The organism is Myxococcus sp. CA051A (genome assembly GCF_013336705.1).
GTDB classification, from domain to species: domain Bacteria; phylum Myxococcota; class Myxococcia; order Myxococcales; family Myxococcaceae; genus Myxococcus; species Myxococcus llanfairpwllgwyngyllgogerychwyrndrobwllllantysiliogogogochensis.
Window position 1 is genome coordinate 298,503 of sequence record NZ_JABUMS010000006.1, and the last position, 57,671, is coordinate 356,173.

Sequence of the window (57,671 nt, forward strand, 5' to 3'; positions counted from 1 at the left end):
CGGGCACGGCGGGCGCGGGCGTGACGACGACGGCCAGGTCCACCGGCTCCGGCAACGCACGCAGCGACGGCCACGCGCGAATGCCCAGCACGTTGGGGCGCTTCGGATTGATGGGATAGACGGTGCCGCCGAAGGGATTGCTGATGAGATTCCAGAGGACGGTGCGCCCCACGCTGCCCGGACGCTCACTGGCACCCACCACCGCCACGCTGCGCGGCTTGAAGATGACATCCAACGGCTGCCGCGTGCCCTGCTGGTGCAGCACGTTGTAGGAAGGGTCCGACTTCCGGGGGCCAGTCGCGCGCTCGTCCATGAGGGCATCGTGTTTGAAGCGGTGCGGGCGCGCACGCAAGCGCTTCACTCGTCAACCGTGCGGCAGCCGTCATCCGCCCGGCTCTATCGCTCAGTCGAGACCGCTCTTCCCCTCGGCCCAGTACGCCTTCACCTTCTGCCCCGCGTGCGCGACACCGCTCGAACGGAGCCGGGCCCTCACGGCCTGGATGGCGTGCGCCCGCCCCGTCAGGACCAGGTGCGCGCCACGCCGTCGCTCCAGCGCCGCCCGCAGCCGGGCTTCCACGTCCGCGAGATGCGCTTCGTCCGACCGCTTCTCCACCACCGAGGCGCCCGCGAGGCCCAGCTCCCCCAGCACCCCCTCCGACTCTCCTCGCGAGGAGACCTCGAACACGTGCTCGACGTCCGCCGAGCCCGCCTTCAGGTACTTCAGCGTGTGCGCGACGGCGAACGACGTCTCGTCCCCGAAGAGGACCACGGGCCCGGGGAGCGACTTGAGCGCGAGGGAGCCTCTCGGCCCGAAGAACTGGCAGCGGTCTCCCACCTTGAGGTCGCGGCCCCATCGCGCGCCGGGGCTGTCGCCGTGCATGTAGACGAGGAAGCGCGTGGACCCCAGCGTCGAGTCCCAGCCCAGCGGCGTGTACGTCCGCATGCCCACGTCGGGAAGGAAGACCTGCACCTTGTCCCCCGGGCTCCATTCGACGTCACGCAGCCCCTCGCCCACCCACTCCATCCAGCGGAAGTGCGGCGACACGTCCCGCACCTGTCCCACTCGCGCTTCCTTGAACAGGAACCGCCCCAGCAGCCCGCCGATGATTGCCTGCCCCGACGCCATGCTTCTCGCTCCACGTTCGGTGACACCCGTCACGCTTGATTGACGGGCGCCATTCTCGCGCCATCCCAGCCCACCGGGATGAACAGAGATGACGCGCTCATGAAGAAGTGTGAAGCCACACAGGGACAGGCCCACCGCGCGCTACGCCGCGGACGCGCGAGCCTGCGCCACCGCGGGCTTGAGGACCTCTCGTGCCCACTGAGCCAGCGTCGTGGACGTGGTGGTCTCCGCGGACCGGGGCTCGGCCGCGTCCATCCGTCCTTCGGGGATGGCCTCGTACATCTGCACGAAGAGGTCGACCATGAACCCGGGCAGACCCATGCCCAGCATCGCCTTGCGCGCGTCGTCGAAGGAGACCTGCACGTAGCGCACGGGCTGCCCGAGCTCTCGCGAGAGGATGCCCACCACCTCCGTGTACGTGAGGTCCTGGGGCCCGTGAACGCCGATGTACCGGTGCCCCTTCCAGCCCGCGTCGAGCAGCACGTCCGCCGCCTTGTGCGCGATGTCCACCGTCGCGACGAAGGGGGCGCGGCGCTCGGGAGAGGTCGTCAGGAAGAGCGTGCTCGCGTTCACGAGCGACGGCAGGTCGCGCAGCAGGTTCTCCATGAAGTAGCCCGGACGGAGGATGGTGACGTCGGCGACGGCGGCCTTGAAGGCCTCCTCCACCGCGAGGAGCACGCCCACCGGCCCCGTCCCTGGACCCGACTGCGCGCCGACGCTGGACAGCACCACCACGCGCTTCACTCCATGCTGCTTCGCCTTCTGCGCCGCCAGTCGCCCCATGGCCTGGGTCCATTCGACGAAGTCCGGGCGCATGGCGGGCGGCGTCAGCCAGAAGACCGCCGAGGCTCCGGCGAAGGCCTTGTCCAACACGGCCGCGTCGTCCGAGGACCCCTCCACCACCTTCGCGCCACGCGTCACCAGGTCCGCCACCTTCTCCGCGCTCCGGCTGATGAGGGTGAGGGACTGCCCCGCATCCAGCAGCCGCAGGGCGAGGTTCCGGCCAATGTTTCCATTCGGGGTGTTGATGACGATGCTCATGGACGCCTCCGGTGACTTCGAGATGGCTCCAGAGTGTTCCCACCCCCATCATGAGGCCATCGCATGTTATTCATTGGCACATGAGCAAGTCACATGTTGCCAGAGGAAAGAGCCGCGTCCCCACCCGACGCAAACCGCGCGTCGCCCCCGCGCCGAGCCAGCCGTCGAACACGGGACTGGACCTGTCCGGCGTCAACCTCAACCTCGTCGTGGCCCTGGATGCGCTGCTCACGGAAGGCAACGTCACCCGGGCGGCCGCGCGCGTGGGCATCACCCAGTCCGCCATGAGCCACGCCCTGCGGCAGCTCCGGGAGCAGTTCGGAGACGCCCTGCTCATCCGGGGCCGGGGAGGGATGATTCGGACCCCGCGCGCCGAACAGCTCGCCGCCCCACTCCACCGGGGACTGCTGGAGGTCCAACGAGCGCTGCGCAACGAGTCCGTCTTCGAGGCCCGCACCTCGGCGCGGCGCTTCACCATCGCCTCGGGTGACTACTTCGCCGCCGCCCTGCTGCCCCCGCTGCTGGAGATGTTCGACGACGAGGCCCCCCGCGTGGACCTCACCATCCGCCCCCTCGTCGTCTCCCAGGTGGAGGCCCAGTTGGAGAGCGGCGAGGTGGACCTGGTCATCGGCGCCTACCCGGACCCCGCCCCCGCGCTGCGCCAGCAGAAGCTCTTCACGGAGGACTTCGTGTGCGTCGTCCGTCGCGACAACGCCCTGGTGAAGGAGGAGCTGGACCTGGAGACGTACCTGCGCCTGCCCCATGTCCTCGTCAGCCCCCGGGGCGAGGGAGCGGGCGCCGTGGACATCGCGCTGGAGCGCCTGGGCCGCAGTCGACGCATCGGCCTGCGGATTCCCTACTTCCTCACCGCCGCCATCTCCATGGTCCGCTCCAACCACGTCCTCACCGCCCCCCGCCGACTGGCCGAGCTCTTCCTCGACCTCTGCCCCCTGCGCATCCTTCCTCCGCCCGTCTCCCTGAGACCGTTCGACGTCCTCCAGGTCTGGCATGAGCGTTTCGACGATGAACCGGCCCACCGGTGGCTGCGCGGCATGGTCTCCCGCGCCGCCGCCGCACCGCGTGATGAGCGCTAACCCCATGGGAATCCAGCGCTTTTCAGGACGGAGCAGGCCGGCTGTCGCTCGCCGACAGGGACACTGAACGTCAATTCACCTGTGGGCGAGCATCCGACGGGCCGACCGGTGTAGGGTGCGACCCTATGACTTCTTCCGAGAAGCTGATTTTCACGCAAACCGTGGAAGCGCTCTTCGTGCGCGCCCTCGAGAACCGCCTCACGCCAGCGTGTCGGGAGCACCTGCGCCGTGCGGGCCTGGACCTCGACCAGAAGCTTGGGCGGACGTATTCGCTGGAGCAGTGGAAGGAGTTCCTCCGCATCGCCGCTGGGCACGTCTACGGCGGAGTTCCCGCTGAAGCCGCGTACTACTCGCTGGGCGAGCGGTTCATGGACGCCTACTTCGGGACCTTCTTTGGCCGCGCGCTCCTGGGCGTCGTCCGGCTGGCAGGCCCCCGGCGGATGCTGCTGCGCGCGGGGATGGGCTTTCGCGCCGGCAACAACTTCAGTGTGGTCGAAATCGTTGAGCGCAGCCCCACCTTCGTGGAGCTGCGGATGAACGATGTGCTGGCGGACGTCCCCACGTTCTCCGCGGGGCTGCTGGCTCGGGCGGTGGAGCTGTGTGGGGGCTTCCGGGTGGTGGTGCTACCCGAGGAGTTCGACGGGACGTCGGCGACGTTCCACATCCGTTGGGCGGAAGTCACGGCCGAGTCGGCCATGCCGCCCCCGGCGGCCGGTTCCGCGGGCGCGCCTCGGCCCCGGGCCTGAGTGAGTCCCGCGCGCCCCCGGTGCAATCCGCCAGGGTGGCGCGCGGAACGCCATGCTCGCGTGGCTTGCGAGCGGGCGCGCTGACGGCTCCGGGAGCACGCGCTCCCGAGTGAAGCCTCGCCGCCCACCCTGTCCCCTTCCCGCTGGCATCACCGCTGCAATCCCTGGGTCCGGTCGCGGAGGACACATGGACAACGACGGCGGTGCGATGGTGAAGCTCGAACGGGGCGCGCTCTGGGGTTGGGGGCTGGTGATTCTGGTCGCGGCGGTGCTCGCGGGAGCCGGGGTCTGGCACGGCCTGCTCCATGGAGCGCCCGACACGCCGACCGTCGTCGTCGCCCAGGCGCCCGGGGTGCCCTCGGTGGTGGACCGGGCTCCGGATGCGCCCCTGCCGCCCACGGCGGAGGTCGACGCGCTCCTGCGCTCGCGGCTCTCGGGGGCCTCGTCGATGTCGCAGTTCGGCGCCTGGCTGCGGGAGGCGGACCTCCTGCGCCGCTTCGTCGCCGTGGTGTCCAACATGGCCAGCGGAGAGAGTCCTCGGGCCGTGGTCGCCTTCCTGGCGCCGTCCGGGGACTTCCAGGTGAGCAGCACCCGCGAGGGCCGGACGCTCGTCGGAAAGAAGGGCTACACCCGGTACGACACGCTGGGCCGGGTGGTGGGCAGCCTCGACTCCACGGTGCTGGTGGACACCTGGCGCGAGGTGCACCGGCTGGCCGAGCGGCTCCACCAGGAGAGCGCGCCGCCGGGCAGCTCCCTCGAGGCGACGCTCCGACGGGCCTTCGAGCAGGTGCTGGCGGTGCCGGTGCTCGACGGGGACGTGGAGGTGGTGGCGAAGGGCGCACTGCACGTCTACGCGGACCCCGCGCTGGAGGCGCTCACTCCCGCGCAGAAGCACCTGTTGCGGATGGGTCCGACGAACCTGCGCCACATCCAGGGCAAGGTCCGCGAGGTGTCGCAGAAGCTCAACCAGCAGGCCTCGAGGCCCTGAGGCCCCGCCAGCCCCCCGAGTGGGCCTCCGACGCGACGAGCCGGTTCCCGGGGAGGGAGCCCCCTGACGGGCTTCCCCCACCCCCTCGCGCCGGGATGTTGGTATCTGCCCTCATGCGCTCCTCCCTCCTGCCAGTCTTGCTGCTGTGCACGGCGCTCACCGGCGTCATCGGCGGCGCCGTGTATTTCATCCAGCGGGACAGGCAGGCGCTGGTGGACCAGTTCGCCCGCGAGCGACAGGCCCAGCTCCAGGAGGCCGCGCGAGGGGTGTCCGAGGCGCTGGAGGACGTGGGCGAGGACCTGCGCTTCACGGGTGAGTTGCTGTCCCAGCCGGGCACGGCCGAGGAGCACCGTCGCGAGCTGCGCGCGCTGTTGGAGGCCGTGGGGCAATACAAGGCCATCGTCGTCTTCGGGCCGGATGGGAAGGAGCGGCTGCGGCTTTTGGACAAGCGCACGGGCGCGTCGCTCGCGAAGCAATACCCGGCGGAGGAGCTGGCCCGCACCGCGAGGAGCGTGCTGGAGGGAGCTTCGGGTCACATCGCGTCCTCGCCTCCGCTGTCCGGGGATTCGACGGGGTGGCTGCGGGCCTTCGCCACCTCGCTGCCCGAGGATGCTCCCGGGGGCGGAGGCGCGGTGGTGGTGCTGGTGGACGCCGAGCCGCTGTTCGCGCCGCTGAAGCTGCTCACCGCGGAGAGCGACACCCATCTCTTGTTGCTCGGCGCGCATGGAGCGCCCACCGCGCTGAGCGCGCCGACGCTGGCGGCTCGCTATCAGGGGCTCGCCACGGATGTCCGTGGCACTCCGGGGCTCGCGGCGCTGTCACGGCGCATGCTCGCGGGTGAAGCGGGTTCGCTGGTGATTGAGCGGACGGAGGCGGTGGGGTTGGGATTGGGAGACGCGGAGGTGGTGGCGAGCTTCGTACCGGTGCGCATCAAGAACGGCGCGCTGTGGCCGCTGGCGACACTGTCCTCCACGCGAGGGCTGCGCTCCCATGAGCGGAGCCTGGTGCTGCGGTTGTCCTTCGCGGCGTTCCTGTTCTCGTCCTTCCTCATCGCGTTCGGTGTGTATGTGGTGCTGGCGCGCAGCCGCGCCGTGGCCCTCCAGGAGAGCCTGCGCCACGCGAGTCGGCTGGCGCACCTGCACGACAAGACACAGAAGATTCTCGACCACATCCCCACGGGCGTGCTGGCCCTGTCGACGACGGGACGCATCACCTCCGCGAATCGCGCGCTGAGCACGAAGATGCCGCCGGATGTGGTGGGCTCGACGCTGGCGGCGGCGTTCCCGCAGGCCCACGCGCCCGTCATCCAGCGACTGGAGGAGCTGGTGAACGCGGCGGGCGGCGACAACCGCGTGCGCAGTCTGCACGGCGAGCCGCTGCGGCTCTTCGCGGAGGAAGGACAGTACAACGTCCACGCGGTGCCCTTGGAGCCGCACCAGCCCGACGTCCGCACGCTGTTGGTGCTGGAGGACCTGAGCAACCTGCGCGCGCTGGAGGGACAGTTGCTGCGCGCGGAGAAGCTGGCGACGGTGGGCGTGCTGGCGGCGGGAATCGCGCATGAGATTGGCACCCCGCTGGGTGTCATTCGGGGCCGCGCCGAATACGTGCAGGACAAGCTGGGCCCCGAGCACCCGCAGTCCGCGGGGCTGGGGACCATCGTCGAGCAGATAGACAGGGTGAGCCGCACCATCCGGCAGTTGCTGGACTTCTCGCGGCTGCAGCCCGCCGAGTCGCGTGCGGTGACGCTGCCGTCCGTGGTGAAGAGCGTGCAGGAGCTGCTGCGCGTCGAGACGGAGCGGCGGCGCGTGGTGCTGAGCATGGACGTGTCGCAGCCGTTGCCCGCGTTGGCGGCGGACTCGGACCAGCTCCAGCAGGTGCTCGTCAACCTGCTGCTCAACGCGTGTGATGCGTGCGAGCCGGGGGGACGGGTGAGGCTGACGGCGACGCCGGGCGAGGCGGATGCGTCGGGGGCCTGGGGTCGGGTGCGCATCACCGTCGAGGATGACGGCTGCGGCATCGCCGCGAGACATCTGCATCAAGTGTTTGATCCATTCTTCACCACCAAGAAGCGCGGACTGGGCACGGGCCTGGGGCTGACCATGGTGGCGCACATTGTCCGGAACCATGGCGGGCGCATCGAGCTGGACAGCGCACCCGGTCAGGGGACGCGTGTGATGCTGCAATGGCCCGCCGCGGCCCCCGCGCGAGAGGAGCAACATGTCGGTTAGAGCCCGGGTTCTCGTCGTCGATGACCACGTCGAGATGGGACAGATGCTGCGCGAGCCCTTGTCCGATGCGGGTTACGCGGTGGATGTGGCCTCGGGAGGCGCGGATGCCATCGCGCAGCTTCGCGCCGGGGTGTACGACGCCGTCATCTGTGATTTGCGCATGCAGGACGTGGATGGCTTCGACGTGCTGGAGACGGCGCGCAAGCTGGACCCGGACCTGCCGGTGCTGATGATGACGGCGTTCGGCGGCGTGGAGAACGCCGTGGAGGCGATGAAGCGCGGGGCGTGGCACTACTTCGCCAAGCCCTTCCGGCTGGACGAGGTGCGGCTTTACGTGGGCCGCGCGCTGGAGGAGCGGCGGGTGCGCTCCGAGCACCGCACGCTGAAGCAGCAGGCGGAGGACCGGGGCCGGCTGGGGGCGATGGTGGGGCGCAGCGCGGCGATGCGGGCGCTGTATGCGCTGGTGGAGCGCGTGGCCTGGTCCAGCGCGCCGGTGCTGGTGCGGGGTGAGAGTGGCAGTGGCAAGGAGCTGATTGCGCGGGCCCTTCACTTCGAGGGCACGCGTCGCGCGGGTCCCTTCGTCGCCGTCAATTGCACCGCCCTGCCCCACTCGCTGCTGGAGAGTGAGCTGTTCGGCCATGTGAAGGGGGCGTTCTCCGGAGCGACGAGCGCGAGGCGCGGTCTCTTCGTGGAGGCGGATGGGGGCACGCTGTTCCTGGATGAAATCGGGGACATGGCGCCGGAGCTGCAAGCACGGCTGTTGCGAGTGCTGGCGGAGGGCGAGGTGCGGGCGGTGGGGGCGGACGGTTCGCGGATGGTGGACGTGCGGGTGGTGGCCGCGACGCACCAGGACTTGGAGGCCCGGGTGAAGGAGGGCCGATTCCGGGCGGACCTGTTCTATCGGCTGAATGTCGTGACGTTGCAGGCGCCGCCGCTACGGGAGCGGCCCGAGGACATTCCCGCGCTGGCCGAGCACTTCCTCGAGCAGGCGCGGGCGAGGAATCCAAGGTCTCCGGTGCAGCGCTTCGCACAGGAGGCGGTGTCGGCGCTGTGTGCGCAGCGCTGGCCCGGGAATGTGCGAGAGCTTGAGAATCTGGTGGAGCGGCTGGTGGTGCTCGGGACCCGGGACACGGTGGACCTGGAGCAGCTCCGTCCCCACGTCAGCGAGGGCGGCGCGGAGGAACACCCGTTGTTGGAGGCGCAACGGGAAGTCATTCCCCTGCGCCGGCTGGAAAGCGAGTACATCGCATGGGCCGTCGCGCGGTGCGGCGGGAACAAGACGCGAGCGGCGGAGCTGCTCGGGATTGATGTCTCCACCATCCACCGTCGGGAGCGGTCGGAAGGCAAATAGCCAGAGGTACCATGACCGAGCCCTCAGACACGGACCTGCTCCCCCTGGCCCTGGAGCCTGTCTATTTCGAGCTCGACTCGACGACGCTGCGCCCCGAGTTCCGCGACACGTTGACGCAGCTCGCGGACGCGCTGCGCAAGAGGCCCCAGGCACGGGTGAACATCACCGGGCACACGTGTGAGCTGGGGACGACGGAGTACAACCTGGGCCAGCGCCGTGCTTCCGTGGTGAGGGATTACCTGCGGCGACTGGGTGTGGAGCCGGCGCGGTTGTCGACGCTGTCGTTTGGAGAGGAACGGCCGCTGTCGACGACGGAGCTGGAGAAGAACCGGCGCGCGGAGCTGAGGGTTTCGACGGAGTGGATGAACTGAGCTGGGGGCTTGGGCGGGTTTGTCGCCCATATCCAGGCAGGGTCGCCTTGCCCCGCGATTTTCCTGGGGACTTTGGACCTCCGCCATCCCGCCCCGTACCGCTCCGTCCCGCCAGATTCCCCCCAGGGAGGGGCTCTATGGGGGAAATGAGCATGTCCCCTTCTTGCGCTCGAACCGGCCCGCGTTGTGGAGCCGAGTAGCGGGCGACTCGGGTCCCCCACTCTTCTACGCTTGGGGCTGAACCGGCTTCAACAACCCCGCTCGGTCTAGCAGCTCACGCACGCGCCTCGACAGCGCAACATGTTCCGGGTTCGTCACGGTGAATCGCTCGGGAGTCAGGATGATGAGCGTGCCTCGGTCCCCCACCGGCTCGATGCGCACTGGAGCAGGAAGCGGAGGCACCGTGCCCCGGTGACGTGCAAGGTACGTCGCCCAGCCAAGCCACACGTCAGTCTTGCCGTCCTTGTCGTCAAGATCCCGATGCGTGCGGGACATGGCGGCGACCCAGTCAGGTTCCCAGGCAAGAGCCATGCTGCGCACTACGCAAGACAAGGCAGGGGCCGTGAATAATCGCTCCGCGTTCGCGCCCTGGCTGGGGAGTGACAAGAAACAGGAGTTAGAGAACGCTTCCGCGTATCCGCCGCAGTGGATGCGCAGGGCTGCACAATCACGGCCGGTTCCGCCATTGTCGAACCAGAAGCTAAAGCCCAAGTCCTCAAAGATGGGCCCCCCTTTCTCCCGGTTGACGCCTCGCCTGAACATCTCAGCGAGCGTAGTCATGTCAGGCGGCATGAGGGGATGCTTGCGCGCGTCCTTGCGCGACTTGGTGGGCATGTACCAGTCGGCCAGGAACGGGTCGCACTTGGCCAAGAGGTTGAGGAAGTCCGCTGTGCGGTGGGCGCACTCCTTGGGAGGCTCTTTGCGCGGCCCCCAGTAGGCACCGACAAAGTAGGTGTCGGGATAGGTCTCGGATTCGAGCTTCACGGTCATGAGGTTATCCACTCAGAGAGCTGAGGTGTGGACGATTTCGACCCCTACAACCCGAGCGTTCTTGAAGAATTCGCGCAAGGCATCGGCAGCCGCTTTCTCCGCGACATGCCACCGGACGGGGATACCCATGCCCCGAACCTTTCTGCTCTGGCGCTCTGCTTGCTCAACGAGCCCCTTTGCTCCGGAGTTCCGAAACCACTCCTTGGGCTCCAGCCCCTCGAAGAACTTCGCATAGCCAGGTCCCTTGGCCTCCAACAGCACGCCGTCCTTGAATCCGTCGAACTTCACGCCGCCGGTCTGCGTGCTCATGCCGCCGACCCAGTAGGCATCATCGGCAGAGTGGCCCGTAACCTGTTCCTGGTAACGACGGGCAGGCGGCTTCATGGACTCATTGACCGGTCCCCACTGGCCAGGCCCTTTCGACGGCGAGGCCCCCTTCGCCCGCTGGAGGATGATCGCCGCTCCAGGCCCACCGCTCAGTACCGCCGCCGCTCGCCCCACCGGCACCGCGACACGACCCATGACGAGCGCGCCTTGGGCAGATAGCGAAAGCACTGGCACCTCGGCCGTAGCAACAGCCGCACCTTGCAGCGTGCGGGTTGCGGCAGACGCTGTGCCCCAGGTGGCGATCAGGTTCGTCACCAGCTTGGAGACGGCCTGCACCTGCTCGCCTCGCGGCATGTACTGGAATCGCTCCAGATACTCAGGCGACGAGGCCAGCAGGGCCGCCACGGCGGCAGGCATCTGGTTCAGCGCCGCGAGGTTGTCAGCGGGCGACGTCGAGAAGATCTGCCCCACCGCCACGGAACCTGTCCACGCGGATGAGACAGAGCATTCGTGAGATGACTGCGCGGCCTGCTGTGAGGTGGAGAGCCGCGCGGGGTCGTTTATACAGACAGCGTTCGGCAGCGCCTGAGGTTTGGGAGGGCCGCGTGGAAAGCGCTCGGGGGGTCCACGGACGCGGGTGACGCTCACACGCCACCGTGGTTCGGGGTGACGCGCGGGACTCGAGGTGGACCCGGGGCCGCCAGGGCATCCGCGGCCCCATGTTCCCGGTGATCTCCCATGTCCATTGGAGTTGCGCGGATCGCCCGGCTTTTCGGGCTTGAATCCGAGTACTCGAACGCGGGCAAGGAACCCGTTAGGGTGCGCCGCCATGCGATGCGACCACTGTTCCCGGTCCGAGACGACGGTCTTTGTTGAGCTGCACCACAACGTGGGCATGTTGTTCGCGCGTCGCTCCCATACGACGGCCGCCGACCTGTGCCGGGCGTGTCTGGGCAAGGCGTTCTGGCACCACACGCTGCGCAACGTCACCCTGGGCTGGTGGGGCACGATTTCCTTCTTCGTGACCTGGTACTACCTGCTGTCCAACATCGTCACCTACGTGCAGGCCCGCGCGGAGATGGGCCGCTCGCGCCGGCGCGCGGCGCCCGTCGTCAAGGAAGCCCGAGGCGCGGACGCGCTGCGAATCCTCCAGCCCTTCGAGCACAACATCCGCATGCAACTGCGCATGGGAGATGACCCCTCCGCCATCGCGCGCGACATGGCGCGACTGCATGGCGTGGAGGCCTCCGCCGCCCAGGCCTACGTGGAGCAGCTCCGCGCCGCCGCTTGAGGCACTGAGCCGCCAAGGGCGGCTCCGCACGCTCTTGAATCAAGACCAGCCCCCCTGTTGGCACAATCACTGCCTCGGAGGGGCACGGCTGTCGGGTTCCAGACAGACGCCATGGGAATGCCCAGGGCCCGGACGTGCCACTCATTAAGATGCAAACCGATTGCATGACGGCGGTCGGAACGGCATGCAAGGGCAGGCTGCTTTGCATGAAGTCGATTCAGGCTCGAGGCGGCCCGCGTTTCCGACAAGGCCTCTTCGAGCCCGAGAGGACTCGTATGCATCAATCAAACAGGCCTTCGATGAACAGGCGGAGCTTTCTTCGCGCGGGCGCGGTGTTGGGCATGGGCGCCAGCGGGATTCTCCCCGTGCGGCCGTCCAATGCATGGGCCGCCGAGGGGAGTGACCTCCCGGCCCCAACCGGGCCCTACGGCGTCCCCCCTTCGCCCGGACGCGGCTATCAGACGCGCCCACGGATTGATCTCAATCCGTTCAACACCGTGTACGAACCTCCAGGCATCATCCAGGGCGGTCCTCCGGCGATCCCAGACTTGATGACCCAGCCGCGGGTTGTCTCGTTGGATGGCGAAACCAAGGCAAGCAACCGGCAGGTGCGTTTTCGCAACACCTACGGTTCATTCATCTGGATTTGCATCGCGTTCCCCGCCGCCGCCAGCTGTGGGGGCTCGCTGGGGGGGCACCTGACACGCGGGTGGTGGGGAATCGGCCTGAATCAGGAGGTCCATGTCCTCACGACGCAGGAGTCGTGGGTCTACTTCATGGCCGAGGCCGATGATGGAGCAGGCTGGGGCGGGGACGCGCTCACCGCTTGTATCCCTGGGGACGGGAGGGCTTTCGACCACTGCAAGGAAATCTGCCTGTTTGGCGACCGAAGGGTCGGGATGAGGGCGAGGACCTTCTCGGCCGACGTTGTCATCACCCTGGGCCGGTGATGGCGCACCACCGGGCATCCCGCGACAGTCCACCCCTGGGCGTCAGGCGCCCTGGGGTGGGCGCAGCGGCGTCTTGAGGAAGCAGACCCTCGGGCGCCCGGACCGCATCCAGGAGCGCGGTCCGTGCCCGCGCGAAATCTCCCAGTTGGAAGAACATGTCACCGATGGCCGTGCGGACCCACGTGGTGGCCTCTTGGTCCAGCCACGGCTCGGGGCTCAGCTGGAACGCGGTCTTGAAGGACCGCAACGCCGCCGCGGGGTCCCCCTCCTCCGCGAGTGCGTCTTCCTCCACGCAGAGCGCCTGGATGCGCTCGTGAATCGAGCAGGGAGATGCGGGCGACGGACTCGCGGTTACATCGCAGTGACATCAACCTCTTCGAATCACGATAGGGAGACGAGGCCAGCCCGAGCGCTGGCCGGGCGCGGCCGGCATCCCGCGCCCTGTATCGACTCATACGAGGGGAACATCATGGGGCGCATCTATACCGGGCTGATCCTGTCCGCACTCTGGGGAGCGGGCTGCGGCGATACGACGGAGCCCGTGACGACGGAGCCCATCGAGCGCCACGTGGACGGCTCACGGCTCAAGGCCCAGGTCATCTCCACGAGCGATGGCCTGCGCTGGTTCCAGCGGGTCTACGACAGCCAGCGACAGGCAACGTGTTTCTGGCAGAAGGCCGCGCCCGATGGTGCCTACTACTGTGTGGACGACGGCGTGGGCCTGGTGTCCCGAGGTGGCTCGCATTTCAGCCACGACGATGAATACACCGACGCCGAGTGCACCGACCCGCTCGCTGACCTCTTCCAGGCGCCGGGTCCGAACACCTTCATCAGGAGGTCAGATGACCCCTGCGAAGGGCTGCAACGCTTCCACTCCGTGGGGGAGCCCTGGACGGGGGCCTACTACCGCCGGAACCAGGCCGGGGATTGCATCCGGGAACCGCTGGGCCACTCCACCCACTACCGGATAGGCCCCGAGCTCGTGACTGGCGACCACTTCGTTCGAGGGACCCTGCGGGAGAAACAGAGTGGCGGGGGCATCAAGGCCTACGTCATCGCGGGCGAGGATGGGTCGGAGACCTTCGAGACGCTCCAGGACACCACCCACGACACAAACTGCGTCGTCAACCGGGCGCGTGACGGGAAGCTTCGATGCCTTCCGAGCAGCGAACCCAGGGGCTGGCTCGCCTCGGTCTCGGTGGACCCGACATGCACCGAGCCCGCGCTCACCACGTTCACCCCCCGCGCCTGCACCCGGCCTCGATTCTCGCTGATGAGCGACGGGGACGATGCGTGCTCTCCGAACTTGAAGGTCATCGCGGTTGGAGAGGAAGTCACCCAGGTCTACGCGCCCGCCAGTGCAGTCGACCCCACGTGCCGGCCACTCACACCTGGGTCACGGGAGGGCCGCTACTACCGGGCGGGCGCGGAGCTTCCCGCCACGAACTGGCCCGAGGCGAAGGAGATCGACCTCAAGGCGCATGGCCGTCTCATCGTGCGCGGCGCGGAGGTGGCAGGGGCGGTGAAGGTTCCCGCCAGGCTCTTCGACACACAGTTGGGGACGGAGTGCTTCTTCAATCCAGACCCCTCGGGCACGGAACGCTGCTTCCCCGCGGGCCACGGCATCGACCTCAAGCTCGGATACTTCGCGGATGCCGCATGCACGACGCGGGTGTCCCCTGTCTTCCCCGCGCCCTGCACTGTCGGCGGGTACGCCGTCTTCGTGGACTTCGCCCAGGGCCCTCGGCTGCGGTACCGCGCCTTCCATCTGGGCCCCCAGCACGAAGGCCCCGTCTATGTCGTCCAGGCGGACGGTGCCCAAGCGGGAAGATGCGCGGAGCTGGAGGGGGCGCCGCCAGCGTCCGTGTATGAGGTTGGGGCGGAAATCGAGGCGACCTCGCTCGTCGAGGGGACTGAATCGATGAATTGAGGGTGCCGGCTTCAGGCTCGCGGGGCCGTTGCCTCCCGCACGGAAGTCAAGAAGAGGCCCCTGTTGGTTGGCCATCACACCCGGCGGGTTGCCATCACCTCTCCTCGGCACGATAAAGGACGGATGCCGGCTCGAGCGCTGGCTGGGCGCGGCCGTCATGCCACGCCCTGTATCGACTCATTCGAGGAGAACATCATGGGGCGCATCTATACCGGGCTGGTCCTGGCCGCACTCTGGGGAGCGGGCTGCGGTGATACGACGGAGCCCGTGGCGACGGAGCCCATCGAGCGCCACGTGGACGGCTCACGGCTCAAGGCCAGGGTCCTCTCCACGAGCGATGGCTTGCGCTGGTTCAAGCAGCTCTATGACAGCCAGTTCCAGACGCCCTGTACCTGGCAGAAAGCGGCGCCCGATGGGGCCTACTACTGCGTAGCCTCCGACACGGGCAACATCACGGACGCCGAGGACAGCCGCCTCCAGGGCTACACCGACGCCAACTGCTCCATCCCCCTCGCCTACTTCTCCCCCCCTCCGGGCCCCAACACCCTCATCTCGAAGACGGATGGCACCTGTGATGGGCTTCAACGCTTCCACACCGTGGGGGAGGCCTGGAGTGAGAGCTACTTCCAGCGGGACTACAACGGAGATTGCGTTCGGGAAGTGAGAGACGCCGCCTACCTCTACCGGGTGGGGCCCGAGGTGGCCGCCAGCGACTACCTCGTTCGTGGCGTCCTTCAGGAGAAGCAGAGCGGCAGGGGCATCAAGGCCTACACCATCAAGGGCGAGGATGGCTCGGAGAGCTTCCAGTCGCTCCAAGACACCACCCGCGATACGGAATGCACCGTTCGGTTGGCGCGTGACGGGACACTTCGCTGCTTGCCGTCGGGTGAGTCGACAGGCGCGAGCGCCTCCGCCTCGGTAGACCCGGCGTGCACCGAACCTGCATTCGCGACGACCTCCTACCTCTTCTGCACCGCGCCGCGCTTCGCGGTGTATGCCAATCCGGAAGAGACGTGCCCTTCGGGTCTGCATGTCGTGGCTGTCGGCGAGGAAGTCAGCCAGGTCTATGGTTCCCTCGGTGAAAACAACCCCGGGTGCCAGCCTCGGCCGCCTCAGCCACGGTACGTCCGCTACTACCGGGCTGGCGCGGAGCTTCCCGCCAGGAATTGGGTCGAGGCGAAGGAGGTCGACCTCAAGACCCATGGCCGACTCACCGTGCGCGGCGTGGAGCTGGGAGGGGCCGTGAAGGTGCCCACCCAGATTGTCGATACGCAATTGGAGACGCGGTGTACGTTCAGGTCGGACCCCGCGGGCACGCTTCGCTGCTATCCAAGCCAACACTTGATCAACCTCGAGCCCGGATATTTCGCGGATGCCGCATGCACGACACCGGTGTCCCATGTCTACCCTGCGTCCTGCACCGTCGGCGCCTACGCCGTCTACATTGACGAATCGCAGGGCTTTCCCGGAAAGAATCGTGCCTTCCATCTAGGTCCCAGACACGAAGGCCCCGCCTACGGCAGAAACCTGGCCGGCCAGTGCTTGACGTGGAGTTTGACTCCTCCGGAGCCCTTGTATGTGGTTGGGGCGGAGCTCGATGTGATGTCACTGGTCCAGGGCACTGATTCGATGGAGTAACAGGCACCTGTGGGAAGCGCGGGCCCGCGGTGCGCTGGAGCGGCTGTCACGAGCGGAGGACGGCCGCATCGCCTATCGGATGAAGCGCCCACTGCCGGACGGCACCACGCATGGGGCTGCCCTCGGTCGCGCGTCACCGCGCAGGACTTGTCCGGGGGGCCCCGCTGCTGAAAAACACCCCGTAAAGTTCCAGGAAAGTCTGGCGGGCCTCATGCGTAGAGCCCCCACACTCTCGACGAAGGTGTTGCGCGAATGCGGTTCGACAGGAAGGTCATCGACGCCTGCCAGGTGATTCCCTCCGTGCCGACCTCCAGAGGAGCGTGGGCCGCACTCACCGCACGATGAGCACCACGGCCTGGACGACCCCTCGTCCAGACGTGATGCCCCTCCGCGATTTCGCGGGGGTTCCTTCCCGGTTCGCACACAACAGGGTGCCTCATTCCAGCCGCGAAGCCGGTTCGCTGGCTGGGTTACTCGGAGTTGTTTCATGAGCTCATGGACATGCAGTTCCAATGACGTTGGCGTTTCTGAATCGGGCCGCCCTGCCCGCCTTCTACGGATGGCCCTGCTCGGCGCCATCTGCTCGGTGATGACAGCCTGTTCGGCGCAGGTCGAAACTTCAGACGACGCCGTTGCTCTCGACACCACGGGCCAGAAGAGCATCGGGCCTACCTTCACCTTCCCGCTGAAGGTCAGCGCCAACCAGCGCTACCTGGTCGACCAGAACAACGTCCCGTTCCTCGTGAACGGATTCAATCCCCAATCCATCGTCACCGGAGTCGACCCCGCAGACTTCAATACCATCTTCGCCACCAAGGCCAGCCAGGGCGTCAACGCCGCGGATGTCTGGTTGATTCAGGACTACTCCAAACCTGACTCCTCCACCTGGGACGGCATCAAGCCCTTCACCGGGACGCTCGCCCAGACTTGCGACTATGGCCCGTGCTGGGACTTGAGCACGCCGAACGAGGCCTACTTCGCCCGGGTCGATGCCCTGGTGGCGGCCGCCAACCAGAACAACATCGTGCTCTTCACGACGCCCATCGACGGTCCCGTCGGCTTCCACGAGACCCTCGTCGCGAATGGAGCGACACGGGCGAACCAGTACGGTCAGTATCTCGGCAACCGCTACAAGAACCACCACAACATCGTCTGGTGGATGGGCGGCGACTACTTCGATGTCGACGTCAATGACAAGGCGCGCATGGCCGCGGTGGCGAGCGGAATCAAGAGCACGGACAACGTCAAGCCGAAGCTCTTCGTGCTCCAGCTCGCCCCCATCACCGGGACCAGCTCCCTGGATGGCGACTGGTCGGTGTGGGGAGGCCTTGTCACCCTCAGCGGCGTCTACAACTACAACGCGGCCTACTACAAACAGCACGTCGACTACGGGCGAACCCTGCCGGCGATCATGCCCAGCTTCCTGATGGAGCCCAAGTATGAAGACGAAGGAGTGACTGGGCGAGACACCCGGAAGGTCGCCTGGTGGTCCATCACCTCCGGCTCCGTCGGCACTCTCTACGGGGCGTCTCATGAGTGGCAACTGGGGGCGCCGTTCCCCAACAAGTCCCTGCTCAACAACCCGACGCACCCAGGCGCCCTCTTCATGCAGCACTTGCGGACCTTCTTCGATGGTCCCAGTGGGTTCAACTGGTGGGACCTGGTCCCCGACCGAGGGCCTGGTGACCCGGTCAACGGGAGCACCATCGTGACCCAGGGCATGTGCACCAGCGGGAGCAACAGCACCAGCTGCTATGGCAACAACGCCGTCCGGACCAACTACTACGCGACGACCGCGCGGACCTCCAACGGGTCGGCGGTGGTCATCTACATCCCGTCGTCCCGCACCGTCCGCGTGGACATGACGAAGCTGTGCGGCACCTCCACGGTCAAATGGTTCAACCCCACCAACGGTGCGTACACGACCGTCGGCACCAGTTTCGCCAACACCGGGACCCAGGACTTCACCACCCCTCCGTGGACCACGAGCCACCAGTCGAACTGCGACGACGCGGCGCCGCAGTCCACCACCTGCAACGACTGGGTGCTCACCCTCAACACCAATGCCCCATGCAGCGGCGCCGTGGCTCCGACCGCAAGCACCTCGGCGGCCAGCAATGTCGGCGCATCAGGCGCCTCGCTCAACGGCTCGGCCAACCCCCATGGCGCGCAGAGCACGGGCTGGTTCCGATACAGCTCCACCCACCCCGGCAACTGCGACGACACCTTTGGAACTCGCGCCCCCGCCACCGGTGGCGTGAGCCTGGGCAGCGGCGGCTCGACGCTCACGTACACCCAGCCGGTGACGGGGCTCGCGGCAAGCACCACGTACTACTTCTGCGCCATCGCCAGCAATCCGGTGGGAGTGACGCCCGCGAGCGCGGTGCTGTCGTTCACCACTTCGGCCACGGGAGCCGCTCCGACCGTCGTCACCTCGGATGCGACCAGCGTCACTTCGAGCAGCACCACGTTGAACGGGGCGGGCACCCCCAATGGTGCCGCGACCACCGGCTGGTTCCGCTACAGCGCGACCCATCCCGGAAGCTGCAACGACACCTTCGGGACCCGCGCCCCGACCAGCGGCGGCGTCAGCCTTGGCGGCGGAAGCACCCCGGTCAGCTTCAATCAGCCCCTCACCGGCCTGACGGCTGGCACCACGTACTACTTCTGCGCGCTCGCCAGCAGCACCGACGGCACCGGCGTGGGTCAGGTGAACTCGTTCGTGACCAGCTCGAGTTCGTCAATCACCATCGGTGAGACGAACATCCTGTCGGGCACGGACTCGGGCCTCGCGGATCTGCTGGTCGGCAACCAGGTTGCGCTGACACAAACGGCCACGCTCCAGACCTTGAGAATCAACGTCAAGGCCTTGGGGACCTCGACTGGCAACCTGACCCTGGCCGTCTATGACAGCCTCGCTGGTGGCGCGCCCGGCAGCCTCAAGGCGACGACAACGTCGTTCGTCCCCGTGGTCGGGTGGAACACCGTCAACGTCGTCACGCCGGTCTCCCTCCCGGCGGGTACCTATTGGCTCGTGGTGGGGTTGAACAGCGGCAGCACCGTCCTTGCCTATGGCAGCGGGTCAGGGACCGAGCGTTGGGTCAGCAGGACGTACGGCGCGATGCCTGTCACCTTCCCCACCACCGGCGTGACGCAGGGCGCAGGCCACTACTCGTTCAACGCGACGCTCACACCGTAGCGCCGCCGCGTTCTGGACGAGGAGTCATAGCGGCGCCTCCCGTCGAGGAGCGCCCGCTGGATGACCGACCGCGAGCACCCCGCCGTTGATACTTCAGACAGCCCGCGGCCGCGTCCTGGTGAGCGCCAGGACGCGGCGCGGGCCCCTGTACCGCACCGGATTGTTGAGACGCCATGTTGGTCGTAATCAGGCCGCGTGCTTCGCGTCTTGCGCCCCTGGATGGCACTCCACGGGGTCAGTGGTTGGCGCGGACGCGCAACATGGCTGGCCCAGGCTCTGAGGCGTTGGCCGGAGCGACCCAGGCGACAACCACGCGACCCGCGCTCATGAGCGCAAGCAAGGGCTCGCTGCTCCGGTCCGCCGGGACGCCGCTCAGCAGCGTATTCCAGCCAGAACCGTCCCATGCCACGACGCGGAGTTCCGACACCTCCTGCCCCATGGAGTACTGGACCACGGCAACGGCCGGAGCATCATCTTCGGGTGCGAGTGCCAGGGAGACCGACTGTTTACTAAAGCCGAAGCCAAGCACCGATTGAGCGTTCCCCACCTTCGTCCAGGCTGTTCCGTTCCATCGCTGGACATAGAGGCTTGACACATCCCTCCATGCGACCACCGGCGTGCCATCCGCCGCGAACTTCAGATCCGCCGCATACGCTGAACCCGAGGAGGAGCCTGCCTCGACCTGGAGAGAATCGCCGACTGCTGAAATCTGTGTTCCCTCCAGACGCAACACCCGCAGCTCATTCGAACCAGCGTCCTGGTACACCACCCATGGCCGCTGGAGGGAATCGATGGCCAGCGAGAAGATCTCCGCACGGCGCGGTGGAAGTACCTCCGTCCAGGGCCCGCTTCCTCCGACATGGACCGAGGACATGCTCGACGAAGAGGCCGAGTCGAACCAGGTCACGGAAATGCCAGCGCGGCCTCTGGGGCCGATTCCAAAAAGAAAGCGGTTGATCGACGAATAGCCGTTGCCAGTGGATTCATGGATGGGAGTCCACGCAGCCCCGTCTCTTCGGAGCAGATGAAAGTCGGTTCTATCGACTGTCCATGCGAAGTGCGGGACATTGTCTAGCCCCAGCGCGAGCCTCCCGGAGCCGTAGGTATTGGGGGGACCGATGCTGCGCCAGTCACCACCATCCCATTGCGCGACGATGCTCTTGAGGGTCATAGAGGGGCCGACGGAGTTCCACTCTTCGAAGGCCACAACAGGCTTTCCGTTTGGAAGAACCACCAGCGATGGCTGCTCGGTGCTGACAGCGTATCGACCAGGCTCGGAATGCACGGATGCCCCCAACAGCCGCCAGGCAGGAGCGTGCCACGACCAGACGCCAGTGGGGCGAATGAGGTGGTTACCCGCCAGATCCGAGACCTGCTCCGTGACGTCCAGCGTCATGTCCACGGGAAGAGAGAGGGGTTCGTCGCAGGCAACCCTCACGGTCTTCCCGTCCGTGGAGAGTTCTCGCTGAGCGCGTACGGGCGTCGTGCCCGCTCTGAGCTGCACGCTGCTATCCGTGAGACTGGCGACGAGGAGCGGCTCTGAAGCCGTGAAGGAAATAGCCCCAGTCCACTCCTCGGGACTTCCAGGCGTGGGGCTTCGGGAGATGAGTTCCGGCGGCGTGCGGTCCACCACCACCTCGAGGTGCGGACTCACGGCGGTGGTGGAACCACGGTGGACCCGTGCGGTCAACTGGTACTGGCCTTCTGGCACATGAGTGGTGGCCCATGTGTATTGGTAGGGAGCGACGAGCTTCGCGAGGACGTTGCCATCCAGGAGCAACTCCACGCTATCGGGAGTGCCCGCATGAACCGCGACCTGCACCGTCACCGCATCGCGTACATAGGCTGTACCGAGGGGACTGGTGATGACCACGCTCATCCCCGCGTCTTCGCCACAAGCAAGCGCTGCCGCGGGGAGAAGGCTCGTTAGAATCCGCAGCCCGACCCCGCAGGTGAGTCCTGGAACGGCGTGGAGAGGTGTGCGCATTCCGCGCATTGTAGTGCAAGGCTTGTCATTCTTGAAGTGGCGGAAAGGGCATCCCGCGCCGGATCAATCATTGCCGACATCCAATCTCATCCCTAAGAGCCGCAAGGCACGTACGTCCGACCTCACCCTCGAGGTGCGAAAGGATACCCAGCGCTCGAGGCTGAGCGTGCGCGCCTTGGCCACGGGTGGGTCAAGGCGCTGATCGTCCGCCAGTCTGTGCGCGGTTGGCCCCGGCACGAGGGCCAACCCAGGCCGCCGGGTGTTGAGGCTCATCCGGCGCCACGAGGTCCAGGCCCCTGCTACCCACCTGAGGGGAGCGCGGTCTGGGCAGGCATGTGCCCCAAGCGGGCTCAAGCGGCCTGTCCACCGGACGGGTGCATCACTTCGGGCAGGGACTCATCAAGGGCGTGCAGACGCCTCTGAACGCCACCCTCATCATGGGCGGCCGAGCCATCAGCGCGGTCCAGACACTCCTGCGCATCGAGCCCGTGCGCAAAAAACCTCACGGACACGGAGGTCGCCGCGCTACGGCAGGCGTACGGGGACTCCATCGACTCCTCGCGCATCAGCATCAAGGAAGGCGATGCGGGGCGCCTCACGTTGTCGCGGCGGCCGTTCACCCATGGCGACACCACCTACATCCCCTCCGGCCACCTCCCCTGCAGCTCGACCTGCTCGTCCACGAGGTGGCGCACGTCTGGGAGCACCAGCATGGTGGCACCGACTCCATGAGCGAGGCGCTCTTCGCGCAGCGCTTCGGAGACGGGTACGACTTCCTCAAGGCACTCCAGGCGGGGAAGTCCTGGGAGGAGATGAACCCGGAGCAGCAGGCGGAACTGCTCGAGCAGGGCTTCCTTGCCGGCGACTTCGCGGAGCCTTCGCTGCCCCTCGTCATCGATGGCGTGGACTACACCGCGCAGCTCGACGCCGCGGCGAAGGACGTCCGCGCCGGCCGGGGAGCGCCGTAGCCATGCGACATCGACGTCTGCCCCTCCTGGGCTTGGCGCTCCTCCTCGGCGCGCTCGCGGGGGCCTGCGAGCCGCTGCTCGTGGTGGAGCTGGCCCCGACAGGGAGTTCCTGCCGGCCCCCGCCTTCTCGGTCCGGGAGCCCTCTCGGCCCGGTGAGGCGCCCCGGTACGGCCAAATCCACGGTGTCACCGAGGATGGAACGCTCGTGTGGGCGGTCCGGGCGCTGCCCACGACGGCGCGCCAGTCCCCGACGCGCCTCGTCTACGGCGAGCCCCCGGAAGGCTTCGCTGTCAATCAACAGGCACTGCCGTTGGAGCGCGGCCGCACCTACCTCGTCTCGGTGGTGGGCGAGGGGCGAGGCGCATTGCGCTTTCGTGTGCTCGTGGACGAACGGATTGTGGAGAGTCAATAGGGGGCAGCGCTGCGCCATCCTTGCACCAGATGTACCGTGTTGCCGCTACCAGCGCCATCAACCAACCCGCACTTGTTGTACGTGTTACCATTGCATCGCTGCACCGACTCGACGTTCACACTCGGAGGGACGCATGCAAAGCATCATCAGAGGACTGCTGGTGGGTGTATTCGTAGTGGGGCTCGCGGCGACTGGCTGTGGTGGCACTTCGGCGGACGAGCAGGGAGAGCTGGCCAGTTTCGAAGCGCAAGAGCAAGGCTTGTACCGCTGTCTCCCTGAAGATGGGCCCTGCCCCGCTGCATATACGTGTGTCGGTATTATTTGCCGCAGGACTTGCGCTTCGTATGGCAGTAGCGGTTGCCGCGACCCAGGCGCGATGACGTGCTGCCCCGGCACGTCTGCGAATCCGCCCTACTGCATGGAGTCACCACAGAGTTGCGGACCCGGAGGAGTAGATTCAGTAGGGCCCGGGGGCGAGCCCTAGCGCGGACCGACCTTCCCCGAGATCGCCAAGCTGCGCGACGCACAGCGAGTAGCTCCCGCCCCGAATCCGGTGGTGAGCTGCAGGCTACTTAGCTCGATGCCCGCTCCGGTGCTTCGGAGCGGGCTTGGGCGCACGTCAGGCTGCCCTCACCGGGCACTCGCGTCCCGCCGCTTCAAGCCTCCGGGCGGCCACCTCGCGGTAGCACTACTCCTCGATTTCCACCCCCACGGTGCGCCGGCCGAGCCGCTGCGCGGCCACCCTCGAGAGGAAGTAGCGCTCGGCGTCGTTGGACGGCTCAGGGCAGGTCTGGGCAGGCGTGTACCCCAAGCGGGCTGCGCGGCCTGTCCACCGGACGAGTGCATCTCTCGGGCGGCCACGTCAGCGGCATTCCTCGGCCCCCCTGCACCCTCCCTCCCCTCTACTGGGCCCCATCCCTCTGATGTATGAGCGTTGCGCCAGGCGCCATCAACAGCGGCTCCATGCGCAGCACGCGGCCCTTACCGGTGGCCACGGTCGCCGCGACCCGTACGTGGGCGAAGACTCTTCCGTCACCGTATTTCTCTCCGGAGGTGGAGGCGAGCAGGATGGAGTGGGTCTCCGCCACGTTCGTGTCGTCGTTGAAGAGGTCGGCATAGACGTAGTCCGCGCCGTCCTCGCACACCACTTCCTGGCCTGTGCTCGGCGAACGGGCTGGGTCGGCTCACGCCCGAGGGAAAGGAGCTGTGTTTCGAACAGGTGGGCAAGGAGCAGAGCAGGCTCCGCGGTCTGAGGTCCCACGCGGGCACGCTCTACGTGTATGGCAACGGCGGTCTGTTCGCGCTCCAGGGCAAGGCCCTCGTCGCGCGTCACGCCACCCGCTTTCCGGTGTCGGGCGCGTGTGCGGGCCCCGACGGAAGCTCGCCCTCCCCAAGGGGCCCGTGAACTCACGGGCCTTCTTCCGCAACCACCTCTTCGTCGGCGTGGGAGACCACGTCCTCCGACTGGACGATGATTGGAGTAAGCCGGTGGTTGGTCATCCCAGGCCTTTCCGTTTCGGTGAAACAGCCGTCACGGAATTTCCTTCAAGGGGCGAGGACCTGTCCTCGAAAATCCGAGGAGCGCCGTCCCGCGTCGAGGGCAACCCATTGAAATCCCAGGCCGGAGGGATGCGCATGGCGCTTGCTTCCCAGGGCTGTCCTCCGCACTCCGAAAGGACTGGACCCCGATGTCGTCGACCCCGCTGAAGGCTTGTGTATTCACCGCGCTGTTGGGATTGGCTGCCTGCCACTCCGACGGCCAGACGCCCATGGAGGACGAGACTCCGGCTCCCGGGGAACTGGTGGCCTCCAACAAGGAACGGGTGGCGGCGCCTGTCGTCTCCGACACCGACTTCGCCTCGCTCGTCGCGAGCAACACCGACTTCGGCGTGGCCATGTACCGGCAGGTGGACAAGCCCGGAGAGAATGTCGTCCTGTCTCCGCTCAGCCTCACCCGGGCCTTCAGTATGGTGTACGCCGGAGCGCGCGGTGACACCGCGGCGCAGATGGCGCGGGCGCTGGGCTTCACGCTGCCTCAGGAGCGGCTGCATCCCGCGCTCAACCGATTGGACCTGGCGCTCCAGGCCCAGGCCGGCCAGTCGCATGGCGACACCGGTGATGCGCCGACCTTCCGCACGGTGAATGCCCTGTGGAGCCAGCAGGGCTATCCCCTGGAGGCGTCCTACCTGGATGTGCTCGCCGAGCACCATGGCGCCGGTCTGCACGCGGTGGACTTCGCCGCGGACGCGAACGGCGTGCGTCGCTCCATCAACGACTGGGTCTCCGGCAAGACGAACGGGCGCATCCAGGACCTGATTCCCGAGGGCGAGGTGCGTCCGGACACGCGCCTGGTCCTGGCCAATGCCTTGTACTTCAAGGGGAGCTGGCGTGCGCCGTTCATGTCCCAGGGGACCCGCTCGGAGCCCTTCCACGGGCTGGACGGAGCCACGACCCCTGTCCCCACGATGAACACCTCCTGGCTGTTCCCCGTCGCGGAGGGTGATGGTTATGACGCCATCGCGCTTCCGTACGCGGGGCGCGCCTTCCGCATGCTTCTGGTCATTCCCGATGCGAATCGCTTCCAGGACGTGGAGCAGCGCCTGTCCGCCGCCTTCCTCGACACCGTGCGCGCGCAATTGAGGGACCATCGCGTGATGCTGAGCATGCCTCGCTTCGAGGTGAGCCAGTCGCTCTCCGTCGTCGACGCACTGAAGGCGTTGGGCATGGTGGATGCCTTCGGCGCCCGGGCGGACCTGTCTGGAATCACCCGGCAGGAGCGCTTGATGCTCAGCGGCGCGCAACACCAGACCTTCGTGGCCGTGGACGAGCGCGGCACCGAGGCCGCCGCCGCCACCGCCATCGAGGGCGTCCCCGTGTCCCTCCCGCCGGAGTTCCGGGTGGACCGCCCGTTCTTCTTCTTCATCGAAGAGGTGGAGACGAAGAGCGTGCTCTTCCTGGGGCGAATCGTCAGTCCCTGAGGGACGCCGGACGACCCGCCCTGGCGGAGTCCAGCTCGTCGCGCCCTCCGGAGTGGCGAGCCTCTTCTCCAACTCGATGCCACCCGGCTCTCGATGCCACGCACGGGAGGTGTGCCCCCAGACAACAAGGGCACGGAGGAGGAACCCTCCGTGCCCTCGCGCAACCCCGACAACCTCAGTCCAGCGTCAGCCGGAATGCCCCGTATTGGTAGGCATACCAGGGGTCGACCTTGACCACGACATGGTGGCCCCCCGAGAGCTGCGGCGTGAACTCGCCCGCGGAGTTCACGGCCACCGGCTGGCCCATCGGGTCCAACACCTGGAACATCGAGTAGGCGCCCAGGACCTGGACCCGGCGCGGCTGACCTGCCACCAGGTCGGCCGCGAAGACATCCACGTCGTAGAAGGAATCCAACCCGGCCATGAACGACGAGGGGAAGGTGATGACCGTGGCATGGGCCACGTCGTCCCCATGGTCATCCACGGCGGCCACCTCCAGCCGAAGGTCATAGAAGGCCCCGACGAACGCCTGGTTGACGGTGACATAGATGGGCCCCGCCTCGACCGGATCGAAAAAGAACCGGGTCGGACCTCCATGGTGAATCCGACGCGCCGGCCCGTTGGGCGTCTCGAAGGTGAGATCGCACACGGTGCAGTACAAGTTGTAGAGGGTCTGGTCCTGCGCGTGGAAGACGAAGACATCCCGGTCCTGCTCGCGATGCCGCCAGCCCGTCGCGGTCTGCCCTGGCACCAGTACGGTCGCGCCCACTTGCGTGTTCGCGTGGTCGTCAGGCCCCATGTCGGCGGCCTCGATGACGTACGTTCCTGGGTAGCGGATGCCACCGGGATCAAGCTTCACCTCCAGGGTGTACTGCGCGTCCTCCGTGGCCTCATGAATCAGATGCCCGGAGTTCGAGGTCTGGAGCGACTGCCCCTGGGCATTCCTGAGCTGGAGGGACTGGGAACTCCCCGTGCCACTCGTGCGAAGGAAGCGATAGATGCGCCCCGCCTGGACAGGGAACGCGAACACATCCACGTCCCCGCGCGTCTCCAGGTGGCCGTCGAGCGTCGTGGGGAACGCGATGGCCGTCGCCACGCCAGCCGAGTCCCCATGGTCATCCAGCCCCAGGTCCTCAAGGGCGCAGGTGTAGGGGCCGACGAAGTTGTCGTGAAAGAGTTCGACGGAATAGCCACCAGCAGCGGGCGCCTCCACGGAGACACTCGTGCTCCAACCCGACACATGGACCGAGCCCTCTACCGCCACCCCAGCGCCGTCACGGAGCAGGAGGCCAGGGCTCGGTGGCGCACTACAGGTGAAGCGATAGAGATGGTCCTGTACCGCCGAGAAGGTGAAGACATCCCGGTCCCTGGCATTCGACACCCTGCCGGTGAAGGGCGTGGGCGAAGGGGTTAGCGGTGTGGCGAACTCCAGCACGTCCCCATGGTCGTCGGCCTCGAGGAAGTCGAGCTGGAGGGCGTAGGTACCGTTGAGGAGCAAGGGCGCGTACCAGTCCGGGGTGACCTCTACGCTGTAGGTCCCCGGGTGCGTGGCATTGAAGACGGCTGCCTGGACCGTCGCTCCCGTGGCAGTCCCCACCGGCGAGGTGACATTCACCTTGCAGGGGTTCAGCGTCGTCGACTCGCAACGCACGCGATAGACGGCTCCCCGTGGAAGGGACAGCGAGAACACATCCCGGTCGAAGACATACTCAAGGACGCCAGTCGCAGCGGTCGCTGGGTTCCAGGGCGTGGCGGTGGCGGCCAGGTCCCCATGGTCGTCCAAACCCAGCTCGATGATTTCACAGGAGTAGGGACTCACCGTCACCGCGATCCGGGAGGAGATGCTCAGGTACGTGGGCTCCGTGACCGCCACCTTGAAGTGGATGCCCATTCCAGGCGGCGCCCAGACCCCCTCGGTCTCCGCCCCCTGCATCTGGGCGTCAAAGCGGCGAAGGGTCCACTCCGAGAGCGGGCCGGAGAAGAGGCACTGGAAACGGTAGTAGCGCCCAGCCTGGGCGGTGAAGGAGAAGACGTCGTGGTCCCCGTCGAAGTCCAGGGCGCCCACGATGGGGCCGGCATGGGGATCGACAGGGGTGGCCTCCCACGGCACGTCTCCGTAGTCATCCTGGACCAGCGACCCGCGCGAGGTGGAATGGGAGGCCAGGTCGGAGGACTCACCTCCACACGCAGCCAGCAGCAAGATGCAAAGACACGAGAAGAGGCGTCGCGATTGTAGCGGCATGATGGAACTCCGCGAAGAATTTCCGGCCCAGCCACGGATTGTATATCACCAAGCGAGTGATTAGCGTCACATTCCGGGCGCAAATCCTGCCATCAAGGCCACGCAAAGGTTCCAGCCCCAATCAACTACCATTCCAAAGGAATCTTCCAAGCAACAAGCATTGTCGCACTTCTGTCCGACGAGCCTACCCGGACCGAGCCAGCGCTCTGCATCTCATCATGGCCGTTGCCATTGAAGTTACTGGCGTCTGAAATGATCGTCGCTCTCTCGACAGGGCCTGCTGACTTCAATCCAAGACACCACTGAATGATGCCTCCGAGGAGCCTTCCTCCCCGCCCCTCTCCGGACCACGTGCACACGATTCGGGACCTGGCGCAAAGACGCGCGGCAGCACCAACGTGCCCCAGACGGCGTCTCGAGGCCACGGCGGGGGGCCACCTTTCCGGCAGCCTGGATACAGATACAGTGGTACTACGACAGTCAAAGGAACACGAAATTCGTGTAAATATTGACAGGCCTGGATACCATGGAGGTGAACCAAGGAGGGTTCTCCATCATGCGTCTCTCCCGCCGGGCACTGCCCGGACTTCCCATGTTCGCGGTGGTCTCACTGCTCCTCCAGGTCTGGGGCGCCTCCGAGGCCGTCGCCGCCGAGCGGCGCTTCCTCGTCGACTTCGGTGACGGGCCCACCGCCACGCCGGGGTGGAACAATCTCCACTTCGGCTCCACGGGCTCATCGCTGAGCAACCTGGTGGACGCCACGGGCGTGGGCTCGGGGTTGTCGCTCCAGATAACGGACGGGTTCTGGCAGGGCTGGACGGGCGCCTACAACGGCGGGGGCACCACCGCGAGCACCGTCTATCCCGCGTCGGCCACGCGGGACACGTTCTTCATTGGCACCAACGAGGGGACGACGGACTCGCAGGCGCAGGTCCGCCTCTCCGGGCTGGCCATCAATGGCACCTACTCGCTGCGCTTCTATGCGTCGCGGATGGCGGGTGACTCGGCGGACAGGACGACGCGCTACACGGTGGGCACGCAGGCGGTGGAGCTGCAGGCGACCAACAACATCGACGGCGTGGTGGAGTTGACGAACCTGGTGCCCTCCAACGGGGCTTTGGACATCACCGTGACGATGAAGCCCGGCGCTATCTTCGGCTACCTGGGCGTGCTCGAGGTCATCGAGCAGGACGGCGGCGTGGTGGTGAATCAGCCCCCCGTGGTGAACGCCGGGGCCGACCGCACCGTGCCGCTGCCCACCAACACGGTGGCGCTCCAGCAGTCCTTCTCCGACCCGGAGGGACAGAGCATGACCTTCGTGTGGTCCCAGGTCTCGGGTCCCACCACGGCGCGGCTCTACCAGAACCCCTGGACCCCGCTCGTCGCGAGCAACCTGGCGCAGGGGACCTACGTCTTCCGCCTCACGGTGACGGATGCCCAGGGCGCGAGCGCGTCCGATGACGTGAGCGTGTCCGTGGTGCCGAGTACGGGAAGCGGCACGCCCTTCCTGCGCACGCTCACCGAGAAGTCCGTCACGGCGGGCGGCAAGCTCATCCACTACTACGAGTCGCTGCCTCGCGGGTACAACACGGACCCGAACCGCAAGTGGCCAGTCATCGTCTTCCACCACGGCGTCGGCGAGAAGGGCAGCACCCCGGAGTCGCTGCCGAGCGTGCTCGGCAACATGACGCTCGTCCGGGACAACCTGCCGTTGGAGTTCGCGATCAACGGAGTGACCGAGTCGTTCATCGTCATGATTCCGCAGCTCCACGGAAACTACGGCGACTGGCAGGACTTCTTCACCCAGGCGATGATCGACTCGGCCAAGGCGAATCTCCGCGCCGACTCGGACCGCGTGTACCTGATGGGCTTCTCGCTGGGTGCGTTCCACACCTGGAGCTTCCCGCAGCGCTCGGACGCGCACGCCCGCCAGATTGCCGCCATCGTTCCCTTCTCGGGCGGGCGCGTCTACAGCGTGAACGGCGTGTCACAGGTCTGCCGGCTGGCCACCGAGGACGTGCCCGTGTGGGCCTTCCACGCGGCGGATGACGGCACGGTGCACGTGAGTTCGACGGACGCCGCGGTGAACGGCCTCAACGCCTGCGCCCCCGCGCCGGACCCTGCGCCGCGCTACACGCGCCCCACGACGGGGGACCATTGGATCATCGGCTCGGGCGCTTCCCCCACGCAGCCGGTGGCCAGCAACATCTACCACTGGATGCTCTCCCACCGGCGCGCCAGCACGCCGCCCCCGCCCGTCACCCAGCGCACCCTCACGCCGAGGGTGACCACGGTGCCCAAGCTCTGGAACGGTCAGATGGGGTACTACGAGTCGTTGCCGCGTGGGTATGACGCCGACCCGCTCCGTCGGTGGCCGCTGCTCATCTTCCTCCACGGCATCGGGGAGCGTGGCAATGGCACGACGGAGCTGTCCAGGACGCTGGCCAATGGCGTGCCCGCGCAGATCAACGCGGGGCAACCGCTGGAGTTCACAGTCAACGGGGTGACGGAGTCCTTCGTGGTGCTCGTCCCGCAGTTGAGCGAGAGCGGCTCGAGCTGGCATCCCTATCAAATCGAGCGCCTGCTCGACGTCGCGCAGGCCGGCTTGCGCATCAATCCCAAGCGCGTGTACCTGACGGGCCTGTCGCTGGGAGGCTTCGGTACCACCGCCTTCGTGGAGTTCTCGCTCGCGAACTCCCAGCGCATCGCGGCCATTGCCCCCACGGATGGTGCCCACTACGGCGGCATCATCTGGACGCCGGACCTGGACAACGTGACGACCGACGCGTGCCATCTCGCGCAGGCGGACGTGAAGGTCTGGCAGTTCTACGGGGCGAACGACAGCAGTTGGGGGCGGACGGCCACGGACTTCGTCGCGCGACTGAACGCCTGCGCGCCTCCGTCACCGACGGTGGTGACTCGCTACGAGAACGTGGGACATGCGGCCTACACCCGGGCCTACTACACGGACCACACGTATCACTCCCCGAACCTCTACGAGTGGTTGCTCGCTCAGCAGCGCCCGTAGGCGATGACGCGAGGCCCCCACTGCTCGCGCGGATTGGGGGCCTCGGACCCGAGGGAAGGTGACGCCGTCGTGAGCTGATTCGAGGTGGCCGGTCCACCCATCGGACTGGTCTCCCTCGCCGAGGTCGAGCGTGCGCGAGATTCCCATGGCCCGAGTTCGGGCAGGTCGACGCACCTGTTCGGTTGCTCTATGTTGGGCAGTCGATGAAGCGAGATCCGCCCGGCAGCAAGGCGCCCTCGGCGCACATGGAGGGGCTCGGGTCCTCGCTGATGCATACCGTCCGCGTCTGGCAGGTCGCTCCGCTCCACCCCCGATGGACCGCCATGCTCCCCGTCCGGGCTGGAAGCGAGGAGGAGGCGCGGCGCCTGGTGGCCGAGGCGCTGGCGCGAAACCCGGACATGGGAGGGGGCCGCCGCGCAACGCAATCGGGTTGTTCGAGCCAGGGTCCGGCCGTCGTGGGCCGCGCTTCAACCTGAGTGACAGCACCCCGCTGCCGCCCGCGTCGCTCTACCTCGAGTTCATGCCGGCCGGCGCTGACATGGTGTACGCGCAGTACGCGCTGGCGCAGCGCATCCTCGAGAGTGCCGCGCCGCTGCTCGAGGATGCGCGCTGGTACGCCATCCTCACGCAGTGCGAGGATATCCTCGACTGCTGGGAGCTCACGGCGGGCCGGCTGCGCTACGAGCGTCACCTCACGGAGGAAGAGCAGGCCCGAGAGCTGCTGCAACAGCTCGAGCCGTCACTGCGGGGCCGACTGGACTGAGTCCCCATCGTCCTCCCGAAAGGCCATTCGAGGAGGACGTTCGACTTCAACGTGTTCGCCGGCGTGAGGTGTGGAGGCAGGCGGCGGGTCTTGCCGTACGTGCAGGGGGCTCCCATCCCTCCTATGCATTGACCGTCCCTCTTCCTCAGTCGCGCAGCAGCCGCTGCCCCGCGAGCACGTGCTCGACCCACGACTGTGACGAGCTGAGCGTGGGCGAAAGCCGAGCCGCGAGAGCATCTCCCTCGATGGGGTCCGGAATCGACGCCGGCAGATAGATGGCTCCTCTCTGACTCGGCCGCAGCCACGCGCCGACCTGGGCCTCACCGTGGACGACCAGATGCGTCGCATCCGTCCCATTTGTGACGAGATTGCCCGTCAGCTTGAGGTCCCCCTCGATGAACACCTGCGCCTCGTGTACCAACAAGAGGTCGCTCGCAATCAGCGAGCCCTTGATCCACAGCGGCACGTAGACGCCCACGTCGCGAATCACCAGCGGGCCGTCGACGATGACGTCCCCTTCGACGACGCACACCATCGGATCCTCATTGCCCACGTACGTCGGACCACTCAACGAGAGCGTGCCCTCGTGCACCACGAAGGTGACGTCACGTCCGCCGAAGAGGTCCTCGTAGTTGACCGAATCATCGCTGACCTCGATCAGGGAATAACGCTCGAGACCCACCTCCGTTGCCAGGGGTTCGAACCGCGCACCGGTGAGCGTCGTGTAGGGCTGGGCCTTTGGAGACATGAGGGATGAGTCTACAGCGCTGGCTCGAGCCCGTCTTCGTCACGCAGCTCCCCCAGCACCTCCCGAACGAGGTGCTCGGCATGCCCAACAACTTCATCCGCTAGAAGCAGATGTCGCGCACGTCTTCGTAGACCGCGTAGCTGGTGGGCAGGCCGTAGTAGAGGGTCATCGCCTGCTCACAGGTGAGACACGCCCCCTCCCCGCTCAGGGTCGAGTAGGCGCTGTTGGTGTAGAACTTCACGCGGTACAGAGAGTGGCAGATCGGGTGCAGGCCCTCCTCACGAGACGCGACGTCCTCCTCCACTTCAGAGGGAACGCCCGACCCACCACATCCCATCACCAGCAGCCCCGTCGCCAGCAACACGCCCCGGATGACCATCGCTCCCCACATGGATTTTTCTCCTGGAACTGAGTTCCCGATGTTCATTCCATTACAAGAGTAGCACTCGTCGAACAAGCCCTGGGCCCCTCCTTCCTCCGCGAGGAGCCTGGGCCTTGGATACCCTCCAGGAGACAACCTTCTCTGTCGCTGACCGGTGCGGCCCTTGCTTCCCCGCGGGTCGCCACGGCGACTGACGACCTCACGAGAAGATAGGGATTTCCCGCATGGCCATGCGCAGACATCGGGTTCATGATGCGAATGAATCCGGATGTCCGGGTCCAACCCCCAGGAGTGCGCGTATGACTTCGAAACTCATGCAGGGACTGCTGTTGGTGGCTGCACTGGCGTTCCCCACTGGAAGTGCACTGGCCTTCTGTCAGGACGGAGACACCCAGACGTGCCTCTGTCCCGACGGCTCGATGAGCGTGCGCTACTGCGTCAACAGCCGTTTTGGCCCCTGCGAATGTGGAGAAGGGCTGGGTGGATCGGCCCCATTGACCGAGGACGCGAGCGCGGCAGAGCAAGCGACGTCCGAAGCAAGCACGGCACAGGTATGCATCGAATCACTGACGCTCGAACAGTCGTCGGCGCCCTCCGGCACTCCGGGCTGAGTCCGAATGACCGGCCCCGACAATCCCTTCCAGGCCGCGCGTACAGTGTCGGCGTGAGCATGGGCTCGGACATCGTCGGCGAGTAGTGCGGGCCTTCCGTTTCACCCTCGTGCCCTGCGTGGGCCGCTTCAGGCCTGCCCACCACAGCTCCATGAAGTCGAAGCGGGGCTGTCGGTGGGCAACCTGGGGACTCGCGATTCATGTCGCGGCTGTCCTCACACTTCAGCCGAGCCGCATGGACAGCTCGACGTCCTCCGCGAATGGCGTCGAGAGATAGCCATTCCTCGGGTCTCGAACCCGCGCGAGGTAGTCGGGGCTGTCGTCGGCGTTGTCGGCGACGATGAGCGCCCCCGGACGGAGCTGGCCCTCGAGCATTCGCAGGATGTCCGGGTAGAGCGCCTTCGCCCCGTCGAGCAGGAGCAGGTCGACCCGCGGGGGGAGGTCGAGCGCGAGAGTCTTCAGTGCATCTCCTTCGCGAATCTCCACCAGGTCCGCGAGGCCTCCCGCTTCGAGGTTGCTTCGTGCACGAGCGACCTTCGACGGCTCGAATTCACTCGTGATGACGCGGCCCCCACCATTGTCGCGGAGGGCGGCGGCCAGATGCAGCGTGGAGATTCCGAACGACGTCCCGAACTCGACGATGGTCCTCGCGCCCGAACCGCGCGCCAGCATGTAGAGCAGGAGGCCCGTCTCGCGCGACACGGCCAGCGCGGCGTTCTTGAGCCGTCCGTAGAACTCCAGGTAGTCCGTCTTGCTTCGCATCATGCGCTCCCGCTCCTCGCGCGAGAGCGCCGCTATCTCCGGGATGGCGAGAGGCGACACCGCCTCGGCCTCCTCGAACAAGCGGTTGAGCAGGGGGGCGAGAGGGTTTTCGGTCAGCGTGGTCATCGGTTTCTCCGTTCCGTGCGGCATCAAGTGTGACGCTGGACAAAATGCGACGAATCATTCAGGTTCACAATTCGCATTGACGGGAGTGCGCATGAGCCCGCGACGAAGTCCTCGAATCTCCACGAGAAAAGAGCCCCAACAGGCGCGCTCGAACGAGCTCGTCGACGCGGTCCTCCGCGCGGCTATTCAGGTTCTCGCGAAGGAGGGGGCACCGCGCTTCACGATGGCACGCGTGGCCGAGAAGGCCGGCGTCAGCGTCGGGTCGCTGTACCAGTACTTCCCGAACAAAGCGGCGGTCCTCTTCCGACTCCAGACAGACGAGTGGAGACAGACGACAGCGCTCACTCGGAAGCTGCTCGAGGACACGACGCGTCCGCCGCTTGCACGGCTCCGCGCCCTCGTTCACACCTTCATCCAATCCGAGTGCGACGAGGCCGCGGTCCGTGTCGCGCTGAGTGACGCCGCGCCTCTCTATCGGGATGCGCCCGAAGCCCGCGAGGTGCGAGCCTCGAGCAAGGCCACGTTCGAGGGCTTCATGCGCGAGGCCCTGCCCACAACACCCAGACCGGCGCGCATGCTCGCGGGAGATCTCGTCATGACGACGCTCAGCGCGGTGGGGAAATCCTTCTCGGAGAGGCCTCGAACACCCTCGGAGATTGCCAGCTACTCCGATGCGTTGGCCGACATGCTCTGTGCGTACCTGGAGACACTCTCGGGGAAGGACATCGCTCCCTCGACCGCGGTCGACGCGGCACAGCCCCCTCCTTCACGACGCCCCTCGGCAAGGCGGCCGTGAGGCCTTTCGGCTGCCTCTCCGAACCCACCGCACACGATTCAGGGGCGGGTCCGGACCCGGACGCTACGCCAGCGCGATGACCGCGCGTTCACAGCCCACGTAGACCGTGCCGTCGGCGACGAGCGGCGCCGTCGTCACGCGGTAGGGCGCCTTCCACCGCCAGCGCTCTGTTCCCTCCCGAAACGTCCAGGCGTGGATGGCGTTGCCAGCCCCCATGTAGACGACGCCCCCTGCGATTGCCGGCGAGACCGTGGCGGCAGGCGACTTGTCGAGCGTGACTGACCAAAGCTCCTTCCCGGTCTTTTCGTTCAGTGCGTGGAGAATCGCGTGATCACCGGTGAAGCACACGACGCCATCCGCGACGGCGGGCGTCCCCCACAGCGCGCCGCGCGTCTCGTAGGCCCAACGCTCCTTGCCGCTGGCGAGGTCGAGCGCGCGAAGGCGCTTCCCCATGCCGGACAGGGCATAGACCGTGCTGCCGTTGATGGCGGGCGCTCCGCCATGGCCCATCGCACCGGCCTTCGCCGACCATCGCTCGACTCCCGTGGCGCGGTCGAGCGCGACGACGTGGCCCTCGGCGAAGCCCTGGCTGGTCCCGACGACGACGTACTCGCGCGTCACGCTGACCGCGGACTGCACGCTCTCACCACGGCGCAGCTGCACGCGCCATCGCTCGGCTCCCGTGCGCGCGTCGATGGCGACCACCTCACCGAGCCGCGTTCCCACGTAGACGTCATCGTCGACAACGATGGGAGAGGAGGTCGCCTCGGCGTCGCACGAGACGCTCCAGCGGATGGCGTGCGTGCCCAGGTCAACGGCGTGGCACTGCCCGCCACCGACGACGAAGAGCAACCCATGCGCAACCATCGGATTCGAGATGCTCTCGGGAACGCCCCCTCCGACCCGCACGTTCCACAGCTCCTTTCCCTTCGAGAGGTCGAGCGCGTAGAGCTTGTCGTTATCGAAGTTCGCGAACAGCACGCCATCATGGATTGCAGGCGTGTTGCGAGTGGTCACGGGCGAACTCGGCGCGAACTTCCAGCGGGCCCTCTTGACCACGAGAGGTCCCGCTCCCTCGAAGTGACCGGTCCGCGCGGCATTGGCGCCAAAGAAGAGGGAGCGAGATGAGTCTGACACGGGAGGTTCTCCGGCTTGGGTGGGCAGCGGGGCCGCGGCGTCACGCCAGGAGCGCGGCTGGAGGTGATTCGTCGCGCCAGGCGTGGCGCTGGGTGCGGCCGGTGAGTCGGCCAAGGACGCGAGCGGTACGACTTGAATGGGAAGCTGCTCGAGTGACGATTCCAAGTCCAGGGCCCGGCGGGAGCTTGAGACGCCGGCCCGCGCCCCCAAGTAGCTCTCACCCGGCCCCTGTCGGCCTCACATCAATTTCCCGTCAACACCACCAGGTTCGCGCGCACCGTCTGGCCTTCAGCGCCCTCGAAGGGCACCGGCTCACTGGGTCGATTGAGCACCTCGATGGCGCCGGCCCCGGGCGGGACCCGCAGGACATAGGTCCCGTCCGTCGAGAGCGTCCCGAAGTGGTCCTCTCCATCGATTCGCGCGAGCACGCCGCCCGACTCCAGGGGCAGGCCCCGGGCATCCCTCACCACGCCTTCCAGCGTGAGCCCGGGCGACAGACGCAGGTGCGCGGTGTCGACACCCGCGGGGATGAGCCGCCGCGTCCTCGGCCACTCGTGATGTTGGATCTCCAGCAGGAAGGGCTCGTCGGGAACGCCTGAGAGATAGAGACTTCCATCCGGATAGGTGGCTCCGAAGCAGACATCCGGCCCGTCACGTCCGGGCAGCTCGGGCCATCTGCACCGCACCGTGGCCTCCCAGAGCCCCTGCCCGTTCGGTGCCTCCACGCGCCCCGTGAGCAGCCGCCCCATCCCCAGCTTGATGTCCCCGATACGGACTGTCGCCCCGGCGCGAGGCGCGAGCTTCCGGAGCTCGGGAGCGAACCCCTCCGCGGAGATGCTCACGTACAGGGGCTTGTTCCCTTCGACAGGGAAGGACAAGGAGAAGCGCCCCTGCGCGTTCTCGAATGACTGGTGCGCCACCTGGAAGGACGGGATGGGACGGCCCCGAGCATCCACCACCCGGCCACTCACCCGGACCGCGTCGCGGACACTCGCCTCGCGCTTCGATACGAGCCGGACCGGCTCGGGCTGCTCATCCAGGACCTTCACCCGCTGCGATTCGTCATGGCCCTGCGCGTCCGCGAACACACTCGCCTCGCCCGGCGGAACGTGCTCGAACGCGAAGCCCCCGTTGCGCGCCGTCGCCCGGCGAATCAGCAGCTTCGTCCCTCCTGTCAGCTCCAGGTTGAGTTCCGCGTGCCCGCCCTGGATGGCCACGCCGCGCTCGTCGACGAGCCGGCCACGAAAGCGGCGAGCGCCTTGGAGGTCCAACGTGAGCGTCCGCGCTTCGCCCTCGAAGCGAAACTCACGGGAGACCCTCCGATACTCCTCCAGCACGTCGAAGCTCAAGGACACGAGGTACCTGCCGGGAACCATCCCATCGAAGCTCGCGCGCCCTGCTTCATCCGGACGCCGAGCCCTGGAGGAGGTTCGGACATCGCGGTGCCCGAGCGGCCCGTCCACGTGCACCCATATCGGATGAGTCAATCCCTTGGGGAGCACGACGGCGACAGTCAATCGCCCACCCGCGGGCACCTCCCAGCGCACCTTCTGTGAGGGAATCACCACCTCGCCCAGCGCGGAGAGCCGGTCCTTGGGCTCGACCAGGAAGGAATAGCGGCCCCGCGCCAGCTCCGGCAGCTCGAAGGAGCCGTCGGCCCGCGTCTGGGCCGAGAGCGGCGGCGGCCAGAAACACGTCGAGGGGAAGCCCACTCGGCCGTAGTGCTTGAGGTGAATCCAGGCGCCGACCACGGGCTTCCCATCGCTGTCGACGACCTCGCCCCGCAGCGTCTCCGAGCGCTCGAGGACCACGTCCAGCGGGGCCACCACCGAGACGGGGGCGATGTACCGCGACACGTGCTCGGGAGCATTCACCAGGACCGCGATGGGCGAGAACCCGGGCACAGGCACCTCGAACCCGCCGTCCTCGCCGGTGAGCACCTCCTGGTACTTCAGCAGCCCGAGGCGCTGCTGGATTCCTGCTCGGACCCGAACGCCCTTCAGGGGAGTGCCGGCCGCCCCGCGCACACGGCCCTTCACGACCCGGGGCGGTGCCAGCTCGATTCCCACGAAGCGCTCGTTGCCCATCACCATCGTCACTCTCTGGGTCCCCAGTTCGGAGCCACGCGTCGCTGTCAGGCCCCATGGTGCGCCGGCCACGCCTCGGAACACGAAGTGGCCTCGCGCGTCGGTGCGGGTGCTCAGGACGTGCTCACGGAAGGTGGCTCGCACCTCCACGTCGGGCACCGGCCCCGAGGAGGAGACGACGAGCCCCTCGATGAAATGGGGCCCCCTGGCCGAGGGCTCCTCGGCCACCGCGGACGTCAAGAGCAGGACCGACAGGACCCACAACGCGTGATGGAAAAGACGAAGGCGCATGCCACCTCCGAGGCCACTCTACCCTCGCCTGCCCATTGAGGTGCTCGCGCGATTCGTCGGGGCCATCAGTCGGTAGGGCCGCGCGCGCCCCGGACAGCGTCGGCCAGTTCACGCACGGGCGTCAGCAATCCATACAGCTCGATGGAGGTGCGCGGGACGGCGATCACCTCCACCGTCAGGACGCCGCTCTCGATGGAGAAGGTCTCGAAGACGTGGGCCAGGTTCAGCAGGGGCCGCCGCATTTCCGCGTTGAGGAGGAAGGCGCGGGCCTTGGGAGTGACGTTCCTCAGGTCCAACGCTTTATCGAGGCCGGCATCTCCAACATCCTCGTCTTTCACGCCGAACAGTCGGAGGAACGTGTCGCCCAGCGTCTCGGGCCGGATGGTCACCTCGCGCGGAAAGCCGTCACCCAGCCCGTGCCGGATGATGGTGACGATGTGGAAACTCCTGCCAAAGCCCCGGTGCTCGGTCTCCACGGTAATCGTCCGCCCGGCGTGGCGGCCCTTCATCACCAGCGTCCCCGCGGAGTACATGAACCCGGACGTCGCAGTGAAGGACCAGCCGCGAGTGTTGGCGAAGTCCTGCCAGGTCTGGAGTTGCTGCGTCCAGTGCCGCCAACGGACGTAGCCAATGACACTCGCTACCCCAAGGCCGACTCCGAAGACGCTGGCGAAGATGCCAATTTGTGTCCAGGTCATTCCCGTAAGCATCCCCGTTCGGCCCGTATCTGCCAACCCCTCCGCGCGCGGGCCCCCGGACGGGACGCCGCGGGGAAGCACCTTTCTGGCAAGGACGACCCCGTGCCTTCCAGCTGGGATGGAAGGCTCCGCGGGCAGGACCGAGCGGGCCCCACCCCTCGCATGCGTCGCGGCCCCCACCAGCCTCAGGGGCAGAGCAGCTCGACGGACTTGATGCGCATCACGCCATCGACGTTCGGGTCGTTGGTCTGGTCGCCGATGGCGATGTTCCCGTCCGCCATGAAGTTGTTCCGCGTGAGCTTCGCGACGCCGTCGATGCTCACCGTGGCCACCTTCGCCGCATCCACCGCCAGTTCGTAGACATGATACCCGCCGCTGATCACCGGGAACGCCGCGGACTGCGTGTCGTCCGCCCAGCCGATCGCCGCGCTGTCGAGGTAGATCATCTGCGAACGGTCCACGGAGTTGCCGAACGGCGACGTGAAGCTCCCCAGGATGGCGGCGCCGCTGTCGAGCTGGTTGTGGCGGCTCGCCGACTCGACTTGCGCCGTCACCACGAGCTTGAAGGGTTTCGTTGCGTCGACCACGTTCGCCCGCGTGAGGAGCAACTGCCCGCTCGTCCGCGCTCCGCTGTTCGTCGACGTCTCCAGGCGAACGAAGTCCTCGCCGTACGTGAGCGTGTTCGGCGCCTGGGTGATCGCCCTCCAACCTTGCGCCGTGATGTCTTCACCGCCGACCAGCAGGGGAATGCTCCCCCGCGCCGACCACTGCGTCGTCGACGTCGTGGGCAGACACGCCTCGCAAGCGTTCGCCGGGTTCGGTGTGCCTTCGTCGTAGAGGCTGCCGTCAATGAAGCACTTCGGGCCGCACGCGCCCGCCGAGCAGACCTGTCCCGCGCCGCACTGCGTCCCGTCCGCCCGTGGCGTCCACGCGGTCGCGGAGGTCTCAGGTACGCACTGTTCGCACGCGTTCGCCGCGTTCACCGTCCCTGACGCGACCTGCTGGCCGTCAATCTGACAGCGCAGGACGCAGACGCCCCCTTCACAGCCCTGGCCAGCCGCGCAGGCATTGCCGCAGCCACCGCAGTGCGCCGGGTCGGCCCCGGTGTTCACACAGGAGCCGCCACACAGCACGACTCCGCCGCCGTCGCACTGCTCCGGCACGGACGCGTCGGGTGGATCGACGGGAGGCGGAGTGGAGTCCTTCCCGCAAGCAACGATGACGCCGAGCACGACGATGCAGGAGAGAACGCTGGAACGAATCGAGACCATGAAGCCCGCCACCTTGCGCAACGACACGCCCTCGCGGCGTGTGCTCGTGAAGTGGTGAAGCTTGGAGCGCACGCGCGCGGGTGAATCAAGGCCTTTTCCAGCAGCGGTCGCTGGGACGACAGGCGCGCGGGTCGAAGCGACAGGAGGAGTGAAGGCTTCGATGAGTTGAGGTCGGTTGCTGAACAGAAACGCGCGCCGGGACGCAGGTCCGGGCCTGCCACGTCAACCACTCCTCCTGCCGCGCCAGCTCCACGTTCACCCTCCGCGTCCGCGCCGTAGCCAGCAGCAGCGCCTCCGCGCCTGCCGTCCATGGGGACGATGACAAACTGGCGCCGACCCTCTCACCCCGCTCCCGAGCAACGACACATTTCAATCCGCCAGTTCACTGGCCGCGCCAAGTCATTGCACATATTCGAAGCGCAGCGCGCTCGCGCCGCCCCCCGAGGACAGCTCGCTGTTGGACGTGTAGGCCCAACCGCCATCGGAGAGCGCGAAGCAGGCGCCCCCGTCCGGCGCGGAATGCCACGTGTAGCCCGTGCTCGCCACGGCCCGCCCCGAGCGCGCGAGGATGCGCGACGAGAACCCCGCCGGCAGTCTCACCCCGTTGGCATCCGGCGAGCCGGACATGGCCCCGTACGGGCTCGGCCCCGGCTGCGCGGGCGCGGCATACGCCCCCTTCCAGAATCCAGGTCCCATGCCCAGCGCCCCGCCACCCAGCGCGGAGAGACGAAGGAAGTCACGACGGTCCAATCGCATACAGAATCCTCCTTGAACGTCCTGAACCCGGTCTACAAACCCATGCAGTTGGCGTAGTACGTCACCGTGCCCGGCCAGTCGCTGAAGATGCCGATGACACCCACGTGCCGGGCGAGCACGTCGACCGCGACGAGCATGTCGCCGTCGTTGTTGATGGCCTGCTTGACGGACTGGAAATAGAAGCCGCCGCCTTTCGCCAGCGGGCCGTCACGCTCCAGGGACCAGGCGATGATGTCCAGACCCGCGGCCCTCGCCGCCCTGGCGTACGCGGACGGGATGATTCTCCCCTGCGCATCCAGCGTGAGCAGCACGTAGATGGGAGGCGCGATGACCTCCACGCCCGACGCGGCCAGTTCGTCCATGCCCGGCACCCAGGTGCTCGGGTCGTTCGGATCGAACCGCGTGCCCGGAATCTCATAGCGCCCGTCCAGGTAGACAGCCTGCCTGCCGAACTGCGGCTCGCGCTGAATCCAGTACTTCACGTCGTCGAGGTTGAAGGACTGCGGCCACACCTGGCTCGGGTGGACACGGGCCTGCTTGTACTCGTCCAGCATCTGCTGGGCGTAGGCGGCCTGCGTATAGGTGCCCTGGTACGGCATGGGGACACTCGGGGCCTTCAGCTCCGGAGTGAACTTCGTGCCCAGGCGTTTGAAGAGCTCGATGCTCTCCTTGTGGGACAGGACCGTGCCACACGCGGAATAGAGGTCCGTGCGCCAGGGAGCCGTTCCACCCAGGTACTGCGCCACCGTGGCCGCCGAGGGGTTGGCGGCGTCCATCTTCCCGCACAACTGCTTGAACTCGGTGAGCGTGATGTCGCTGGTGCAGCAGAGCGCGGAGGCGGGCTTGCCGTTGGTGGGGTCCGCCGGCTGGAAGGGCTGCGTGCACTTCGCCGCCAGCGCGGGAATGGCGAGGATGTTCGTCGTGGTGTGCAGGTCGCACTGCGAATGCCGGCACACCAACTGCCGGTCCTTCGTGAAGGTGACGTCGCACTCGAGGATGCCCGCGCCCATGCGCGCGGCGGCCTCGTAGGACTCCTTCGTGTGCTCCGGGAACTGGAGCGGCGCGCCGCGATGGCCGATGGAGAACTCCGTCCGGGAGAACGGCCCCTCCGAGCACTGCTGGAGCCTGCGCTTCAGGGGGCTCTCATCCATGTCCTCGACCAGGTAGTAGGGACGAGCGCCCACCTGGACGTTGAGTCGGCGCGGCGGCGCGTGCTCCGACCGGGATTCCTCGGCCGCGCGCACCGCGAGCGCGTCGTCTCCGGCGGGGGCCGCACCGGGAATCGTGATGCACGCGGCGAGCGTCGCCGCGAGGAGCGTCACCAATCTTCGGGGATACATGAGAGTTCCTGCTCCTTCATGGGTTGCTGGACATCCAGGTCCGCGCAAGATGCACCCTCCTTCCCCGGCGGAAACGTCAAGGTTGAGCGACGATTCTCTCAAGAACATGCCACGACGCGAGCAGAGCGGCGTCGCGCGGTGCCTCGGCCGGGAAACCAGGGCCACTCCGTTTGTCACAATGACTTGTGACAACGAGGTGTCCCCCGGTGTTTCCGTACCCGGCGCGGGGTGAGACGTACTCGAAGCAACCGGCTTTCCCTCTCGCCGAGCTCACCCTTGCGGTTTGAACACGCGCTGGGTGGACGGAGGGTATGCCGCGAGCTTGCTGGCGGGCCGACGCGGGCGCGTCGTGAGTTCGCCGCCGCAGTTGGGGCAGATGCCCTTCAGTCGCTCCGTCGCGCAGCTCACGCAGAACGTGCACTCGAAGGTGCAGATGCGGGCATCCGTCGAGTCGGGTGGCAGGTCGCGATCACAGCACTCACAGCCTGGACGCATTTGAAGCACGTAACCTCCTTGGACGCAGGACCCGAAAAGAGCACGGAAAAGGGGAGCGGGTCATCACCCACTGACCCCAGCCGCCCGGGGACCTTCCCCCCGAAGGGCGACCAGCCGCGGTAAGTGGTTGCCGTGGGTCCACTTCACGCCCCTGAAGCGCGCCTTTGTCCCACGCGCCCGGCGATTGTCACTCAAGGCCACAATCACTACCATGCTCGCGCCACTCACAGGAGAGGTGTCCATGCACCGTTCGCTTGCTGGAGTCGCTGTTGCCACCGCGATGTCGCTGTCCTCCGCGGTGCTGGCCGAGGAGCCTCGCGCATCCGAACCCCAGGGATTGAATGTCTCCAGTGCCATGCCGGCCTGCTTCGTGGACACGCCAAACTGGGATTACCTTTCCGCATATGCCTGCTCCGCCATTGGCAGCGCGTACTCGACGATTGTCTCCTGGGGCGTCCTCGGGATTGACCAGACGGGTGGCCGCTACACCATCCAGTTCCTCGACTCCTGCTACGGGCATGGCGACTACCAGGACACGGGCTATAGCTGCATGACCGTCATCAACAAGTACGACACGCTGACGCAGCGCATCCGCGTCTACGACAACTTGACGGGCCAGTGGTCCGCCACCCTCACCGCGACCGCCTCGTACTACGGCGACGACTAGCGAAGTCCCTGCGTGCCGCGCGGGCCCCACACATGGGCCCGCATGGTCCACCGCTACGACATGGCCCTCCGGATTCCGGCCTCATTGTCGCGCAGGGTGCTCTCCAGATGTGCGCGCGCCCATGCCTGGCCCCCTGCCAGTCCCTGCCTGAAAGCAGCCGCGCCCCCTGCCCAGTTCTCGGCCGCGAGGTCGATGACTCGTTCCTGGATGCCCCTGGGCAACCCGCCAAAGTCGAGCGCTCCATTGCCCCCCGCTTGCGCCTCCCATGGGGCCGGGACCACCTCTTGCCGCATCACGAACGAGCCAGGCTCGCCTTCACGTGAGCCGCGAACCGCCAATCTCGTGAACTCAGGGTTCAACCGCCTCAGTTCGGTCCGCCGCTCCTCGGTCGTCATCCCCCTCCACGGATTGCCCTTGATCAATGGCTCCTGGCCCCGCTGCGTTGCGCGGGTCGCGATGTAGCGTTCAAGGCTGACACCCGGCGGCAGGAGGACGAGCAATTCCGTCTCACTTTGAGACAGCTCGGTCGAGCCAGGATACAGGTACTCGTCAGGCACATCGAACCAGACATCATGGCGGGCGCCCTGCAGGATATCACCCACGCCACTCTCCGAGTCGTCAGTCCCCCAGGAAAGGGAGTAGGGGTTGACAGCCACGGAGACAAAGGGCGTTTCGTCCCCCAGCATTCCCTGACCATGCCTGTCAATCGCTTGCAGAATCCCCGCTCGCCCGCCACCGACCAGCTCGCGATGAAGCCTGGCATAGGCCTCGGGGTCCTGGGCCCCCAGCTTCGAGATATAATCACTCTCTTTTCCAGCATCCATCCAACGGACCACGCGCATCAACTGGATTGGCGCGGCCCCCTGCGTCCCGGTCATCCGCTGCACGGGAGGTTCGTGGAGCGAGCCCGCCATCATGGGCTGAAGGGTGGCCCTGTCGCCCATGACCTGCGCCTCTGACTCCAGCGCGGGCGAGTCATTCACCGGCGCGCCGTTGAAGTCCCGGGTGGGAGTCACCCTGCCCTGCTTCTGCTGCACCACGTGCCAGGCCTCATGGGGCAGGTGTTGCTCCTGGCCCGGTCCCACATGGATGTCCGCCCCCTGGGTGTACGCAAGCGCCTGAAGCTGTGCCGGCCTGGTGGAGTTGTAGTGAACGCGTACGTCATCCAGGCTCACGCCGGAGAGCGACTCAATGCCAGTCTTGAGTTCATCCGACATGCCGGTCCTGTTTGCCTCAACCGGCTTCCGCTGCGCGGTGCCCCCATGCTGGAGCCGCGCCTTCATCTGCACCAACCGCTGAACACGAGGGCTCTGGGTGGCGGTGTCCTGAATGGCGCTGAGCCGGCTCACAGGATGCGAGGAGTTCGCCAGACATTGGACTGTCGTGCCACCCTGGCCTTGCCCCCGCGCGGCGTCGTGAATCGTCGCCAGGTCCTTCGGAATCCTGGGGGTGTAGGCACTCATGCAAGAGGAGCCTTTTCAAGACAGCGTGGGAGCACGCCAGTGTGGAGGCTCGCACGACACAAAGACAGTAGCGGTCAGGTCGCCCCCATCCGCCCAGACCCGCGGAGGCGGAACGCCAGCGCCACGAGCCGCCCGGCAGCCCTGACGGTACCTGCCCGAACACAAAGGAGCCCCACGGTGTCATCGATGTCCCGCGACCCAGGCGAGTCCGTCATCACCCCCTCGACACCCCAGGTCACGCCCCGCTCCTCCAGACAGACGGGGAATTTCAGGACTCCAGTTGAACCACAATGTTCCATCCCCGCTGTCGTGGCAACGAGGGATGTCTGCTAGAAAGCAGTGCAACCCCGCGAACGCAGGCACTGCCGCGCGGGGGCCGCCCGCTGGACGGAGACATCCATGTCCCCACGTTTCGAAGGGCTCGCCCGCTGTCTGGGGTTGAGCGTGTTGTGTCTGGGTCTGTCGCTTGGCTGTAACGACTCCGGGAGCGCACCGCGACCGCCTCCCGTAGCGGAGGACACGGTGGACGCGGCGGCCTCCTCGGTGGCGGTGGACAAGCCCACGGGCGTGCTCGCCAACGGCACGGACCAGGCCGCCGTCACGGTGACGGTGGTGGGCAAGGACGGCGCGCGGATGTCCGGGCGCGCCGTGACGGTGACGGTGGACGGCGAGGGAGCTTCCATCGCGGTGCCTCCGGGGCAGACGGGCAGCGACGGCTCGGCGCGTGCGCTGGTGGTATCGACGGCTCCAGGCGTGAAGACGGTGAGGGCGTCGGTCAAGGACGCGAAAGGCCTGACGGTTCCGCTCACCGCCACCGCCACGGTGGAGTTTGTCGCGGTCACCCCCACGGCCTCGCGCCTCGCGTTCCGGCAGGCCCTTCCGGATGGCGTGGCGGGTGTTCCTCTCGCTGGCCTGGAGGTCGTCCTCCAGGACGCCACCGGGGCCACCGTCTCCAACGCCACGGCGGAAGTCACGCTGTCGCTGGCCTCCGTGGGTGTCATCTTCCCGGAGGGCCAATTGACGGTGACGGCGGTGGACGGCGTGGCGCTCTTTCCGGACGTGGTGCTGAAGCGGGCGGGCGACACCTACCAGTTCACCGCGAACGCCCCGGGGCTCGAGCCGGCCACGAGTTCCTCCTTCAAGGTGAACCCCGGCGCTCCGGCGGCCGTGGGGCTGAGTACGCAGATGGAGTCGGCGGTGGCGGGCGTGGCGCGGGATCTCCAGGTGACGGTGCAGGACGCGCACTTCAACACCGTGACGAACTACACGGGCACGGTGGCGCTGACGTCCACGGACGCGGCGGCGAGTCTTCCCGCCGCGCATGTGTACACGCCCTCGGACGCGGGGCAGTTCACCTTCACGGGCATCACCTTCAAGACCGCCGGGAGCCAGCGGCTGACGCTGGATGACGGCACGAGCGCCATCTCGTTCACCCTTCATGTGAACGTGACCGCCGGGCCTCCCGCGCTCCTCGCCTTCACGCAGCAGCCCACGCGCGTGTCGACGCGTGCATCCCTGGGCACCGTGGCAGTCACCTTGAAGGACGCCTTCGGCAACACGGCCCGCGTGAGTACCCCCACGGTGAGCCTGTCGCTCTCGCAGGCGGGCTTCACGCTGTCGGGAACGACGGAGGCGGGTCCAGTCGACGGCGTCGCGACGTTCACGACACTCAGCATCGCGGGCCATGGAGTCGCCCGCCTGAACGCCACCGCGGATGGGCTGCAGGGCACGAGCAGCGCGGACCTCACCGTGGTGGATGACGTGGCGCCCGCGAAGCCGGTGCTGACGCAGACGGCGGCGACGGAGACGGGCCTCACCGTGCAGTGGACGGGCGTGGGCGATGACGGCACCCAAGGGACGCTGACGGCGCAGGAGCTGCGCTACGCCACGTCTCCCATCGATTCTGACGCGGCCTTCCAGGCCGGCACGCTGGTGGCCAGCGGAAGTCAGGTGCCTCCCGGCACCGTGCAGACCGTGACGCTGTCGGGGCTCGCGACGGGCACCACGTACCATGTGGCGCTGAAGGTGACGGACAAGCAGGGCAACACCGCGCGCTCGGACAGCCTGACGGTGTCCACGGCCCATCCAGAGGTGACGCAGTTGGCGTTCGTGACGCAGCCCGCGGACGGCACGGCGGGCACGACGCTCGCGGACGTGCGCGTGGCGCTCCAGGATGCACGCGGTGACGTCGTCACCACGGCCACCTCCGCGGTGACGCTGACGTTGACGGGCCAGGCCTCCTTCCCGGCGGCGACGGTGTCGGCCATCAACGGCGTAGCCACCTTCCAGGGGCTGCGCGTGGACACGGCGGATGCCTTCACGTTCACCGCCACGGCGGGAGCCATCAGTCAGCAGAGCCAGTCCTTCACCGTGCGCGCGGGGCCGGTGTCGAAGCTGGTGCTGTGGCAATTCTCGGCGCCGGTGGATGCGGGCCAGGCGCTCGAAGCGGGCGTGTCGCTGACGGACTCCTTCGGCAACCTCGCGCGGGACTACGCCGGCACGGTGCACTTCACGTCCTCGGACGCGCAGGCGGAGCTGCCTCCGGATGCGACCTTCACCTCGGCGGACCAGGGCCAGAAGTTCCTCACCGGACTGGTGTTCAAGACGGCGGGGACGCAGTCCCTCACCGCGACGGACACCGTCACCTCGGACCTCTCCGCCACGGTGGACGCCGAAGTGCGCTCCATCGCCGCCGCGTCCTTCGAGGTCATCGCGGGCGCGGGGCCGTTCGTCGCGGGCCAGACGCAGAGCTACGAGTTGGTGGCGCGCGACACCTACGGCAACGTCGCGACGGGCTACGCCTCCACGGTGACGTTCTCGTCCTCGGACGCGCAGGCGGTGCTTCCCGGCGCCTACACGTTCACCCTGGCGGACGCGGGGCGGCACGTATTCAGCGTGGAGCCGCGCACCGCCGGTGACCAGGAGGTCATCGCGGAGGACGTGGTGACCGCGACCCTGAGAGGCACGCACACCTGGTCCATCGTTCCGGCCGCACTCGACGCCCTGGCGTTCGTCTCCGCGCCCACGACGGGCTCGGTGCGACAGGCGCTGGCGGACGTGCAGGTGGCGCTGCGGGATGCGTACGGCAACACCGTGACCGACGCCGAGACCGACGTGACGTTGTCGCTCACGGGTGGAAGCTTCACCCAGGGTTCGCCCACCCGCACCCCGGTGGACGGCGTGGCGACCTTCGCCGGCCTCATCGTGGTCGACGAGGGCACGTATCGGTTCGAGGCCAACGCGGGCAGCCTGCCGCCCTCCTCTTCCGCGGACCTGCTCATCTCCGACACGGTGGCGCCTGCCGTGGCGACTGGCTTCGCGACCCATGTGCTTTCGGGTACCAGCATCCGCCTGGACTGGGCGGCCCCTGGCGATGACGGCGACCTGGGCACCGCGACGCGGTACGACCTCCGGTACGCCACGGCGGCCATCACCGAGGCCACCTTCGAAGCCGCCACGGTGGTGACGGGGGTGAGCGCTCCCCAGGCCCCGGGCACGTCGGAGTCCTTCACTGTCTCCGGCCTGGAGGTGGGAACGACGTACTTCTTCGCCCTGAAGACGTTCGACGGCGCGGGCAACGGCAGTGCCCTGACCACCGCGAGCGCGAGCACCACCAATCCCTGTGATGACTACGTCTGCACTCCGCCGGCCCCGACCTGCGCGGAGGATGGCACGTCCCTGGAGGTGTACCCGTCGATGTGCGTCATCGTCTCAGGCCAGCCGACCTGCGAGCTTGGTGAGTTGGAGCTGCAGGCCTGCCCTGGCGCGGACGCCGTCTGCCATGCGGGCGCGTGCGCCAATGCGCCGCATCCGGGCGCGGGTGAGCTGGCCATCTTGGAGGTGATGCACTCCCCGTCCACGGGCACCACGGAGTACGTGGAGCTGACCAACACCAGCACGAAGCTGTTGGACCTGAATGGCATGTCGGTGAGCTTCGTGGACGGCGTGGGCACGGCCACGACCTTCACGATGAACCATGGACACGCGCTGGTGGTCGACCCGGGTGCGAGGGTGGTGCTCGCGCAGAACGCGAACTTCGGGACCAACGGCGGCGTGTTCGCGAACCACGCGTACGGCACGAACGTGCACCTGGACAATACCGGGTCCATCACCTTCACGCAGGAAGGCACCCCGGTGGCCAGCCTCCAATACACGAATGCGTTCCCGCAGACGGTCGGCCGCGCGATGAGCCTCGCGTCCAGCATCGTGGGCACGGCGGCGGCTTCCAAGCCCTGGTACTGGTGTGACTCGACCGGCGTCCTCGAGGGCGGCGACCGGGGCACCCCTCACGGGGCCAACGACGAGTGCGGGATGAACGTCGAGAAGCCGGTGAACTACTGCGCCATCCAGTACCCGAAGACGTTCCCGACCGGGGATGGCACCTACCCGGCGAGCATCCTCGCGTTCGACCCGTATGACATCTACAGCCAGTTCTACAGCTTCGATGTCACGACGCGAAACCAGACGGGCAACGACTTCTACCCGCGCATCGAGGCGCAGCTTGGCTTTGGCACGGATGCGACCGACCCCGCGGGCTGGACGTGGACGTCGGCGGATTTCAATGCGAGCTACAACCCTCCTGGGTCCAACAACGACGAGGTGAAGGCCGCGCTGAGCATCCCCACCCCAGGCATGTTCCGTTACGGCTTCCGCTATCGCTTCACGGACGCGGGCGCGCCGTGGACGTACTGCGACCAGAACGGCGTGGCCGTGCCTCCCGCCGGCACCTACGGCTCCGTGACGGTGCTCGCGGGGCCGCAGACGGACCACGTCGTCATCAGCGAGTTCAGCGGAGGAACGACCGCGAACGCGCGCGATGAATTCGTGGAGATCTACAACCCGACGAGCGCGGCGGTGGACCTGTCCGGCTGGCAGCTCAGCTACAAGTCCGCCACCGGCACCAACTACGGCACGGCGTACACCATCCCCGCTGGCAAGAGCATACCGGCCCACGGCTACTTCCTGCTGGGCGGCACGGCCTACGCAGGGGCGGTCACCGCGGACACGACCCACAACATCGATTCGTCTTCGTCCACGACCGGGGGCGGTCACATCCGCATCCAGCGCCTGTCGGGGACGGTCTACGTCGACGTGGACCGGCTGGGCTACGGCACCGGGAACGCCCCCGAGGGCACCGCCGCGCCCTCGCACCCTGCCTCCGGTGGAAGCCTGGAGCGAAAGGCCGTCGTCTCCTCCACCACCGCCGTCATGGCCGTGGGCGGCGCGCACGCCACGCGCGGCAACGGGCAGGACACGGACAACAACAGCGCTGACATCGTGACTCGCGCCTCGCGGCAGCCGCAGAACTCCACCAGCCCGGTCGAGTTCTTCCACTGACAGCAAGGACCGGAGGTGCCCTGGACGCCAGGGCACCTCCGCGTGTGTCCGTCGGAAGTTTGGCCCAGTGACTTCCGTCGGAACTGGCCCTTCCAGGTGGCCAGCGACGCGAGAATCTCCCCGGCAGCTCACCAGGCCCGGGAGACCTCATGACTCGCGAACCGTCCATCTCAACCCCCGCCGTCGCCACCGACCGCATCCGCGAGGAAGGGAGCGCGGCCCCGGTGGCGGCCCATGGAACACCCATCCCGAGTCTTGACCGGGTGGGAGTCCTCTACGCGCGGCTCGCGCTCGGGGCCGCGTTCCTGTCGGCGGTCGCCAGTCGCTTCGGCGTCTGGACGGGGAACGTCGGTCTGGCGAGGTTCGACAACTTCATTCGCTACACGGCAGAGGTCAACGCGTTCATGCCCGCGTCGACCATCCCATTCCTCGCCTGGTCCGCGACCGCCGCCGAGCTGTTCCTGGGCACCGCGTTGGTCCTCGGGCTCTGGCCACGCCGGGTGGCCCTCGGCAGCGCCCTGCTCCTGGCGATGTTCGGTACGGCCATGGCCGTCTCCCAGGGACTCAAGTCACCGCTGGACTACTCGGTGTTCTCGGCCTCCGCGGGAGCACTCCTCCTCGCGAGCGCGGCTCGCGGGACCGGGCACCCTCGTTCAAGTCCGCCTCGCGGCTGAAAGCCGGGCTTCACCCAGCCGTCCGCCCACCCAGGCGCACGGCATCACCGTGGCGATGAGCAGCAGCGGATACCAGGTGGGGCCAAACTCGGGACCTTTGCCCCATGTCGCCACGGCGCCCAGGGTGCTCAAGGCCAGCCCCACGACACCGAGCCACAACACGTGGCGCATCGGCCTGTCCGGCGCGAGCCTCGCCGTCACATAGAACCCGAGGATACCGAAGACGACGCGGTACGCCGTCGCCAGCCCGAAGAGCGCATCCGACATGGGCTGCCCCACCGGGGGATAGATGCCCGTGGCATGCAGCACCGCATCCGTCCCCGTGGAGAGCAGGGCATTCACGAGCAGCCCCGCGAGCACCGCACCCACGCTCCGGGCGACGCGACGGGCGGGCCGCCCCGTCCCCGTGACACCCGAGTCATTTCTCACCGCCACCTGGGACACATCCGCCTCGACCGACGCCTTCGCTCGCATGCGCAGAACCTCCGACCTCGAATCCGCTTTCAATTCGAGGTCGGAATGGGCCGCGCGAATTCGACATCCCCGCGCACGAATTCCGCCCCTTCGAGGGGCGCTTGCCTGACGGACCTTGGCCCGCCCCCCTGGCCGGTCAGCTCATCTTCTCCAGGAGGGCTCGCAGCTCCGCCTGCTGTGCGGCGCTCAGCCGCCCGAGCTTCTCGCCGAACGCCTCGGAGAGCAGCGCGGTGCCCTGCTGCATCACCTTGCGGCCAGCCGGGGTGAGCTGCAGCCGGTGCCGCCGCAGGTCCTCGGTGTCAATTTCACGGCGCAGGAAGCCCGCGGCCTCGAGCCGCTTCACGTACAGCGTCACCGACGGCTTGGGGATGCAGAGGGATGCCGCCAGTTCGGCCGGATAGGGGTGGGCGTCCACCTCCGCGAGCACGAACAGCTCCTTCGTCTCGAGCCCCAGTGCGGTGATGTCGGAGGCGACACTGGAAATCACCGCCATCAACAGCCGGTGGTTGAGCGACCAGATTCTCGCCGCGTCGATTTTCGCCATGGCACCTTGCGCGGAAATTGGTTCAACATTAATCCAATTCCATCTTGAACTAATTCGTCGTCCCTACAATGTAGCACGCCCCTGGAGCCGTCCATGCCTCTCAACCACTACGTGACGCTCGGCCGTTCAGGCCTGCGCGTGAGCCCGCTGTGCCTCGGTGCCATGACTTTCGGTGAAGACCTCGGTTGGGGGACGAGCGTCGAGGAATCCCAGCACATCATCGACCGGTACATCGAGCTCGGCGGCAACTTCATCGACACCGCGAACTTCTACACGAAGAGCCACTCCGAGAAGATCATCGGCGACCACGTCGGGCGCCACCCGGCGCGACGGGACAGGCTCGTCATCGCGACGAAGTTCAGCGGCAACCTCTACCCGGGGGACCCGAACGGCGGTGGCTCGGGCCGCAAGTCCATCATCGCGGCGTGCGAGAACTCGCTGCGCCGGCTGCAGACCGACTACATCGACCTCTACTGGCTGCACAACTGGGACATCCACACGCCCATCGAGGAGACGATGGCCGCGCTCGAGGACCTGGTCCGGGCCGGCAAGGTCCGCTACCTCGGCGTCTCGGACACGCCCGCGTGGAAGATTGCCCAGGCCAACGTGATGGCGCACTTCCGGGGCTGGTCTTCCTTCATCGGGTTGCAGATTGAATACTCCCTGCTGGAGCGCAGCGTCGAGCAGGAACTGGTGCCCATGGCGCTCGAGCTCGGGCTCGGCATCACCCCGTGGTCCCCGCTCAAGAGCGGCGCGCTCAGCGGCAAGTACACCCGAGCGAACGCCGGACAGCAGAAGGGCGACCGAGGCGCCTTCCTGGACCCGTACCTGAACGAGAAGACCTACGCCCTCATCGATGCGCTCGCGGCCATCGCCCGCGAGCATGGGAGCACCGTGGCGCGCGTGGCGCTGGCCTGGGTGCAGGCACAGCCGGGCGTGAGTTCCACCATCATCGGAGCGCGGCGGCTGTCGCAGTTGGAGGACAACGTCGGCGCCCTCGAGGTGAAGCTGACGGCGGAGCAGCTCGGCCGCCTCGACGCGCTCACGAAGCCGACCTTCGGGTTCCCCCAGAGCATGCAGCCCATGTTCCCCAGCATCCACAATGGAGGCACGACGGTGAACGGCGTCTTCGCGGAGGCGTCCGGCTTCGGCGTGGTGAAGGGCGACAAGCCCTACTGAGGGGCCAGCGTGTGAGCCGACATGGCGCTCAGCCCACCATGTCCGTGGACATGAACGCCAGGAGCAGCTGGATGAAGTCATCCCAGCTCCCTGGCGACTGCTCCCACTGCTGGAACTTCAGGTAGAGCGTCACGGCGTTCTTGTTCTGATTGCCGAGCCCCTGGGCCGTGGTGTCGAGGTCCAGGTTCGCGGTGTCCGCCAGGTCCTCCACGATGCTCACGGCCTCCTGGAGCGAGGACGCCTCCTCGAGGACCTCGGTGTAGGTCTGAATGATTTCGTGGACCAACTGCCCGACGGCCTTGCCCCATTGGGGCGGAGACTTGATGGACTTGAACTCCTCGATGAGCCCACTCAAGGGGTTTGACGAGGAGACAGTCAGGTTCGAGTACTTCGCGGCGAGCTCATGGAGGGAATGAGCCAGCGCGCCAATGGCGGAGTTGGGGGTGCCTTCCGCGAGGAAGAGGTTCTTGGCGTTCTCGTTGAGGGTGTAGAGGATGGCCGAGGCGAGGTGTTGTTCGTTCTTGAATTTGCCATTCAGCCCCAACGCCGAGGCCAGTACCTCCAAGTGCTTCCCGCCCGCGTTGTTCTGCTTGACCGCGGCGTTCCAGACGGCCCGCAGCAGGTGCTGGGGGATGACGTGACGCCGATGCATCCAGACGCCGCTGATGTCCTTGATGCTGGGCATCGAGTTCTTGAAGTCCTGCCGGAAGTTGATGCGGCACGTGGACTGGAGGCTTTCGTCAACGAGGTACTTCGCCTTCCGCGCACGCACCGAGGCCAGCAGGGCCTTGCGAATCTCATTGGACTGCCGCGACAGGTTGTTCTCCCCACAGTAAGGGCAGTGCTGGGGGGCTGACTGCTCGATGCTGTAACAGATCATACAACCACAGATCAGACAGGCCAGCCCGATCGCCCCCACGTTCTTCTCGTCGGCTTTGACAAGCTCGAAGAGACCCTTTCCACAGAAGGGACAGCGCGAACTCTTGTGCCGGGTATCCGAGGCCCAGAGATTGAGGCAATCAAAGCCCTTGCACTGATAGATGTGGAAGATCGTCTGTTTTTCGATGCGCTCTTCCCGGGAGAGGGTGACCTTCGGGGACTGGATGACGACGGTCTTCTTGGGCGTGATACTCTTGCTAGGGGCCTTGAATGGCTTGAAAGGGCTGGAGGTCGTGACGGTGGTGACGACCTCCATGTCGAGATCCGGATCCTCGTATACCTGGCTGCAACTGCCGCAGCACTGCACGGACATGCCCGCGACGTAATCCATCTTGGAGTTACAGCCCGTACAATTGTAGCGCGAGAGCTTCGGGAGGTTATCCGGAATGTCTTCCAGGAGCATGAGCCAGTTGGACTGCTCGCAGTAGGGGCAGACACTGCTCTTCTTCGATGAGAACCAGATCAGCTCGCACTTCCGACACCCGTAGCAGTTCATGCGGAAGCCCCTTGAGAGACGCCGCCGCTACAGCAACCGCCATGCCAGGGGTCCTGCCACGGGAATGCCCGTTGTCGGGGCGGAGCGTTGCGTTCCAACGCGCCCAGCCTGCGTTCCGCCAGGACGCGGAAAGCCCCCGGTGTCAGGGAAGTCGTCGCCTCGGGCGACCTGCCGAACCGACGACCTCCGGGGTGCGTCCGCCGCTACAACTCGTTGACGATGACGAGCCCGCGCACCGAGTCCACGAGGTACACGTAGCCATCGCCGGGGATACGGACTCCGTAGTTGCCCTCGAAGACGCCATGGCTTCGTCCCGGGTCTGTCTCCCGGAAGGTGTTGAAGTGGGCGACCTGTCTCGGCTGGGTGGGGTTCGAGACGTCCAGGACGCGCAGGCCCTCGTGGTACCAGGCGACGTAGAGCAGTTGGCCCCGCAGCAGCAGGTTGTGCATGGACACGACGGGCCGCATGCGGTGGGTGCCGATGAGGACGATGTTCGCCGGGTCCGTCACGTCGAGCACTCGCACGTGGGAGCCATTGAACTCGCCGCCCTCGAAGGCGATGGTGCGACCCGCGAAGGTCCCCACCGCGCTGTGGTGCGCGTAGCTGATGGCGTCGGGCCGGAAGTAGTCCCCCAGGTGGCGCACGTCGTTCAGGTCGGTGATGTCCATGATGGAGAAGCCCGACTCGGCGTTGCTGATGTAGAGGCGGCCCTGGTAGGCGAAGACGTCATGGGGACCGCTGCTGAAGCCTCCCGGCGTCGGCGTGACAATCTGGAGCAGCGTGGGCTCCAGGGGTTTGGAGACGTCGTAGACATAGGTCCCCGTGCCCGGAGCGTTGGCGTAGAGCCGGTCCGCGTCGACGAGCACGGTGTGGACGGTGTGAGGGCCCTCGGCTCGGCGCACGAACACGGGATTGGCCGGGTCGCTGATGTCGAAGATGACGAGCCCGGAGGAATTGCTGGCGATGTAGAGCGCATCTCCCCTGGCCCAGACGCCGTTCCACGACGTGTCGCCAGCAAGGCTCACCGTCTTCTTCAGGACGGGGTTGCGCCGGTCCCTCACGTCGAAGACGCTGAGCCCGCCCACCCGAGGCGGACCATCCAGCGAGACGACGTAGGCGTGCTCCTTGGCGACGAAGAGGTCCGCGGGCCTGCCGACGGAGGTGGCGGCCTCCGACATGAGCGAGAGGCCACCGGAGGACTCGCCCTCTCCGGCCGCCCAGGTCATGCGATGGGCCACGAAGGTCCCGAGCGTCTTGCCGAACCGCGCGTCGCTGGAACACGACACGTAGCAACCCGTGATGACGCCGGGCGACGGAACATGGCAGCCGGCGAACGAGGCGGTGGTGATGATGTCGCCCTCGGGAGTCGCAAGCGCGCGTCTTCCCGTGAGGAAGAACGTGCCGCCTTCCGTCACCCGGGCGATGACCGGCCCGCTGCCCAGCGCGTCCGGGGTGCCGTCGTCGTGGAGCCCGATGCTGATGGCGGAACGGGAGACCGTCGTGGTGGTGGGGCGGTTGGCGCGAACGCGCATCTCCCCTCGGAGGTTGACCTGGTAGATGCCCCGGCCCTCCACGCCGGAGAGTTCCTGGGCGGAGCAACTGGATGAATCAAAGGCCGTGAGACTCTCGCAGAGGAGCGGATCGAGGCTCTCCGGATTGATGAACTGGCACGCGTCATAGCGGCCCGTATCCACCCAGTCGCCCAGGTCCTCGAGCGCGGTGGCGGTGCCGTCCCACGGTGGAGGCCCGGCGTCGGGGGTGCCCGCGTCATCGGGCTGAGGGCCGGCGTCAACGCCTGGGGCGGAAGACCCACCGCAGGCGGAGAGCAGGGCCGGGAGCAGGACGCAGAGAGAGCGCCATGCTCCCGGGGAGAGCGAAAGAGTCTTCATGAGGAGCCTCGGTGACGTAGCCATCCACGAAGGCGTGGAGGGTCATCCCCGATACGGCGAGGGAGGCGCCATGTTCCCCAGCGAGCCGCCGATGCTTGTCATCTGGCAACGGAACCCCCGCCAGCACGCCGCGCTGCCCTCACCTCGAGCCTCTTTGGTCCTCCCCTTGCACTTCAGGTGGGGACTCGGGCACCGACGGAGACAGGGCTCCCCGGGATCCTCCAGGTGGGTATAGGGCATGTCCCCTCCTTCCAGCCCAACAGGGGCGGAAGGAGGGCGCGAGACATGGGTGACGGGGGCTACCGGTAGAACCGGAGGTTGCAGATCTGGGACTGGGTGGTGACGCCCGGGAAGGTCCCCGAGAGCGAGAAGCGCAGGTAGCGCGTACTGAGTCCACCTCCGGGCTGCAGCCTGTAATCCCTGACAAGCGCCTGGTTGGCGGCGTAGGTCAGCGTTCCGCTGTCGGTCGTGGTGTAGGTGCTTTGGTTCGCGCTGATGCCCAGGGACCAGCTGGGCGGATTCGACGCACCGAAGAGGAGCTCCATTCGCTTGACCAGATGCACCTGGCCCAGGTCGACGTACACCAACTGCTCATTGCCGTTGTTCGTGTACCAGCAGGTCCCCGGGTCGGCATCCGTCGCCTTGTAGGCCGTGCTGGGGTTGATGGAGGCATGCGTGAACGAGACGGGAATCAGGTACTCGACGGCGGGGGCGACGAAGAAGGGAGCCGTGACTCCGACGCTGCCCGCGCCTCCCTGCTCCACGACCCTGATCATCACGTTTGAGTTGCCCCATCCACCCGTGTAGAAATTCCAGCTTCGATTCGTATACGCCCAGGAGGAATCCTCACCAACCTTGGTC

The 57,671-nt window shown here is 67.1% G+C and carries 47 protein-coding genes (2 of these 47 cut by a window edge); 22 read left to right on the forward strand and 25 right to left on the reverse strand.

Features of this window, described 5'->3' with window-relative positions; all coding sequences use genetic code 11:
* The 3 genes from HUA74_RS19615 to HUA74_RS19625 form a co-directional block, all read right to left on the reverse strand.
* Positions 1-313: the start of a bifunctional acetate--CoA ligase family protein/GNAT family N-acetyltransferase gene (locus HUA74_RS19615; RefSeq protein ID WP_174455719.1), read on the reverse strand. The gene continues 2,426 nt to the left of window position 1, outside the view; 313 of the gene's 2,739 nt are visible here — the first part of the coding sequence; it begins with the start codon at positions 311-313; its stop codon lies off the left edge, out of view.
* A 90-nt stretch (positions 314-403) separates the two neighbouring features.
* Entirely contained in the window at positions 404-1,126 is a 723-nt protein-coding gene (locus HUA74_RS19620) for a siderophore-interacting protein (RefSeq protein WP_174455720.1), read from the reverse strand.
* A 141-nt stretch (positions 1,127-1,267) separates the two neighbouring features.
* Entirely contained in the window at positions 1,268-2,167 is a 900-nt protein-coding gene (locus HUA74_RS19625) for an NmrA family NAD(P)-binding protein (protein WP_174455721.1), read from the reverse strand.
* An 80-nt stretch (positions 2,168-2,247) separates the two neighbouring features.
* On the opposite strand from HUA74_RS19625, the gene HUA74_RS19630 reads away from it, so the two are divergent.
* The 6 genes from HUA74_RS19630 (at position 2,248) to HUA74_RS19655 (ending at position 8,945) form a co-directional block, all read left to right on the forward strand.
* Entirely contained in the window at positions 2,248-3,261 is a 1,014-nt protein-coding gene (locus HUA74_RS19630) for a LysR family transcriptional regulator (protein ID WP_174455722.1), read from the forward strand.
* A gap of 125 nt (positions 3,262-3,386) precedes the next feature.
* A complete protein-coding gene (locus tag HUA74_RS19635; RefSeq protein ID WP_141641193.1) occupies positions 3,387-4,007 on the forward strand; it encodes a DUF2378 family protein in 621 nt (206 codons plus the stop codon).
* A 187-nt stretch (positions 4,008-4,194) separates the two neighbouring features.
* Positions 4,195-4,995: a DUF3014 domain-containing protein gene (locus HUA74_RS19640; RefSeq protein WP_174455723.1), complete on the forward strand. Its 801-nt coding sequence runs from the start codon at positions 4,195-4,197 to the stop codon at positions 4,993-4,995.
* A gap of 113 nt (positions 4,996-5,108) precedes the next feature.
* Positions 5,109-7,223 carry a nitrogen regulation protein NR(II) gene (locus HUA74_RS19645; RefSeq protein WP_141641195.1) on the forward strand — a complete coding sequence of 705 codons (2,115 nt, stop codon included), beginning with the start codon at positions 5,109-5,111 and terminating at the stop codon, positions 7,221-7,223.
* Positions 7,213-8,574 carry a sigma-54 dependent transcriptional regulator gene (locus tag HUA74_RS19650; RefSeq protein WP_141641196.1) on the forward strand — a complete coding sequence of 454 codons (1,362 nt, stop codon included), beginning with the start codon at positions 7,213-7,215 and terminating at the stop codon, positions 8,572-8,574. The genes HUA74_RS19645 and HUA74_RS19650 overlap by 11 nt, the downstream gene beginning before the upstream one ends.
* An 11-nt stretch (positions 8,575-8,585) precedes the next feature.
* Positions 8,586-8,945 carry an OmpA family protein gene (locus HUA74_RS19655; protein WP_174455724.1) on the forward strand — a complete coding sequence of 120 codons (360 nt, stop codon included), beginning with the start codon at positions 8,586-8,588 and terminating at the stop codon, positions 8,943-8,945.
* Between the two features lie 225 nt (positions 8,946-9,170).
* Here HUA74_RS19655 and HUA74_RS19660 read toward each other — a convergent pair whose 3' ends face one another.
* Positions 9,171-9,935, reverse strand: coding sequence for an immunity 52 family protein (locus tag HUA74_RS19660; RefSeq protein WP_174455725.1), 765 nt, complete (start codon positions 9,933-9,935; stop codon positions 9,171-9,173).
* 12 nt (positions 9,936-9,947) lie between these two features.
* Positions 9,948-10,739 (reverse strand): Tox-REase-5 domain-containing protein, encoded by a 792-nt coding sequence (locus HUA74_RS46850; RefSeq protein WP_371817268.1) that lies wholly within the window; start codon positions 10,737-10,739, stop codon positions 9,948-9,950.
* Positions 10,740-11,091: 352 nt separating this feature from the next.
* Between HUA74_RS46850 and HUA74_RS19670 the strand changes: the two genes are divergently transcribed.
* Positions 11,092-11,553 (forward strand): hypothetical protein, encoded by a 462-nt coding sequence (locus tag HUA74_RS19670; RefSeq protein WP_174455573.1) that lies wholly within the window; start codon positions 11,092-11,094, stop codon positions 11,551-11,553.
* Positions 11,554-11,759: 206 nt separating this feature from the next.
* Entirely contained in the window at positions 11,760-12,503 is a 744-nt protein-coding gene (locus HUA74_RS45180) for a twin-arginine translocation signal domain-containing protein (protein WP_217443510.1), read from the forward strand.
* Here the strand turns inward: HUA74_RS45180 and HUA74_RS19680 are convergent.
* Complete coding sequence (locus tag HUA74_RS19680; protein ID WP_174455728.1) at positions 12,487-12,795, reverse strand: tol-pal system YbgF family protein; 309 nt, start codon at positions 12,793-12,795, stop codon at positions 12,487-12,489. The two genes, HUA74_RS45180 and HUA74_RS19680, sit on opposite strands and share 17 nt — an antisense overlap.
* Positions 12,796-12,972: 177 nt before the next feature.
* Between HUA74_RS19680 and HUA74_RS19685 the strand changes: the two genes are divergently transcribed.
* From HUA74_RS19685 to HUA74_RS19695, 3 genes are all read left to right on the forward strand, one after another.
* Positions 12,973-14,433, forward strand: coding sequence for a hypothetical protein (locus HUA74_RS19685; protein WP_174455729.1), 1,461 nt, complete (start codon positions 12,973-12,975; stop codon positions 14,431-14,433).
* A 195-nt stretch (positions 14,434-14,628) separates the two neighbouring features.
* Complete coding sequence (locus HUA74_RS19690; protein ID WP_174455730.1) at positions 14,629-16,071, forward strand: hypothetical protein; 1,443 nt, start codon at positions 14,629-14,631, stop codon at positions 16,069-16,071.
* A gap of 487 nt (positions 16,072-16,558) precedes the next feature.
* On the forward strand, positions 16,559-19,270 hold the full coding sequence (locus HUA74_RS19695; protein WP_174455731.1) for a DUF4038 domain-containing protein: 2,712 nt from the start codon (positions 16,559-16,561) through the stop codon (positions 19,268-19,270).
* Positions 19,271-19,505: 235 nt separating this feature from the next.
* Here the strand turns inward: HUA74_RS19695 and HUA74_RS19700 are convergent, their stop codons facing one another.
* A complete protein-coding gene (locus HUA74_RS19700) occupies positions 19,506-21,149 on the reverse strand; it encodes an Ig-like domain-containing protein (protein ID WP_174455732.1) in 1,644 nt (547 codons plus the stop codon).
* 836 nt (positions 21,150-21,985) lie between these two features.
* Here HUA74_RS19700 and HUA74_RS19705 point away from each other — a divergent pair.
* Together HUA74_RS19705 and HUA74_RS19710 are read left to right on the forward strand one after the other, a co-directional pair.
* The gene (locus HUA74_RS19705; RefSeq protein ID WP_174455733.1) at positions 21,986-22,225 is read left to right on the forward strand and encodes a hypothetical protein; all 240 of its coding nucleotides are present in this window, start codon (positions 21,986-21,988) and stop codon (positions 22,223-22,225) included.
* Between the two features lie 205 nt (positions 22,226-22,430).
* On the forward strand, positions 22,431-22,637 hold the full coding sequence (locus HUA74_RS19710; RefSeq protein WP_174455734.1) for a hypothetical protein: 207 nt from the start codon (positions 22,431-22,433) through the stop codon (positions 22,635-22,637).
* Positions 22,638-23,539: 902 nt separating this feature from the next.
* On the opposite strand, the gene HUA74_RS19715 is transcribed toward HUA74_RS19710, so the two are convergent.
* A complete protein-coding gene (locus HUA74_RS19715; RefSeq protein WP_174455735.1) occupies positions 23,540-23,782 on the reverse strand; it encodes a hypothetical protein in 243 nt (80 codons plus the stop codon).
* 543 nt (positions 23,783-24,325) lie between these two features.
* Between HUA74_RS19715 and HUA74_RS19720 the strand changes: the two genes are divergently transcribed.
* Positions 24,326-25,615: a serpin family protein gene (locus HUA74_RS19720; protein WP_174455736.1), complete on the forward strand. Its 1,290-nt coding sequence runs from the start codon at positions 24,326-24,328 to the stop codon at positions 25,613-25,615.
* Between the two features lie 175 nt (positions 25,616-25,790).
* Here the strand turns inward: HUA74_RS19720 and HUA74_RS19725 are convergent, their stop codons facing one another.
* Positions 25,791-27,857, reverse strand: coding sequence for a hypothetical protein (locus tag HUA74_RS19725; protein ID WP_174455737.1), 2,067 nt, complete (start codon positions 27,855-27,857; stop codon positions 25,791-25,793).
* Between the two features lie 556 nt (positions 27,858-28,413).
* On the opposite strand from HUA74_RS19725, the gene HUA74_RS19730 reads away from it, so the two are divergent.
* Both HUA74_RS19730 and HUA74_RS19735 read left to right on the forward strand, forming a co-directional pair.
* On the forward strand, positions 28,414-30,885 hold the full coding sequence (locus HUA74_RS19730; RefSeq protein ID WP_174455738.1) for an Ig-like domain-containing protein: 2,472 nt from the start codon (positions 28,414-28,416) through the stop codon (positions 30,883-30,885).
* 430 nt (positions 30,886-31,315) lie between these two features.
* Positions 31,316-31,648: a hypothetical protein gene (locus HUA74_RS19735; protein WP_174455739.1), complete on the forward strand. Its 333-nt coding sequence runs from the start codon at positions 31,316-31,318 to the stop codon at positions 31,646-31,648.
* Between the two features lie 145 nt (positions 31,649-31,793).
* Here the strand turns inward: HUA74_RS19735 and HUA74_RS19740 are convergent, their stop codons facing one another.
* A complete protein-coding gene (locus HUA74_RS19740) occupies positions 31,794-32,396 on the reverse strand; it encodes a hypothetical protein (RefSeq protein WP_174455740.1) in 603 nt (200 codons plus the stop codon).
* Positions 32,397-32,496: 100 nt separating this feature from the next.
* A complete protein-coding gene (locus HUA74_RS19745) occupies positions 32,497-32,787 on the reverse strand; it encodes a hypothetical protein (RefSeq protein WP_174455741.1) in 291 nt (96 codons plus the stop codon).
* A 290-nt stretch (positions 32,788-33,077) separates the two neighbouring features.
* On the opposite strand from HUA74_RS19745, the gene HUA74_RS19750 reads away from it, so the two are divergent.
* The gene (locus HUA74_RS19750; protein ID WP_174455742.1) at positions 33,078-33,389 is read left to right on the forward strand and encodes a hypothetical protein; all 312 of its coding nucleotides are present in this window, start codon (positions 33,078-33,080) and stop codon (positions 33,387-33,389) included.
* A gap of 222 nt (positions 33,390-33,611) precedes the next feature.
* Here HUA74_RS19750 and HUA74_RS19755 read toward each other — a convergent pair whose 3' ends face one another.
* Positions 33,612-34,277 (reverse strand): O-methyltransferase, encoded by a 666-nt coding sequence (locus HUA74_RS19755; protein WP_174455743.1) that lies wholly within the window; start codon positions 34,275-34,277, stop codon positions 33,612-33,614.
* Here HUA74_RS19755 and HUA74_RS19760 point away from each other — a divergent pair.
* A complete protein-coding gene (locus HUA74_RS19760; RefSeq protein WP_371817269.1) occupies positions 34,270-35,073 on the forward strand; it encodes a TetR family transcriptional regulator in 804 nt (267 codons plus the stop codon). The two genes, HUA74_RS19755 and HUA74_RS19760, sit on opposite strands and share 8 nt — an antisense overlap.
* Positions 35,074-35,136: 63 nt before the next feature.
* Here HUA74_RS19760 and HUA74_RS19765 read toward each other — a convergent pair whose 3' ends face one another.
* The 7 genes from HUA74_RS19765 to HUA74_RS19795 form a co-directional block, all read right to left on the reverse strand.
* Positions 35,137-36,210 (reverse strand): PQQ-binding-like beta-propeller repeat protein, encoded by a 1,074-nt coding sequence (locus tag HUA74_RS19765; protein WP_371817270.1) that lies wholly within the window; start codon positions 36,208-36,210, stop codon positions 35,137-35,139.
* Between the two features lie 242 nt (positions 36,211-36,452).
* On the reverse strand, positions 36,453-38,588 hold the full coding sequence (locus tag HUA74_RS19770; protein ID WP_174455745.1) for a carboxypeptidase-like regulatory domain-containing protein: 2,136 nt from the start codon (positions 38,586-38,588) through the stop codon (positions 36,453-36,455).
* 65 nt (positions 38,589-38,653) lie between these two features.
* Positions 38,654-39,286: a hypothetical protein gene (locus HUA74_RS19775; RefSeq protein WP_254625138.1), complete on the reverse strand. Its 633-nt coding sequence runs from the start codon at positions 39,284-39,286 to the stop codon at positions 38,654-38,656.
* Between the two features lie 185 nt (positions 39,287-39,471).
* Positions 39,472-40,629 carry a hypothetical protein gene (locus HUA74_RS19780; protein ID WP_371817271.1) on the reverse strand — a complete coding sequence of 386 codons (1,158 nt, stop codon included), beginning with the start codon at positions 40,627-40,629 and terminating at the stop codon, positions 39,472-39,474.
* A 327-nt stretch (positions 40,630-40,956) separates the two neighbouring features.
* Complete coding sequence (locus tag HUA74_RS19785; RefSeq protein ID WP_174455747.1) at positions 40,957-41,313, reverse strand: twin-arginine translocation signal domain-containing protein; 357 nt, start codon at positions 41,311-41,313, stop codon at positions 40,957-40,959.
* Positions 41,314-41,345: 32 nt separating this feature from the next.
* Positions 41,346-42,653, reverse strand: a complete 1,308-nt coding sequence (locus HUA74_RS19790; RefSeq protein ID WP_174455748.1) for a glycerophosphodiester phosphodiesterase family protein — start codon at positions 42,651-42,653, stop codon at positions 41,346-41,348.
* 270 nt (positions 42,654-42,923) lie between these two features.
* The gene (locus HUA74_RS19795) at positions 42,924-43,148 is read right to left on the reverse strand and encodes a DUF1272 domain-containing protein (RefSeq protein WP_217440736.1); all 225 of its coding nucleotides are present in this window, start codon (positions 43,146-43,148) and stop codon (positions 42,924-42,926) included.
* Positions 43,149-43,389: 241 nt separating this feature from the next.
* Here HUA74_RS19795 and HUA74_RS19800 point away from each other — a divergent pair, with 241 nt between their 5' ends.
* Positions 43,390-43,815 (forward strand): hypothetical protein, encoded by a 426-nt coding sequence (locus tag HUA74_RS19800; protein ID WP_174455750.1) that lies wholly within the window; start codon positions 43,390-43,392, stop codon positions 43,813-43,815.
* A gap of 53 nt (positions 43,816-43,868) precedes the next feature.
* On the opposite strand, the gene HUA74_RS19805 is transcribed toward HUA74_RS19800, so the two are convergent.
* A complete protein-coding gene (locus tag HUA74_RS19805) occupies positions 43,869-45,098 on the reverse strand; it encodes a DUF4157 domain-containing protein (RefSeq protein ID WP_254625157.1) in 1,230 nt (409 codons plus the stop codon).
* Between the two features lie 579 nt (positions 45,099-45,677).
* Here HUA74_RS19805 and HUA74_RS19810 point away from each other — a divergent pair.
* Positions 45,678-50,615: a lamin tail domain-containing protein gene (locus HUA74_RS19810; RefSeq protein WP_174455752.1), complete on the forward strand. Its 4,938-nt coding sequence runs from the start codon at positions 45,678-45,680 to the stop codon at positions 50,613-50,615.
* Between the two features lie 149 nt (positions 50,616-50,764).
* On the forward strand, positions 50,765-51,289 hold the full coding sequence (locus HUA74_RS19815) for a DoxX family protein (RefSeq protein WP_174455753.1): 525 nt from the start codon (positions 50,765-50,767) through the stop codon (positions 51,287-51,289).
* Here the strand turns inward: HUA74_RS19815 and HUA74_RS19820 are convergent.
* Positions 51,269-51,763 carry a hypothetical protein gene (locus HUA74_RS19820; protein ID WP_254624152.1) on the reverse strand — a complete coding sequence of 165 codons (495 nt, stop codon included), beginning with the start codon at positions 51,761-51,763 and terminating at the stop codon, positions 51,269-51,271. The genes HUA74_RS19815 and HUA74_RS19820 overlap by 21 nt on opposite strands.
* 136 nt (positions 51,764-51,899) lie before the next feature.
* Positions 51,900-52,307, reverse strand: a complete 408-nt coding sequence (locus HUA74_RS19825) for a MarR family winged helix-turn-helix transcriptional regulator (protein WP_174455754.1) — start codon at positions 52,305-52,307, stop codon at positions 51,900-51,902.
* Positions 52,308-52,400: 93 nt separating this feature from the next.
* Here HUA74_RS19825 and HUA74_RS19830 point away from each other — a divergent pair, with 93 nt between their 5' ends.
* Complete coding sequence (locus HUA74_RS19830) at positions 52,401-53,486, forward strand: aldo/keto reductase (protein ID WP_174455755.1); 1,086 nt, start codon at positions 52,401-52,403, stop codon at positions 53,484-53,486.
* A gap of 28 nt (positions 53,487-53,514) precedes the next feature.
* Here HUA74_RS19830 and HUA74_RS19835 read toward each other — a convergent pair whose 3' ends face one another.
* The 3 genes from HUA74_RS19835 to HUA74_RS19845 form a co-directional block, all read right to left on the reverse strand.
* Positions 53,515-54,921: a hypothetical protein gene (locus HUA74_RS19835; RefSeq protein WP_174455756.1), complete on the reverse strand. Its 1,407-nt coding sequence runs from the start codon at positions 54,919-54,921 to the stop codon at positions 53,515-53,517.
* Positions 54,922-55,124: 203 nt separating this feature from the next.
* The gene (locus HUA74_RS19840; RefSeq protein ID WP_174455757.1) at positions 55,125-56,810 is read right to left on the reverse strand and encodes an LVIVD repeat-containing protein; all 1,686 of its coding nucleotides are present in this window, start codon (positions 56,808-56,810) and stop codon (positions 55,125-55,127) included.
* 299 nt (positions 56,811-57,109) lie between these two features.
* The coding region annotated (locus tag HUA74_RS19845) for a hypothetical protein (RefSeq protein WP_217440693.1) crosses the window boundary (this coding region is incomplete at its 5' end): on the reverse strand, positions 57,110-57,671 show 562 of its 1,636 nt. 1,074 nt of the annotated region lie beyond the right edge of the window.

Bases quoted from the DNA above. Each gene is read 5' to 3' on its own strand.
- HUA74_RS19835 (WP_174455756.1), bottom strand. From the start codon at position 54,921: ATGAACTGCTACGGGTGTCGGAAGTGCGAGCTGATCTGGTTCTCATCG.
- HUA74_RS19775 (WP_254625138.1), bottom strand. From the start codon at position 39,286: ATGACCTGGACACAAATTGGCATCTTCGCCAGCGTCTTCGGAGTCGGC.
- HUA74_RS19690 (WP_174455730.1), top strand. From the start codon at position 14,629: ATGGGGCGCATCTATACCGGGCTGGTCCTGGCCGCACTCTGGGGAGCG.
- HUA74_RS19750 (WP_174455742.1), top strand. From the start codon at position 33,078: ATGACTTCGAAACTCATGCAGGGACTGCTGTTGGTGGCTGCACTGGCG.
- HUA74_RS19840 (WP_174455757.1), bottom strand. From the start codon at position 56,810: ATGAAGACTCTTTCGCTCTCCCCGGGAGCATGGCGCTCTCTCTGCGTC.
- HUA74_RS19755 (WP_174455743.1), bottom strand. From the start codon at position 34,277: ATGACCACGCTGACCGAAAACCCTCTCGCCCCCCTGCTCAACCGCTTG.
- HUA74_RS45180 (WP_217443510.1), top strand. From the start codon at position 11,760: ATGAAGTCGATTCAGGCTCGAGGCGGCCCGCGTTTCCGACAAGGCCTC.
- HUA74_RS19805 (WP_254625157.1), bottom strand. From the start codon at position 45,098: ATGAAGGCGCGGCTCCAGCATGGGGGCACCGCGCAGCGGAAGCCGGTT.
- HUA74_RS19745 (WP_174455741.1), bottom strand. From the start codon at position 32,787: ATGTGGGGAGCGATGGTCATCCGGGGCGTGTTGCTGGCGACGGGGCTG.
- HUA74_RS19645 (WP_141641195.1), top strand. From the start codon at position 5,109: ATGCGCTCCTCCCTCCTGCCAGTCTTGCTGCTGTGCACGGCGCTCACC.
- HUA74_RS19725 (WP_174455737.1), bottom strand. From the start codon at position 27,857: ATGCCGCTACAATCGCGACGCCTCTTCTCGTGTCTTTGCATCTTGCTG.
- HUA74_RS19650 (WP_141641196.1), top strand. From the start codon at position 7,213: ATGTCGGTTAGAGCCCGGGTTCTCGTCGTCGATGACCACGTCGAGATG.
- HUA74_RS19815 (WP_174455753.1), top strand. From the start codon at position 50,765: ATGACTCGCGAACCGTCCATCTCAACCCCCGCCGTCGCCACCGACCGC.
- HUA74_RS19830 (WP_174455755.1), top strand. From the start codon at position 52,401: ATGCCTCTCAACCACTACGTGACGCTCGGCCGTTCAGGCCTGCGCGTG.
- HUA74_RS19625 (WP_174455721.1), bottom strand. From the start codon at position 2,167: ATGAGCATCGTCATCAACACCCCGAATGGAAACATTGGCCGGAACCTC.
- HUA74_RS19670 (WP_174455573.1), top strand. From the start codon at position 11,092: ATGCGATGCGACCACTGTTCCCGGTCCGAGACGACGGTCTTTGTTGAG.
- HUA74_RS19810 (WP_174455752.1), top strand. From the start codon at position 45,678: ATGTCCCCACGTTTCGAAGGGCTCGCCCGCTGTCTGGGGTTGAGCGTG.
- HUA74_RS19655 (WP_174455724.1), top strand. From the start codon at position 8,586: ATGACCGAGCCCTCAGACACGGACCTGCTCCCCCTGGCCCTGGAGCCT.
- HUA74_RS19635 (WP_141641193.1), top strand. From the start codon at position 3,387: ATGACTTCTTCCGAGAAGCTGATTTTCACGCAAACCGTGGAAGCGCTC.
- HUA74_RS19825 (WP_174455754.1), bottom strand. From the start codon at position 52,307: ATGGCGAAAATCGACGCGGCGAGAATCTGGTCGCTCAACCACCGGCTG.
- HUA74_RS19640 (WP_174455723.1), top strand. From the start codon at position 4,195: ATGGACAACGACGGCGGTGCGATGGTGAAGCTCGAACGGGGCGCGCTC.
- HUA74_RS19720 (WP_174455736.1), top strand. From the start codon at position 24,326: ATGTCGTCGACCCCGCTGAAGGCTTGTGTATTCACCGCGCTGTTGGGA.
- HUA74_RS19705 (WP_174455733.1), top strand. From the start codon at position 21,986: ATGAGCGAGGCGCTCTTCGCGCAGCGCTTCGGAGACGGGTACGACTTC.
- HUA74_RS19660 (WP_174455725.1), bottom strand. From the start codon at position 9,935: ATGACCGTGAAGCTCGAATCCGAGACCTATCCCGACACCTACTTTGTC.
- HUA74_RS19685 (WP_174455729.1), top strand. From the start codon at position 12,973: ATGGGGCGCATCTATACCGGGCTGATCCTGTCCGCACTCTGGGGAGCG.
- HUA74_RS19730 (WP_174455738.1), top strand. From the start codon at position 28,414: ATGCGTCTCTCCCGCCGGGCACTGCCCGGACTTCCCATGTTCGCGGTG.
- HUA74_RS19620 (WP_174455720.1), bottom strand. From the start codon at position 1,126: ATGGCGTCGGGGCAGGCAATCATCGGCGGGCTGCTGGGGCGGTTCCTG.
- HUA74_RS19630 (WP_174455722.1), top strand. From the start codon at position 2,248: ATGAGCAAGTCACATGTTGCCAGAGGAAAGAGCCGCGTCCCCACCCGA.
- HUA74_RS19785 (WP_174455747.1), bottom strand. From the start codon at position 41,313: ATGCGATTGGACCGTCGTGACTTCCTTCGTCTCTCCGCGCTGGGTGGC.
- HUA74_RS19740 (WP_174455740.1), bottom strand. From the start codon at position 32,396: ATGTCTCCAAAGGCCCAGCCCTACACGACGCTCACCGGTGCGCGGTTC.
- HUA74_RS19790 (WP_174455748.1), bottom strand. From the start codon at position 42,653: ATGTATCCCCGAAGATTGGTGACGCTCCTCGCGGCGACGCTCGCCGCG.
- HUA74_RS19800 (WP_174455750.1), top strand. From the start codon at position 43,390: ATGCACCGTTCGCTTGCTGGAGTCGCTGTTGCCACCGCGATGTCGCTG.
- HUA74_RS19770 (WP_174455745.1), bottom strand. From the start codon at position 38,588: ATGCGCCTTCGTCTTTTCCATCACGCGTTGTGGGTCCTGTCGGTCCTG.
- HUA74_RS19795 (WP_217440736.1), bottom strand. From the start codon at position 43,148: ATGCGTCCAGGCTGTGAGTGCTGTGATCGCGACCTGCCACCCGACTCG.
- HUA74_RS19820 (WP_254624152.1), bottom strand. From the start codon at position 51,763: ATGCGAGCGAAGGCGTCGGTCGAGGCGGATGTGTCCCAGGTGGCGGTG.
- HUA74_RS19700 (WP_174455732.1), bottom strand. From the start codon at position 21,149: ATGAGCGTGGTCATCACCAGTCCCCTCGGTACAGCCTATGTACGCGAT.
- HUA74_RS19695 (WP_174455731.1), top strand. From the start codon at position 16,559: ATGAGCTCATGGACATGCAGTTCCAATGACGTTGGCGTTTCTGAATCG.